This is a genomic window from Prevotella sp. S7-1-8 (assembly GCF_000758925.1).
GTDB lineage: Bacteria > Bacteroidota > Bacteroidia > Bacteroidales > Bacteroidaceae > Prevotella.
Genome location: NZ_JRNC01000052.1, coordinates 1 through 48,874 on the forward strand (window position 1 = coordinate 1; position 48,874 = coordinate 48,874).

Annotated in this window: 62 protein-coding genes, 1 tRNA gene and 2 pseudogenes; 11 read left to right on the top strand and 54 right to left on the bottom strand. The window is 48.1% G+C overall.

What is annotated here, in order from left to right:
* Positions 1-247 precede the first annotated feature (247 nt).
* The 18 genes and pseudogenes from HMPREF1640_RS08825 to HMPREF1640_RS08915 form a co-directional block, all read right to left on the bottom strand.
* Positions 248-727, bottom strand: coding sequence for a hypothetical protein (locus tag HMPREF1640_RS08825; protein WP_156098765.1), 480 nt, complete (start codon positions 725-727; stop codon positions 248-250).
* 400 nt (positions 728-1,127) lie between these two features.
* On the bottom strand, positions 1,128-2,603 hold the full coding sequence (locus tag HMPREF1640_RS08830) for a hypothetical protein (RefSeq protein WP_231565875.1): 1,476 nt from the start codon (positions 2,601-2,603) through the stop codon (positions 1,128-1,130).
* Between the two features lie 14 nt (positions 2,604-2,617).
* On the bottom strand, positions 2,618-3,268 hold the full coding sequence (locus tag HMPREF1640_RS08835; protein ID WP_036893982.1) for a hypothetical protein: 651 nt from the start codon (positions 3,266-3,268) through the stop codon (positions 2,618-2,620).
* Between the two features lie 142 nt (positions 3,269-3,410).
* Positions 3,411-3,500, bottom strand: a pseudogene (locus tag HMPREF1640_RS13935) (hypothetical protein); the annotation flags it as partial.
* 298 nt (positions 3,501-3,798) lie between these two features.
* Positions 3,799-4,077 (bottom strand): hypothetical protein, encoded by a 279-nt coding sequence (locus HMPREF1640_RS08845; RefSeq protein WP_036893984.1) that lies wholly within the window; start codon positions 4,075-4,077, stop codon positions 3,799-3,801.
* Positions 4,074-4,685: a hypothetical protein gene (locus tag HMPREF1640_RS08850; RefSeq protein WP_036893985.1), complete on the bottom strand. Its 612-nt coding sequence runs from the start codon at positions 4,683-4,685 to the stop codon at positions 4,074-4,076. The genes HMPREF1640_RS08845 and HMPREF1640_RS08850 overlap by 4 nt, the downstream gene beginning before the upstream one ends.
* Positions 4,682-5,638 carry a hypothetical protein gene (locus HMPREF1640_RS08855; protein ID WP_036893987.1) on the bottom strand — a complete coding sequence of 319 codons (957 nt, stop codon included), beginning with the start codon at positions 5,636-5,638 and terminating at the stop codon, positions 4,682-4,684. Before HMPREF1640_RS08855 ends, HMPREF1640_RS08850 begins: the two co-directional genes overlap by 4 nt.
* A gap of 32 nt (positions 5,639-5,670) precedes the next feature.
* Positions 5,671-6,276: a DUF6046 domain-containing protein gene (locus HMPREF1640_RS08860; RefSeq protein WP_036893989.1), complete on the bottom strand. Its 606-nt coding sequence runs from the start codon at positions 6,274-6,276 to the stop codon at positions 5,671-5,673.
* A 1-nt stretch (position 6,277) separates the two neighbouring features.
* On the bottom strand, positions 6,278-8,440 hold the full coding sequence (locus HMPREF1640_RS08865; RefSeq protein ID WP_036893990.1) for a phage tail tape measure protein: 2,163 nt from the start codon (positions 8,438-8,440) through the stop codon (positions 6,278-6,280).
* A gap of 371 nt (positions 8,441-8,811) precedes the next feature.
* The gene (locus tag HMPREF1640_RS08875) at positions 8,812-9,144 is read right to left on the bottom strand and encodes a hypothetical protein (protein WP_036893993.1); all 333 of its coding nucleotides are present in this window, start codon (positions 9,142-9,144) and stop codon (positions 8,812-8,814) included.
* Positions 9,145-9,187: 43 nt separating this feature from the next.
* On the bottom strand, positions 9,188-9,625 hold the full coding sequence (locus HMPREF1640_RS08880; protein WP_036893995.1) for a hypothetical protein: 438 nt from the start codon (positions 9,623-9,625) through the stop codon (positions 9,188-9,190).
* A 2-nt stretch (positions 9,626-9,627) separates the two neighbouring features.
* The gene (locus tag HMPREF1640_RS08885; RefSeq protein ID WP_036893997.1) at positions 9,628-10,800 is read right to left on the bottom strand and encodes a DUF2586 family protein; all 1,173 of its coding nucleotides are present in this window, start codon (positions 10,798-10,800) and stop codon (positions 9,628-9,630) included.
* Complete coding sequence (locus HMPREF1640_RS08890) at positions 10,778-11,155, bottom strand: hypothetical protein (protein WP_036893999.1); 378 nt, start codon at positions 11,153-11,155, stop codon at positions 10,778-10,780. Before HMPREF1640_RS08890 ends, HMPREF1640_RS08885 begins: the two co-directional genes overlap by 23 nt.
* Positions 11,156-11,195: 40 nt before the next feature.
* Positions 11,196-11,582 carry a hypothetical protein gene (locus HMPREF1640_RS08895; RefSeq protein ID WP_052051779.1) on the bottom strand — a complete coding sequence of 129 codons (387 nt, stop codon included), beginning with the start codon at positions 11,580-11,582 and terminating at the stop codon, positions 11,196-11,198.
* Between the two features lie 6 nt (positions 11,583-11,588).
* Positions 11,589-12,056 carry an N-acetylmuramoyl-L-alanine amidase gene (locus HMPREF1640_RS08900; protein ID WP_036894001.1) on the bottom strand — a complete coding sequence of 156 codons (468 nt, stop codon included), beginning with the start codon at positions 12,054-12,056 and terminating at the stop codon, positions 11,589-11,591.
* Positions 12,056-13,123, bottom strand: a complete 1,068-nt coding sequence (locus HMPREF1640_RS08905; protein WP_231565877.1) for a hypothetical protein — start codon at positions 13,121-13,123, stop codon at positions 12,056-12,058. The genes HMPREF1640_RS08900 and HMPREF1640_RS08905 overlap by 1 nt, the downstream gene beginning before the upstream one ends.
* 36 nt (positions 13,124-13,159) lie before the next feature.
* On the bottom strand, positions 13,160-14,137 hold the full coding sequence (locus HMPREF1640_RS08910; RefSeq protein ID WP_036894004.1) for an HK97 family phage prohead protease: 978 nt from the start codon (positions 14,135-14,137) through the stop codon (positions 13,160-13,162).
* A 102-nt stretch (positions 14,138-14,239) separates the two neighbouring features.
* Positions 14,240-14,312: transfer RNA gene (locus tag HMPREF1640_RS08915), tRNA-Met, on the bottom strand.
* A gap of 148 nt (positions 14,313-14,460) precedes the next feature.
* On the opposite strand from HMPREF1640_RS08915, the gene HMPREF1640_RS08920 reads away from it, so the two are divergent.
* From HMPREF1640_RS08920 to HMPREF1640_RS08945, 6 genes are all read left to right on the top strand, one after another.
* Positions 14,461-14,931 (top strand): terminase, encoded by a 471-nt coding sequence (locus tag HMPREF1640_RS08920; protein WP_081935331.1) that lies wholly within the window; start codon positions 14,461-14,463, stop codon positions 14,929-14,931.
* 6 nt (positions 14,932-14,937) lie between these two features.
* Positions 14,938-16,506, top strand: coding sequence for a hypothetical protein (locus tag HMPREF1640_RS08925; RefSeq protein ID WP_036894007.1), 1,569 nt, complete (start codon positions 14,938-14,940; stop codon positions 16,504-16,506).
* Complete coding sequence (locus tag HMPREF1640_RS08930; RefSeq protein ID WP_036894008.1) at positions 16,500-16,751, top strand: hypothetical protein; 252 nt, start codon at positions 16,500-16,502, stop codon at positions 16,749-16,751. Before HMPREF1640_RS08925 ends, HMPREF1640_RS08930 begins: the two co-directional genes overlap by 7 nt.
* A 3-nt stretch (positions 16,752-16,754) precedes the next feature.
* Positions 16,755-17,177 carry a phage protein Gp36 family protein gene (locus HMPREF1640_RS08935; RefSeq protein WP_036894009.1) on the top strand — a complete coding sequence of 141 codons (423 nt, stop codon included), beginning with the start codon at positions 16,755-16,757 and terminating at the stop codon, positions 17,175-17,177.
* A gap of 41 nt (positions 17,178-17,218) precedes the next feature.
* The gene (locus HMPREF1640_RS13735; RefSeq protein WP_036894010.1) at positions 17,219-18,487 is read left to right on the top strand and encodes a DUF935 family protein; all 1,269 of its coding nucleotides are present in this window, start codon (positions 17,219-17,221) and stop codon (positions 18,485-18,487) included.
* A 359-nt stretch (positions 18,488-18,846) separates the two neighbouring features.
* A complete protein-coding gene (locus HMPREF1640_RS08945; protein WP_231565880.1) occupies positions 18,847-20,148 on the top strand; it encodes a toxin glutamine deamidase domain-containing protein in 1,302 nt (433 codons plus the stop codon).
* On the opposite strand, the gene HMPREF1640_RS13310 is transcribed toward HMPREF1640_RS08945, so the two are convergent.
* Positions 20,086-20,370, bottom strand: a complete 285-nt coding sequence (locus HMPREF1640_RS13310) for a hypothetical protein (RefSeq protein ID WP_156098767.1) — start codon at positions 20,368-20,370, stop codon at positions 20,086-20,088. The two genes, HMPREF1640_RS08945 and HMPREF1640_RS13310, sit on opposite strands and share 63 nt — an antisense overlap.
* A 34-nt stretch (positions 20,371-20,404) precedes the next feature.
* Here HMPREF1640_RS13310 and HMPREF1640_RS08950 point away from each other — a divergent pair, with 34 nt between their 5' ends.
* Both HMPREF1640_RS08950 and HMPREF1640_RS08955 read left to right on the top strand, forming a co-directional pair.
* Positions 20,405-20,872 (top strand): phage virion morphogenesis protein, encoded by a 468-nt coding sequence (locus tag HMPREF1640_RS08950; RefSeq protein WP_036894011.1) that lies wholly within the window; start codon positions 20,405-20,407, stop codon positions 20,870-20,872.
* On the top strand, positions 20,869-21,354 hold the full coding sequence (locus HMPREF1640_RS08955) for a hypothetical protein (RefSeq protein ID WP_036894013.1): 486 nt from the start codon (positions 20,869-20,871) through the stop codon (positions 21,352-21,354). The genes HMPREF1640_RS08950 and HMPREF1640_RS08955 overlap by 4 nt, the downstream gene beginning before the upstream one ends.
* A 42-nt stretch (positions 21,355-21,396) precedes the next feature.
* Here the strand turns inward: HMPREF1640_RS08955 and HMPREF1640_RS12850 are convergent, their stop codons facing one another.
* The 10 genes from HMPREF1640_RS12850 to HMPREF1640_RS13320 form a co-directional block, all read right to left on the bottom strand.
* Entirely contained in the window at positions 21,397-21,630 is a 234-nt protein-coding gene (locus HMPREF1640_RS12850; RefSeq protein WP_081935329.1) for a hypothetical protein, read from the bottom strand.
* An 87-nt stretch (positions 21,631-21,717) separates the two neighbouring features.
* Positions 21,718-22,383 carry a DUF3164 family protein gene (locus HMPREF1640_RS08960; protein WP_036894014.1) on the bottom strand — a complete coding sequence of 222 codons (666 nt, stop codon included), beginning with the start codon at positions 22,381-22,383 and terminating at the stop codon, positions 21,718-21,720.
* Between the two features lie 33 nt (positions 22,384-22,416).
* Positions 22,417-22,593, bottom strand: coding sequence for a hypothetical protein (locus HMPREF1640_RS13315; protein ID WP_156098768.1), 177 nt, complete (start codon positions 22,591-22,593; stop codon positions 22,417-22,419).
* Complete coding sequence (locus tag HMPREF1640_RS08965) at positions 22,586-22,858, bottom strand: hypothetical protein (protein ID WP_036894016.1); 273 nt, start codon at positions 22,856-22,858, stop codon at positions 22,586-22,588. Before HMPREF1640_RS08965 ends, HMPREF1640_RS13315 begins: the two co-directional genes overlap by 8 nt.
* A 27-nt stretch (positions 22,859-22,885) precedes the next feature.
* Positions 22,886-23,371: a hypothetical protein gene (locus tag HMPREF1640_RS08970; RefSeq protein WP_156098769.1), complete on the bottom strand. Its 486-nt coding sequence runs from the start codon at positions 23,369-23,371 to the stop codon at positions 22,886-22,888.
* 8 nt (positions 23,372-23,379) lie between these two features.
* Positions 23,380-24,021, bottom strand: a complete 642-nt coding sequence (locus HMPREF1640_RS08975; RefSeq protein WP_036894019.1) for an ATP-binding protein — start codon at positions 24,019-24,021, stop codon at positions 23,380-23,382.
* Between the two features lie 2 nt (positions 24,022-24,023).
* The gene (locus tag HMPREF1640_RS08980; protein WP_036894022.1) at positions 24,024-24,278 is read right to left on the bottom strand and encodes a hypothetical protein; all 255 of its coding nucleotides are present in this window, start codon (positions 24,276-24,278) and stop codon (positions 24,024-24,026) included.
* Positions 24,275-25,120, bottom strand: a complete 846-nt coding sequence (locus HMPREF1640_RS08985; RefSeq protein WP_036894025.1) for an AAA family ATPase — start codon at positions 25,118-25,120, stop codon at positions 24,275-24,277. The genes HMPREF1640_RS08980 and HMPREF1640_RS08985 overlap by 4 nt, the downstream gene beginning before the upstream one ends.
* A gap of 14 nt (positions 25,121-25,134) precedes the next feature.
* Positions 25,135-27,120, bottom strand: coding sequence for a hypothetical protein (locus HMPREF1640_RS08990; RefSeq protein ID WP_156098770.1), 1,986 nt, complete (start codon positions 27,118-27,120; stop codon positions 25,135-25,137).
* Positions 27,121-27,273: 153 nt separating this feature from the next.
* Positions 27,274-27,615: a hypothetical protein gene (locus HMPREF1640_RS13320; protein WP_156098771.1), complete on the bottom strand. Its 342-nt coding sequence runs from the start codon at positions 27,613-27,615 to the stop codon at positions 27,274-27,276.
* Positions 27,616-27,628: 13 nt separating this feature from the next.
* On the opposite strand from HMPREF1640_RS13320, the gene HMPREF1640_RS13325 reads away from it, so the two are divergent.
* Positions 27,629-27,958 carry a hypothetical protein gene (locus HMPREF1640_RS13325; RefSeq protein ID WP_156098772.1) on the top strand — a complete coding sequence of 110 codons (330 nt, stop codon included), beginning with the start codon at positions 27,629-27,631 and terminating at the stop codon, positions 27,956-27,958.
* A 22-nt stretch (positions 27,959-27,980) separates the two neighbouring features.
* Here the strand turns inward: HMPREF1640_RS13325 and HMPREF1640_RS12615 are convergent, their stop codons facing one another.
* Positions 27,981-28,355 (bottom strand): hypothetical protein, encoded by a 375-nt coding sequence (locus HMPREF1640_RS12615; RefSeq protein WP_062433343.1) that lies wholly within the window; start codon positions 28,353-28,355, stop codon positions 27,981-27,983.
* Between the two features lie 139 nt (positions 28,356-28,494).
* On the opposite strand from HMPREF1640_RS12615, the gene HMPREF1640_RS09010 reads away from it, so the two are divergent.
* Both HMPREF1640_RS09010 and HMPREF1640_RS13330 read left to right on the top strand, forming a co-directional pair.
* Entirely contained in the window at positions 28,495-29,133 is a 639-nt protein-coding gene (locus HMPREF1640_RS09010) for a S24 family peptidase (RefSeq protein WP_036894030.1), read from the top strand.
* Positions 29,134-29,269: 136 nt separating this feature from the next.
* Complete coding sequence (locus tag HMPREF1640_RS13330; RefSeq protein ID WP_156098773.1) at positions 29,270-29,902, top strand: hypothetical protein; 633 nt, start codon at positions 29,270-29,272, stop codon at positions 29,900-29,902.
* Between the two features lie 179 nt (positions 29,903-30,081).
* On the opposite strand, the pseudogene HMPREF1640_RS09020 reads toward HMPREF1640_RS13330, so the two are convergent.
* The 24 genes and pseudogenes from HMPREF1640_RS09020 to HMPREF1640_RS13530 all read right to left on the bottom strand — a co-directional run.
* Positions 30,082-31,047: pseudogene (locus HMPREF1640_RS09020) on the bottom strand (YWFCY domain-containing protein); the annotation flags it as partial.
* Between the two features lie 19 nt (positions 31,048-31,066).
* Complete coding sequence (locus HMPREF1640_RS09025; RefSeq protein WP_052051783.1) at positions 31,067-31,393, bottom strand: hypothetical protein; 327 nt, start codon at positions 31,391-31,393, stop codon at positions 31,067-31,069.
* Positions 31,394-31,478: 85 nt separating this feature from the next.
* Positions 31,479-31,979 carry a hypothetical protein gene (locus tag HMPREF1640_RS09030; protein ID WP_025072490.1) on the bottom strand — a complete coding sequence of 167 codons (501 nt, stop codon included), beginning with the start codon at positions 31,977-31,979 and terminating at the stop codon, positions 31,479-31,481.
* Positions 31,976-32,926 (bottom strand): conjugative transposon protein TraN, encoded by a 951-nt coding sequence (gene traN / locus HMPREF1640_RS09035; protein WP_036894033.1) that lies wholly within the window; start codon positions 32,924-32,926, stop codon positions 31,976-31,978. Before traN ends, HMPREF1640_RS09030 begins: the two co-directional genes overlap by 4 nt.
* Positions 32,927-32,972: 46 nt before the next feature.
* Complete coding sequence (locus tag HMPREF1640_RS09040; RefSeq protein ID WP_036894035.1) at positions 32,973-34,199, bottom strand: conjugative transposon protein TraM; 1,227 nt, start codon at positions 34,197-34,199, stop codon at positions 32,973-32,975.
* Positions 34,199-34,690: a hypothetical protein gene (locus HMPREF1640_RS09045; protein WP_231565878.1), complete on the bottom strand. Its 492-nt coding sequence runs from the start codon at positions 34,688-34,690 to the stop codon at positions 34,199-34,201. Before HMPREF1640_RS09045 ends, HMPREF1640_RS09040 begins: the two co-directional genes overlap by 1 nt.
* A 4-nt stretch (positions 34,691-34,694) precedes the next feature.
* Positions 34,695-35,291 (bottom strand): conjugative transposon protein TraK, encoded by a 597-nt coding sequence (gene traK / locus HMPREF1640_RS09050; RefSeq protein ID WP_036894038.1) that lies wholly within the window; start codon positions 35,289-35,291, stop codon positions 34,695-34,697.
* 11 nt (positions 35,292-35,302) lie between these two features.
* Positions 35,303-36,679, bottom strand: a complete 1,377-nt coding sequence (locus HMPREF1640_RS09055) for a hypothetical protein (RefSeq protein ID WP_081935330.1) — start codon at positions 36,677-36,679, stop codon at positions 35,303-35,305.
* 22 nt (positions 36,680-36,701) lie between these two features.
* The gene (locus HMPREF1640_RS09060) at positions 36,702-37,373 is read right to left on the bottom strand and encodes a DUF5045 domain-containing protein (protein ID WP_036894042.1); all 672 of its coding nucleotides are present in this window, start codon (positions 37,371-37,373) and stop codon (positions 36,702-36,704) included.
* Positions 37,370-38,059, bottom strand: coding sequence for a hypothetical protein (locus HMPREF1640_RS09065; protein WP_036894044.1), 690 nt, complete (start codon positions 38,057-38,059; stop codon positions 37,370-37,372). Before HMPREF1640_RS09065 ends, HMPREF1640_RS09060 begins: the two co-directional genes overlap by 4 nt.
* A gap of 30 nt (positions 38,060-38,089) precedes the next feature.
* Positions 38,090-38,866, bottom strand: coding sequence for a hypothetical protein (locus HMPREF1640_RS09070; RefSeq protein WP_036894045.1), 777 nt, complete (start codon positions 38,864-38,866; stop codon positions 38,090-38,092).
* Complete coding sequence (locus HMPREF1640_RS09075; RefSeq protein ID WP_036894046.1) at positions 38,854-41,772, bottom strand: TraG family conjugative transposon ATPase; 2,919 nt, start codon at positions 41,770-41,772, stop codon at positions 38,854-38,856. The genes HMPREF1640_RS09070 and HMPREF1640_RS09075 overlap by 13 nt, the downstream gene beginning before the upstream one ends.
* Before the next feature lie 2 nt (positions 41,773-41,774).
* Positions 41,775-42,059, bottom strand: a complete 285-nt coding sequence (locus HMPREF1640_RS09080; protein WP_036894047.1) for a DUF4133 domain-containing protein — start codon at positions 42,057-42,059, stop codon at positions 41,775-41,777.
* An 89-nt stretch (positions 42,060-42,148) separates the two neighbouring features.
* On the bottom strand, positions 42,149-42,508 hold the full coding sequence (locus HMPREF1640_RS09085; protein WP_036894049.1) for a DUF4134 domain-containing protein: 360 nt from the start codon (positions 42,506-42,508) through the stop codon (positions 42,149-42,151).
* A 127-nt stretch (positions 42,509-42,635) separates the two neighbouring features.
* Positions 42,636-43,055 (bottom strand): hypothetical protein, encoded by a 420-nt coding sequence (locus tag HMPREF1640_RS09090; RefSeq protein ID WP_025072480.1) that lies wholly within the window; start codon positions 43,053-43,055, stop codon positions 42,636-42,638.
* Positions 43,056-43,321: 266 nt separating this feature from the next.
* Positions 43,322-43,606 (bottom strand): DUF3127 domain-containing protein, encoded by a 285-nt coding sequence (locus HMPREF1640_RS09095; protein ID WP_036894050.1) that lies wholly within the window; start codon positions 43,604-43,606, stop codon positions 43,322-43,324.
* Between the two features lie 24 nt (positions 43,607-43,630).
* Positions 43,631-44,302 carry a hypothetical protein gene (locus HMPREF1640_RS09100; RefSeq protein ID WP_036894068.1) on the bottom strand — a complete coding sequence of 224 codons (672 nt, stop codon included), beginning with the start codon at positions 44,300-44,302 and terminating at the stop codon, positions 43,631-43,633.
* Entirely contained in the window at positions 44,295-44,543 is a 249-nt protein-coding gene (locus HMPREF1640_RS13335; protein WP_025072477.1) for a hypothetical protein, read from the bottom strand. The genes HMPREF1640_RS09100 and HMPREF1640_RS13335 overlap by 8 nt, the downstream gene beginning before the upstream one ends.
* Positions 44,544-44,550: 7 nt before the next feature.
* Positions 44,551-45,033: a hypothetical protein gene (locus tag HMPREF1640_RS09105; RefSeq protein WP_036894051.1), complete on the bottom strand. Its 483-nt coding sequence runs from the start codon at positions 45,031-45,033 to the stop codon at positions 44,551-44,553.
* The gene (locus HMPREF1640_RS09110; RefSeq protein WP_036894053.1) at positions 45,026-45,712 is read right to left on the bottom strand and encodes a ParA family protein; all 687 of its coding nucleotides are present in this window, start codon (positions 45,710-45,712) and stop codon (positions 45,026-45,028) included. Before HMPREF1640_RS09110 ends, HMPREF1640_RS09105 begins: the two co-directional genes overlap by 8 nt.
* An 11-nt stretch (positions 45,713-45,723) precedes the next feature.
* Complete coding sequence (locus HMPREF1640_RS09115; protein WP_231565879.1) at positions 45,724-46,230, bottom strand: hypothetical protein; 507 nt, start codon at positions 46,228-46,230, stop codon at positions 45,724-45,726.
* A gap of 457 nt (positions 46,231-46,687) precedes the next feature.
* Entirely contained in the window at positions 46,688-47,965 is a 1,278-nt protein-coding gene (locus tag HMPREF1640_RS09120) for a type II toxin-antitoxin system HipA family toxin (RefSeq protein WP_036894055.1), read from the bottom strand.
* Between the two features lie 3 nt (positions 47,966-47,968).
* On the bottom strand, positions 47,969-48,286 hold the full coding sequence (locus HMPREF1640_RS09125; protein WP_036864224.1) for a helix-turn-helix domain-containing protein: 318 nt from the start codon (positions 48,284-48,286) through the stop codon (positions 47,969-47,971).
* A 79-nt stretch (positions 48,287-48,365) separates the two neighbouring features.
* Positions 48,366-48,874: hypothetical protein (locus HMPREF1640_RS13530; RefSeq protein WP_036894056.1), on the bottom strand; the 509-nt coding region annotated here is incomplete at its 5' end.

The following is a 48,874-nucleotide window of genomic DNA, read 5'->3' on the forward strand; positions in this document are numbered from 1 at the left end:
TTCCCGTCGTTGCGCTTTGACGGTTCTACTTTCACGGCTTGCAGATGTATTTCCCTGCTCAAAATAGCATCTATGGGATATTTTGAGCCTGTAAGCCCACCATTACCCTTTTTGTCTACCTCTTTCCAGTCTTTCACATCTAACTTTCTTAATAAATTCACGCTGTTGCAGTGATACATAAACCCTAACCTTGAAGCAAGCATAAGGCGTATTTCTTTCGATATATGCCCTTTCTTGCGCAATGCAGCTACCGTTTTCTACACGGTGCCTTTTTATTGCGCTTACGCGCCAAACAATAGCCGTGTCGTGTAACGCAGCCCACAAAGTCTATACCCCGACTTTCCACAGGGAAAATCTGATAATTGCTTTTGATGTGCAGCAGGCGGTCGTTCTCTAAATAGTCGTTAATGTATATTTGAACACCGTTTAAGTAGCGTTTATCAGCGGCCAGTATCTGCATTATAGCCCACTGTACCACACGGTCGCGGTATGGTAGCTTGTATATTTCTCGGCGTTTCAGTTCGTACTTGATAAACACGCTGTATTTGCCAGTAGTGTAGGTATGTTTCAACAACTCCTGCCGTATCTGGTAAATGTTAGCCTGCAAATCAGCTCCAAACCGTTGCACCTCCTTGCGGTTGCGCTTCCCTTTTGAAGCGTTCACGTGTGCCAAATATGGATTTTCAAGCGTACAGATGTCGCCAAATAAATAACCTATTCTTTTCATTGTTTCTGCTTTGCATAGTCGGGAACTTTCGAGGCGGTCGCCCGTCCTACCAATACCCTTTTTGACTTGATATTTTTTGCCCAGTGGCAAGGCTTGTCCCATAATAGCATATTTCTTTTGCAAAGTATAGAGGCGACGAGTTATTCGCATTCGTAGTCGTGGCTGCATTATAAGCATTCGCAGCCGACGCGCCTGCATTCGTGCCATTGTTCGCAGAACCGCCAGCAGCACGAACCCGAAGCCCGCCGCGGGGGACTCCACCTACTGTTATTAGATACAGCAAAACTTATTTTTTGACGAAAAAAACGCCCGCCTGACAGCGGGGTGTAATAGCCCCGCCGCAGGTATATTCACTGTTAGCGCAAAATGTCAAAGAACTATTTTTTCGTGTCGCATTCGGTTACGCTTCAACTATCGGGTCTGCCTCAAAATAGCAGAGAGGCGACGAGCAAACCGCAAGCGTAGCCGCGGCCGCATTATAAGCACTCGCAGCCGACGCACCCGCATTCGTGCCATCGCCCGCAGAACCGCCAGCAGCACGAACCCGAAGCCCTTTACTGGTCTTTGCATTAGTCCAGAAGTAGTCGGCGTAATTCGTAGAAGCAGATGCGCCCACTTCGGTAGGCATACAACATAGACCGTTATAGCTCTTACGCTTGATGTAGCCATCTGTTTGCGGACATTCTGCAACCTTAGTTTTACCCTCTATGGTAGTAGGGTCGAAAGGTGCATACATTGAACGCGAAATGTACACTTCGCTTTTATCTCCCGCGTTCATAATCATACCACGCACCCATCGCCATAGGTTGCCATAGTTAGCGTGTACGAGGCCAAAGAACACAGGTATGTTAAAGGTCTTGTAGGTCGAGCCGTCAGACGCAGGCAGGTTATATGGAACGAGGCACACGCCGTCGCCAGCTTCAAGTCCTACTTTTGTAGGGACAACAGGATAATAGCCGTTGTAACCTGCCCAGTCTGGCATATCGGTTACGCCAATGCCGAAGCCGCCCTGATACAACCCGTTTGTGTCCTTTTCTGCAACGAATGCAGCCTGCGTGTTGGTCGTTCCCATAATGATTTCAATAAGGAACTCCGCAACGAACTGCGCAACAAACCAGTTAGCTTCCCAGCCCTCACCACGTTTGCGGGCATAAGTGCCGAAATTGGTTGTGCTTATCTGTGTGGCAGGCATTCCAAGCATAGACACCTGTGCAGCCTCTGCGGCAGGCGATTTGGCACAGCTGGCTTTATTGAGCGCAGAACCTGCACCGCCTCTGAATTGCTCCGCTTCGCTGATTACCGAGCACAGCTTCGTATTTGTTCTGTCCATAACACCTGCACCCAGCCACGATGTACCGCCAGCAGGAATGCGCGCGCTCACGCCGTTACCGATTGGCTTGTCAAATGTAATGGCCTTTACAAGCGTGCCGCCCTCTGTGAAGATGTTAGCGATAAAGCTGTTCCAGCACCACATACACTGCCCCTGTGTTCCGTCGAGGGCTGCGGGACTTCCGTCTGCGTACTTTGTGCTGTCCGTCGGGTCGAGCTTACGCTTCTTACGGTCGTCTGTTACAAGGTAACGGCCAAGACCGAGTTTTGCAGGCAATTCACGCAATGCCTGAAGGCTTCCGTAGTAGCCTGCTGCGGTAGGGGTGGAATTGGCAGTGTTCCAATATCGCCCAGCAATAGGGTTTGCCGCTCGCTCTACTGCGGTGGCCAGCTCCATACGGTGCGTTTCGCCCGTTTCGTCCATGACTTCGATGCGCATATCTTTTAATGCGCCTTTGGCTTCGGCAAGGTCGTTAATACGCTTGCCGTTCTGGAATGCCGCCAATACGGCGAGCAGTCCCTTTTCTTGTTCTGATGTCAATGCCATAAATATATAAATGATTAAGTTAAACGTATATTACCCGAATTATCCAGCCGTACGCTGTCGCCTGCAAGCCTGATGCGCGGCGGCACTACGGCAATGGTCAGCGTCTTATATACGCTTGTGTTGGCAGTGGCAATGACCTGCACAGTGCCTGCGCCCTCCTTTAACGGTACGATATGCCCGTCGGGGGTAAGCGACACGATGCTATTGTCGCCGATAAACAGCAGAGAGCCAAAGCCGAATGCAGGCAGTGCGCGTGCCTCAATTTTCGGGCGTGCCGTGTTTCCAAGCGTAATACTGTCGGGGCAGTATGATATTTCCAATTTCGTAGGCTGCTGAACATTCTGCGAACTAAGCAGATTAACCAGTTTTTCAACCATTGCACGGGTGGCATTACTCTTTTGTGTTTCTGCCGTTGCGGCTTTGGTGGCAGCGTCCACGCCTGCCAGTCGCTTGTCTACGTCCGCCGTTATCTCTGCGACGTTGGTGTCAAGAAACAACGCCAGTGCATTGCGCACACTGCCGCAGCACTCTATAAGGTCTACGAACAGGCTGCCCACCATTTCTGCCGTTACGCTTTTCGTTATCACAGCGTCGCGTATGGTTTCAGCCCTTTTTCTAAGCTCTGCGGTTTCTATTGCCGCAACTCTGTTTTCTGTCAAATTCATTATGCAAACACGTCGTTAAATTGATTAGTAAACAACCGTACAAGGGTCTGGCCGCTTTCTGATACGACCGCCTCGCCGTTAGCTATCTGCTTCTGCACCTGTTTTATCTTGTCCACCACAACGCCGTCAGTAGTGGCCACAGCTACGCCCATAGTGCCGTTTGCCGCGCTGCGTATGCTATCGACAGACCATACCACTGAACCGTTGATAAGTTCCGTGCGCCAGTCGCGCCCGAACGGTGGCAGTATGATGTCGCGCAGGCGGCTGCCCGTTGCTTCCAACAGGTCGGCCGTGTCCTGCTGGCTTATATCCGTGGCAGGTACGATGCCACGCAACTGATATGCTTTCTGTACCTTTGCGTCTACGGTGTCCTCAAGCTCCCATTCGAGCACCTGCCCATCTTGCAGCCTGTCGGTTATGCAGATATTGTTACGCTCTGCCAGCGCGAAGACGCCAGTCGCGCCACCGAGCACCTGCACGGCTATGTCTATTAGGCTTTGCCTGTCTTTTACCATTACCTGCATAATGTGCTATCTTATATTTATCACGCCGTCAGCGTCTACCTGTATAGTATGCACGTCTACGCCCACGGCTTTAATCATTTTCTTTGTTTCTGTCGGCCAGAACACGTCCCGCGTGCCACCGATATGCTGGCGTACCTCTGCGCCTATGAGCGGCAATTCCTTGAACTCCCCACGGGCAGCCATTAGCACGCATTCAATGACTTGCCCCTCGCAGTTATCGACGGCAGCCGTTTTGTGCTCCACGAGCAGGTCGCCCGTCTTGTTATCTGTCAGTAGTCCTTTCATTGCTTTACCTTTTCATTTTCATAGTCGCCACGCTTTGATAGCTGCAAGGATTTGCCAGCCCACGAGTTTACGCCAGCTTTCAGTGCGCTGCCGCCGTCCTGTGGAACTGGTGTCCAGCCAGCCAGTGCCTTTTTCAAAGCATTTATATCTTTCTCTATAATGTTCAGGCGTGTGGTAACGTCTTCAACCTTGACCAGTCCGCCCAGTTCGCCACCATTCATAACGATGCCGTCGCCGTTCAGCTCTACGCTGATGCTGTCCGCCATATTGATGCGCACACCCTGCTCGTCCAGAACCGCCCGCGCTGTGTCCTCACTGATAACCACCTCGATGCTTTCCACGTCGTCAGTCAGCAGAACTGCGCCCGCCATACCGTCAGACAGGAAGCCTACGATGACAAAGCTGCCCACGCGCGGAAATTGCACCACGCCGAATTTTGCCTGCTGGTTTGCCTGTAAGTTCACGCCCAGAATAGGTGCGTCTTCATTCAGCGGGTCGCAGTCGCAAGTGCGTGCCGTCTTATCCACGGCCGTAACCATACAGGCGACACAGCCGACGGGTGCCGCACCCTGCTGCACTATTCTTTGTATTATTTCCTGCGTGTTCATTCTGCCACCCTTTGCCCTAATGTTATGTCCTGACGATAGCCGCCAGTGCTGTATTTAATCACGTTCTTTTTTATCTGATAGACACCCATAGGCGTGTCGTCTATCTTGATGCCTACCGCGTCGAGCTTATCTGCGAGTTTGTAGCCGAATGTGGTTAGGTTTCCTTTCAAGCCGTCGCGCTTTAAGCGTTTCACTTCCTGCTCCGCCCACGCCTTTAACTCACTTTCTTTCTTGTTGTATGTGTGTATGGTGCGGCGTTCGCCGTCAGCGTCGCCGACTTCAACCTTTATTTTTTTATTGTTCGGCATAAGGCTGACCGCCTTAATGCACAGGCGCATACTGTCTGCCTTTTGTTGTTCGAGGCTGTCGTCGCTAATGATATTTATGCCTGTGGCGAAAACCTGCGAAATGGTTGCCGATGTTTTAAATAGAACGCCTGCATATAAAACAGGCTTCCCGTCTTCGTACTTGAAAAAAGACCTGATGCCGTTTTGTTGCAGCTTGCCCAGCATACTGGCCACCGTGTCGGAAGTTACGCGGTACTGTCCGAGGTGCTGTTCGCCCATTACCTTAATTGTGTAACCGATGTTCTGGTCTTTCAGCAGCTGTTCAAGTGTCGCGTTCTTGTATGCCTTTTTCTGTGCAGGTAGCTGTTTAAGTTTGTACATTTCGTCTTCACAGTCCACGACAATAGGCGTTTTGAAGCCCACCTCCCTGACGTAGCCGACAAAGGCCAGTTCTAAGTTGTCGTCGTAGCCCAGCCACACTTTAACACCGTCGCCCCGCTGCAATGGTACGCGGCTTTCGCCGTCCCACTTCAACTTTTTAGGCAGCGTGATTTTGCAGGTATCTGTCAGCCTTTCTGTGTCGCGGGTTATCTCTACTTCCGTAACATAGTCAAGCTGCCATTTTTTCGCGCCTGTAAATTCTATTTTTGCACAAAGTCTGTACATTGTTTAACTACCTTTTGAATGGTTATCAAATGCTATTTATAATCGGTACCGTACACGTTATAATCGCCGTCGCTTATCATTGAAATTTCAATAGGCTGGTAATTGCTTTCTGTCCTTTGGCTGGCAGAAAAGCTGCTAATTACTACCTTACTGATGTCGAACAGCTCCAAGAATGCGGAATGCACATAAATAGGCTCGTCCGCGTTGAAAAAGTCGTGCAGCTGCGTTATACCCTCCGACGGGTATTTATCGACAATAAGGCCGTTTTCTACTGCCTGAACACCTACCAGCACGTTAATGGAATAGTCGCCGTCGCCGATGTATTCTTTCACGCTGCCAGCCATACCCACAAGGTTTGTTTTAATGATATTCTTGCTTTTGGCTATGGCTGCGATTGCGTCGTTCATCACCAGTTCTTCGCCGCTTTCCTTTCTGAACGTCAGCTCGCACAGGGCGTAACGGTCTGCCCACGCACTTTTGTCCGTGTAAGGGCTTGCGACGTTCTGCGCCTGAATGGTTGCCCCGTCGCCGTTCCAGTCGGGCGATGCCGCAGTTCTGGCAGGGGAGAACCTGTACAGTACGCCTTTCAACTGCTGTGCCGCGCTGGCGGCCACGAATTTGAAACTAATAGGTAACATTTCAGTCCGTTGCTAAATTAGTGTCATTCAACGCCGACAGCAGGGCTTCTGCTACTACGTCTTTAATACGTTCTGCACCCTCTTTCATATTTGCCGTATGTATTTCAATACGTTCTACCAGTCTGTCTACGTTAATGGTTATATTCTTTATCTTGCTTCCGCTTTCACTGCTGCTGTCGCCGCTTTTGTCGTGCTTCTTCGATTTGGTGTTTCCTGCCGTGCCGCCCGTTACGTCGGGAACTTTCGGCTGTGCCACAACAGGAACTACCGCAGAAGGCTGTGCCTTTGCCTTTTTCTTGCTGACGTTCTTTTTTTCGCCCGCCTTGATTTCGGCGTTATACGCTTCGCTGAATGCCTGCCCGACCTTTTTGCCAAAGTCGCTGTAAGTTCCTTTGAGCCTGTCCAGTGCCGCAGATATTCCGCCAGCGTCCAACTTGAAAGCTGCTTTAATCAGGTCGCCGACAGCTCCAAATGTCTGCTTTGCCAGTAAACCGATGCCAGTAAACACCGTTTTGAACGCAGCCCATAAGCCTTTGAGTACCGCGCGGAATTTTACAGATGTATTCCAGAAATACACGCCCAGCGCAATAAGCGCAGCTATGGCAGCAGCCACCCAACCGATAATAGGGATATTCATAATCGCCACGCCAACGGCACGGCAAGCTGTTACAGCCGACAGCTTGAACGCAGAGAATGAAGCAGATGCAATACCCGCAAATGTTGCGGAAGCTCCGCCAGTGGTAACGAGTGAAAGCAGGAATGTTCCCAGTGCCTTGATGCCCTGCAATATCCCGACAGTACCAAACCGTAGCACGGCAAGCGTAGCGCGTGCAATGTTCAGCATAAAACCATTTGAAGCAAATTGCCCCGTTATCAGTTCACGGTTCATAAAAGCCATTTGCAGACGCGATGCGAAAACAAAACGCTGAATGCGCGACCACATACTTGCCCACTGCAAGCCTTTGACAGATGCCATTACGCTGCCTACGCCCTGAATTAGCGGCATAAGCTGCGAAAGGGGTACAAGTGCAGAGGTTAGCGTACCCACCCAGATAGACAGGTCGCCTGTGGCTTGAAAGATAGATATTTTCATATCTTTAAAACGCTGCTGCACGCGTGCCTGACGTTCTGCGTAGCTGTCCATTACTACGGCTGCCTGTTCCTCTGCGCTTTTCGTGCCTGTTATCTGGTCTTGAAAAGCCTTTATTTGGTCGCTGCCCTGTACCAGTGCGCGGGCGGCGTTGGCATTCTCCATACCAAACAACTTGCTGAACAGTGCGGAGTCTTTCATTATAGGCTTCAGCATATCGAGGCGTTCTTTCAGCGTCAGACTTTTGTCGCCCAGTTTTAGCACGTTAATGCCTGCCGCTTCCAGAGCTTCGCGCGTGTCCTTTGGCAAGAACCGCCCCTGCCCCAATATGGCCAGCGTGTTGCGCAGAGCCACACCGCCCTCGCTGCCTTTCTTACCTGCCTTGTCCAGCACCTGTATGGCGGCGTTTGTTTCTTCAAAGCTGACATTGGCCGACTTTGCCGCCATACCGCACTGTTCGAGGGCTGCCTTAATGGCTGGAAGTTCCGCACTACCTGCCTGCCCAGCCGCCGCCATTACGTTCATCATATCGGCCATTTTACGGCTGGCTTCCAATGGGTCGTCCAATGAAACTCCGTACTGGTTCATTGCCGTGGTAAGAACTTCGGCGGCTGCCACGCCGTCATTGCCCATTAGCTTGCTGGTGGTCTGTATGGAGGTACCCATGGCTTTGAGAGCTTCGGGGCATTTAGCCAGTTCGGGCGTGAGCTGTGACAAAAGCAGTTTGTAACCCTCCACCGCAACGCCTGCGTCCGTACCGAATGCCTGCGCACTCTCTCTGGCGTAGCCCTCTATTTCTTTCAGACCTTTACCCGTGACGCCAGCCACGGCAGAGAGGTCGTGCATTTGGCTGTCCAGCGTTATGCCTGCCGTTGAAAGTGATTGAATGGTCGAGTCGAATTTTGACATATAAGACGATGCAAGGTCGAACACGGCAAACTTTCCAGCCAATTTCGTAACGGTAGACATAGCTCCGTCGACAGACGCGGAAAATCTGCCTGTCGCACTGGTTATGTTGTTTATTTCGGCGGAATAATTACCGCCTACGTTAAAATTGTACTGAAAATTTTGCATATCCGACTTTTTTTACTTATACTTGCACCGTGTTAAATGCAACAGAATGGAAAGTGTTTTAATTTTTATAGGACAAGCGCTTACCGCATTCATATATATAGGGATGTTGTTGTTACCTCTATATGTATCATTGCTGCTTATTCGTGCCTTTGTTCACGATTTCTTTTCAAGAAACAAGCGCGCCAGTAAGTCTGCCTGATTTTTCAATCGTATTTCTTCAAGCCATAGAGCCTGCGCATACCACCAAGCGAAGTCTTCGTCGCTGCCTGCCGTTGGGTCAATGTGTAGGTTTGAGCGAATAAGGGCACAGGCTTTGACAAACCCGTCTTTATCCTCTTTCCCCTCCACGTCAACCTCAAGCAGGTGCGACGTTATAAGTTTTTTACGCGACCCGTCGCACTGGTAAGCAACACATTAAGCTGCTGCAAGCAGGTAAGGAACAGCACGCTGTCCTGTCTAAGCGGTTCGCTTCCACCGAGCCAGCAGCCGTCGAACAGCGTTTTACCGCTCTTAACTTCGTCTGTCTTCGACAACTTCGTAACGGCGGCCATAATGTCGATAGACGGGCGGCGGAAATATCCCTTGTGCAGGTCGTCGCCGTCCTCCACTTCGATACAGAAGACCTTACCGTGCTGCTTTTTCCACTGTTCTACGTTTTCAGCGGTAACACCGCCGTTAAACTCCTTGTATGCGTCTTTATCCATATTTATAAACTGTTTAATGGGTTGTTAAATGCTGTTTAACTGTTTATTTTGCCCAGTCGATATTTGACAAAAGCAGGTCAAGTTCCACGGTCTTGCCCGTGTCGCCCTCTTTCCAGCCGCGCTTGTTGTTCTTGAACATACAGTTACGCAGCTTGTCGGTTTTCACGATGCCGCTGTCTGGCATATATGTTACATTGATATCGAAAGGTGCAATATCCTGCAAACGCCCGTTCACGCTCTGCGCCTGTATGGCTTCCACTTCCTCTTGATAAAGCGTGATTTTGGCGGTAGGCTTAATGCGCCCCTTACCATAGCCGACAGGGTAGCGGCCTGCGCCGTACTTGACTTCGACCTCTTGGTCGTCGCTGTATTCTATCGCTACTATTCCAGTAACGGGCACGCCCGCGATAGTAGTAACGATGTCTGCCCAGTCATACAGTTTCCCGTTAATGAAAGGGACTCCGTTGTTTATTACTTCCATTGCTATACTGTTTTAACGTAACCGATTTTCACTCTGATTTTACGCGCCACGGCCACAGCCACGTTTTTGATAACGATTTCTACCTCCGAGGTGCTGCCCACGTTCTGCTCAGGGTCGATTTCGGCAGAATATCCGCTAAGTTCCCCTGCCTTTTCCATTTCCTCTAAGGCGATGTTTGCCGTGCTCTGCAAATGCTCCACGGTGTAGGGCTGCATTTTGCCCGTAACGGGGTCGATATAGACGTTGCCGCCCAGTTCTGGCGTAACATACACGCGAATGCCACGCACGGCCTTGTCCATAGTGCGCACGTTCTCAATGGCGGCATAGTCGCTTGTGGGCAAGTCCATATTATGGCTGTCGTTCCAGTAGCTGCCAGCGATGCCAACGTGGGTAATAAGGAAGCAATAACGGCCAGTGTCCAGCTTCGCGAGCTCTGCCTTGTCGATGTCGCGCACAAGCACGCCGTCCGATAAAGCAGGCTGGCTGATGCCTGACGGGAACTTCTTAACCCACGCTATGCACTGATGCACGGCGGCAAGCGACATGGTGGCAAGCATTACGCCCACAGCCGACACGCTGGCACGCGTGCTGTTGTCTGTATGGGCGAACAATGCCGCACCAGTTCCGCCACCGTCCTGCGCAATGCAGACGCTTACACGGCTTTGTCCAGCCGCAAGGTTGGCGGGCAGCTTCTTGTAGTCTGCCACTTTGGGCGCGTAGACCACCGAAAGGGGGGCGTTTTCTTCGTCCAGACTGTCGGCCACATTTTGAATGGCTACAATGTTCTGCGGGGTTAGGGCGGTCGTTCCGTCCCAAATACCAATCTGCCTAATTTCGCCCAGTGCATAGTGCTGCATGGTCTTGATTTCGGCAAACGTGTGCGTGTCTGGTTTCGCGAAGATGCCCAGATAAAGGGTAATGCCCTTGTTTACGCGGAAGATTTCGGAAAGCTGGTAATGCAGCACCCTGATAGACCACGCAGCCTTTGCGTCGGCTGTAATGCCCAGCTGCTCTGCCTTGTCAATGGTAGAAACGCCCTGCACGGGGGCTGTCTTAAAAGCCTCTGGCACTTCGGTAGACAACAGGTAAGCGACAAGGCCGCTAACATGGTCTTTGCCTGCCACGCTTTTAGGAACGTTGCCGTTCTGTCTGTTAATGGTTAGACCTGTACTCATTTCTTTTTCGTTTAATGTAAATTGTAACTGTGGCCGCTGCACCGAGCAGGACGGACAATAACCCGCATACCAGATAGCTGTCCGTGGCGGGCTTTTGTCGTTTCTTTACCTGTAAGGTACTGGCCGTTTTGCTATGTTCGGCGGCTTTTCTCGCTGTGCTGACCTCTGCCGCCTGCGCCGTCTTCTGACGTTCCCGCGCGCAGTCCGTTGTTCTTACCTGTCTGCGCTGCCTAATGGCTGCTTTGACTGGCGGCAAGCCCGTGGCACTGTCGGCAGGCTGTGTGGTGTCAAAGATAACGGCTTGCATATCGAAGCTGCTGGCCTGTTGCATTACGCGTTCAAGCTCTGCGTCCATACGGGCATATAGCAGGCTGTCGCGCTGCGTCTGCTGGCTGCTACTTAACGCAGTCGCTGTCGTCTGTTCCAGCGTCGCAGTTTTCGTACTTCCGCAACTGACGAGAAACAGGGCAATTGTCAGCATAGCTGCAAGACGGTATTTTCTCAACCGCTTTTCTAAATTTATCCACATCACGGCGTAAACTGTTGATTTCTTTTTTCAGCGGTGTAACGATGCTTTCGACAAGAATGTCGTTTGCCTTGCGCACGTTGTCCAGCTCGCTGTTTTTAACGCCAGCGAGCTTGTTCTGTACCTCTGCACGCAGGCCGTCTATTTCTGCCTTATACTTCGCGGCTTGCAGTCGGCTGCCCACCCACGCGCCAATCGGCGCACTAAGGGCGGAAGCGAAAGAAGACACGATAAGCGTTGTTACTTCGCTGTCCATTCATTTTTACTGTCTTATACCAATACTTTGAAGCCACGCAGGAACGTCGAAAGACGGGCAAGCCTTTGCCCCGTTCAGCTGCCTGTGGCCAATTATCTTTATGTTAGGGTGCTTTGCGTGGAAGTCGAGGACATAGCGTTCCAGAGCGTCTTTCTGCGCCTGTGTGCGGGTGTCTTCGGGTGTCTTTCCGTCTGCTGCGCAGCCACCAGCATAGACGATATGCCTGCTTACGCTGTTATAGCCTGCTGCGCCGTTGGTTACTTCCCAGTCGTCCACCCATTCGTCCTCGTTGTTCCTTACGAGCCGTTCAATGCGCCCGTCAAGGTGTACAAGGTCGGTATATCCTACCTGCTTCCAGCCTCTGCCGTCGGGCGGGGGCGAAGTGTGCCACCGCCTAATATCGGCGGCGGACACCTCACGACCTGCCCGTGTGGCAGTGCAGTGTATCACTAAGTATTTAAGCCGCTTTTCCATTAGGCAGTAGCACTGACGATAGCAGCACGGGTGCAATTCGCTTTAAGCGGCAAGGCAATGCCGTATTTGCGGAAGTTCACGAGGTTGCGATGATACAAAGGGTCGTTCTTCGCTTCGCTGTGGTAGAACTTCACAGAGCCGTTGGCTTTCATCATACTGCCGACGTGGAACGCCACGGAAGCCTGCTGTTCTGTACCTGCTGGCGTTTTGCCGAATGCAAGTTTTTTAAGCGTGCTAACAGTGTAGAACGGGCAGTTGTTGTATTCGTAAATATCGAAGCCGTACAGGCGTGTGATTTTGCCCTCGGTGTCGTTGATGTTGTAGTGCTCCGCATAGTTCTTGCTGGTTTCGAGCAGGTCATTGCTATGGTCTGGACACAACACGAGCACACGACCCTCCTGCGGCATGCCCATTAAGTCGCACTGGCGTTTCAGTTCGACAAGGTCGGCTGGTACCATTTTCTTGCGGCCGCCGACAGCTTCGCCCGTGGTAACGAAAACAGGGGTTTTCTTTGCCACGTTCGAGTCGGGCGCATAGGCGTGCAATGCCTTTTGGTACGTCGCCTCTTTAAGCGATTCGCGGTGGCGTTCCTGAACACTCCCCATTTTGTCGTAACTGAGGGCGTGCAGTTCGTCGTCTGTTACTGGCGTTGCCTCTGTGTCGAACTTGTCGAGGCTGACGGGCTTGTCTGCGTCTTCCAGTGTCTGAATGTTAAGCGGGTAGGTGGTGTTGTTGATTAACACTTTCGGGTCGCCGCCCAGCTCTGCAAAGTGGATAACGTCATTTTCCACATACTGGTCATACGAGCGCACGCGGTCAAACCAGCTTACGGCCGTCGGGGGTGTACGGAATGCCTTAATCATCTCGCCCGTCCACACCTCTACCAACACGCCAGAGCGCAAGGCCGACTTTGGGAAAGATGCGCCCACGATAAGCGCAACGGCATTCGCCACGATTGCACCGACAAGCGAAGAACCGCCGAAAGCTAAGACACTGACGGCTGCACCTACGACGCTGTTAAAACACAAAGCGCAGAGCAGTAGAAGCAAAGCACTTTTCTTTGTCATTTTCTTGTTTTCCATTATCCTTAAAAAGTTTGTTAGTTATTCTTTGATTACAGGGCACTCAATGCCATACTCCCGCTTATACAGGCGCGCATACTCTTTGGGGTTGTCCTTGCGAAGCTCGAGCAGCTTGTCTTCTGGCACGTCCGACAGCTTCGCATACTCCTGCTTGCCTGTTGGCTGTTGCTTGCCTGCGTTGTCGTTCGACAAGTCCAGCATGTCGGTAGGTTTGCGGGCGGGCTGCATAAGGTTCAATGTTTCCGTAAGGCTCTGGAGGCCTGCCGCCTTGCCCAGATTGATGAAATGGTCGCGCTTGTCGGCCGTGATACGTCGGTCGGCAATGGCTGCGTCCACGGCTGCCGTTACATTGGCAAGCTGCAAGGTCTCTACCTGTTCCGCCTTTTTGTTCAGGTTTACGATTGCGTCGTGTACCTGTTCCTCGGTTGCCGTTTCGGGAAGTCCGAGAATAAGCAATGTTTCTTTTTTCATTTTTGTTTGTTGAATTATGTTTGAATTTACCGAATTGTCGGTGTTTGACAGCTCCAGCAGGGGCAGCAAGGGCGACGCTTCGCCTGCTGACAGTTCCAGAAGTTTTCCACTGTTCATTAGCTTCAATGCGTCGTCATTGCTGCCGATGTCCACAATGCTGACCTCTAAGAGCTTGCCACGCGTAACGGTGGCACGGCTTTGCCCTTGTATAAGGTGCCGTGGGTCGGTACTGGTTTCCAGTATGTCGACAGACGCGCTGCACATATTCAAAAAACCTTTGTCCCATTTGTTTGCGATTTTCTTTGCAAAGTCGTCCTCAAGGTCGAAAACTGGAGTGCCAATCAAGCGGTCGCCGTCGATGCGCAGGTTTTCCATGCGACCGATAGGCGCGCTGTTGTCGCCGTAACGCCTGTGCATCCATAGAAGCACAGGGTTTTTCTGATATTGTGTCGTGTCCAGTCCGTCGGTCAGCACACGGCTGCCGTAGCTGTTCAGTCCACTGGTATTTATCACCACTTCTTTTGCCATTGTTCTTTGTTGTTTTTTGTTTGTTTGAAAAGTGGCGGGCTTCACAGCAGGCCACTTGTAAACAATCTATTAACCTTAACTAATACATGAAAAAACTTTGAGTTGCGGCGGCAGGACTCGAACCTGCGACTTCGGGGGAATGAACCCCGCGAGCTGCCAGCTGCTCTACGCCGCGATGTTTCCGACGCAAAATTGCAGTATTTCTTTGCTCCCTGCAAAAGCAGTGTAAAAACCTTACACTCTTTTTTCACGGACGGCCGTTTTTGCCCACCTTTGCAGTGTCTTAACATCACAATAACCATATAACAGTAAACTTATGAATGATTAGTAAGAAAGAACTCGAAGACCGACGAGAGTACGCACGCCTGCTGTATATGCAAGGCGACCAGCAGAAGTTAATAGCGGAAAAAGTGGGCGTGTCGCCCCAGACGGTAACAAAATGGGTCAATGCAGGCGGCTGGCAGGAACAGCGCGCGGCAAAGAACATCACGCGCCCTGAACTGGTAAACAAGCTCCTGCGAACAATAGACAAGATGATCGACAGCGTAGAGGTGTCAGAAAATCCAGACGTGGCAAACGGATTGGGCGACAAGCTGGCGAAGATTGCCGCCACCATTGAGAAACTGGATAAAAAAGCAAGCGTGGTAGACGCTATCGAGGTGTTTATGGCATTTGGTAAATGGCTTCAATTTCAGGCGCAGTTCGACGAAAGCATTACGCCAGAACTGATGAAAAAGATAATGAAGTACCAAGACCAGTACATCAACTATTTAATGCAAAACAAGCTAATGTAAAAAGCTATGCCAAATTACGACAAACTTACGCTGAAAGAAGCCGTCCTGCAATGGAGGGCGCACTGCGAGGCTGTCGAGGAAGCAACAACGACAAACGCGCACGAAACAGAGAAGCAGAAAAAAGAACGTATCAAACACCTGCTATCTGATTACGGCGCGTTTGTCGATTATTATTTCCCACACTACACCAGCAACCCGCAGACAGGAAAGCAGACACCCTGCGCGCCATTCCAGATTAAGGCGGCAAAGCAGATTAAAGCCGACAAGAACCTGAAAGCCGTATATAAGTGGCACAGAGGCGCGGCGAAGTCCACCCACATAGATATTTTTATACCTATGTGGCTGAAAGCGCAGATATATGGCGGTGCGGAGCTTCGCCAGTTTTGGGTTATGGTGCTGGTCGGAAAAAGCGAGGACAACGCGAAAACACTGCTTGCCGACTTGCAGGCGGAGTTACAGTATAACAAACGCTACATAAATGACTTTGGACAGCAGCACAATAATGGAACGTGGGAAGACGGCTCGTTCGTTACTAAGGACGGCACGGCATTCTTTGCCCGCGGCCGTGGACAGTCGCCGCGTGGTCTGCGCTATCGAAGCCACCGACCCGACTACATTGTCATAGACGACCTCGACGACGACGAACTCTGCCAAAGCCCTGCCCGTGTTACCAAACTGACCGATTGGGTAAAGGAGGCACTATTCGGCGCGCTGGACGGCGGACGCGGCCGTTTTATCATGGTGGGTAACTTGATAGCGAAAAACAGCGTGCTGGCCAACGTGTGTGCCATTAAAAGCGTCAAGGTGTCGCAGGTCAATATACTGGACGCAAAAGGTAATGTGTCGTGGGCTGCGAAGTGGACGCGGCAGGAAGTGCAGGCGATTGAGGACTTCACGGGCTACCGTTCGTTTCAGCGCGAATATATGAATAACCCTATCGTCGACGGGGCTGTGTTCCGCGCCGACTGGATAAGGTGGGCTAAACGCCCAGCGTGGCGCGACTTTACCGAAATAGTGCTGTACATAGACCCGTCGTGGAAGTCAAGCCAAAAGAACGACTACAAGGCGGCGAAGCTGTGGGGAAAGACAAAGAAAACGCAGCTGTGGCACTTGCGGGCATTCGTCAGACAAGCCACGGTGGCGGAAATGGTGCGCTGGTGCTATGACCTGTACGAATGGGCAGGAAAGACGGGCATAGCGATAAAATACTATATGGAGGCCAACTTCATACAGGACGCTTTGCTGGACGACTTCACTACCGAGGGCGTGCTGCGTGGCTATCAGATGCCTATCGTGGGGGACAAACGCAAGAAACCCGACAAGTTCCTGCGCATTGAAAGCATTGCGCCCCTGTGGGAACGTGGTTTTGTCTTCTACGATGACAGCCAGAAAGACGACCCTGACATGCTGGCGGGCATAGACCAAACGCTCGCATTCCAAAAGGGAATGAGAGGACACGACGACGCACCCGACGCAGACGAAAGCGCAATATCTATTTTGCAGAAGCATTCAAAGATAACAAGTTTCACACCGTCGTTCGGCAAGCGGACGACCGCAAAAAACGTAACATGGTAAAGATTAAGAAGTTTATTCAAGTATGCCTGTTTGAATGGCGTAAAAAGCGTGCCATTCGCAAGGCGCAGCGCAGTGCCGATTTGCACCGCCGCAAGTTTTTGGTGTCGGTATGGGGCGGCAAGCCCGTGGTTATATCTATGCAGGGAGTGCGCAAGCTGGTACGTCAGCACCGCTTCGCAAAAGGCTTTACAGCCGAAAAGGCGCGCAAACTGGCTATTTTCGAGGCGTGCCCAAAATCACGGTAAGCAATGTTTTTGGATATAGACGATTACAAGGCTGTATGCGATATGTACGAGATAGAGGCACTGCAAGCTGACGCAGACATGCGGGAACGTGCAGAACGTGCAGCCATTGAGGAAATAAGCAGCTACACACGCCACCGCTATGATATGAGCCGTGCGTTCCGAGCAAGGGGCGAAGACCGCAACCCTATGCTGGTGCAGTGCTGCGTTAATATCTGCCTGTGGCTAATGGTACACCGCCTGCCCGACAGCATGGGGCACGAACGGCGCGAACGCCTGTACAACGACAGCGTTAAGTGGCTGAAAGACATACAGGCAAGCAATGCAAGCCCAGACCTGCCGACCTACGTTTCCGAAGACGGAAAGGAAACAGACCTGAACAACCCCGTCAGATATGGAAGCCAGCCACCTACACGCCCGACGTGGTAAACGATTAAACAGTGTTAAACACCCGATTAAACAGCATTCAAATGGATATTTTACAGAGAATAAAAAGTGCGTACAGCACACTGTCTGGCAACAGGGTATATACGCAGACAGATATGCAGCGCGTCGTCAGCCTGATGCGAAGCGATAAAGGGCGCAGGCTGACCGCCGAGCTGATGCGACAGACCGACACGCTTACAAAAAAGGACGTGGGTATGTGGCGCGCGGCGTGGCAGCTGGCCATTAACGTGGACAACCCACAGCGCACACGCCTTTACGACATTTACACCGACAACTTAATCGACCTGCATTTGCAGGGCGCAATTAACCAGCGCAAGGGTATGACAAAGCGTTGCGAGTTCAGACTGGTAAAGGCCGACGGAAAAGAAGACAAAAAGGCTACCGATATACTGCGGCAGGAATGGTTCAGCGACTATTGCGACTATGTGTTGGATGCGCGATTTTGGGGGCACAGCCTTATACAGTTCGGCGATACCATTAAGACTGCCGAGGGCTTGAAGTTCAGCGGCGTGGAACTTGTACCGCGTAAGCACGTCTGCCCTGAGCACGGCGTACTGCTGCGCACCGTGGGCGACGACTGGCGCAATGGCATAGACTACCGGGAGGGCGAGTTTTCCCGGTGGGCGATTGAGGCGGGCAAGAAAGACGACCTCGGCCTGCTGCTGTCGTGCAGCCCGCAGTGTATCAGCAAGCGCAATATGTTAGGCTTTTGGGATATGTTCGGCGAGATTTTCGGCGCGCCTATGCGTATAGCCAAAGCCACCACCACCGACGACGGCGAACGCCGAAAGATTGAAGACGCACTCGAAAATATGGGCAATGCCTTTTGGGGGTTGTTCCCTGACGGCACCGAAATTGAGATTAAGGAAAGCAGCAGGGGCGATGCTTACAACGTCTTCGACAAGCGCATAGACCGCTGTAACTCCGAAATGTCCAAGGGCATTCTTAACCAGACTATGACCATAGACAGCGGCAGCAGCCTTTCACAGTCTGAAACACACCTCGAAGTATTCGAGAACGTGGTCGAGGACGACAAGACTATGCTTGCCTACAACATTAACGGCAAGCTGCTGCCATTTATGCAAACGCACGGCTTCAAGGTGGACGGACTGCGCTTCGAGTGGAACGACGCAGCTACGTTTTCGCCCAGCGAGCAGCGCGAAATGGAATGCGTGCTGCTGGAATACTACGAGATAGACCCGCAGTATTTCGTGGACAAATACAATGTCAATATAACGGGCGTGCGCAAGGCGAAGACGCAGCCAGACGCACTCGACGCTTTTTTCCAGTAAGCCCCGCGCAAACAGCAGAACTGCGCAACGCCTACGGGGCTTTTAACTCTGCGCTGCTGTCGCTGTACTCCGAGCCGCTGAACCTTGCGGCAGATGAATACCGACAGCCTGAATATGACAGCGCCATATTTGCCACCGCTGCCGATATGGTCTACGAGGCGGGCGGCTTCGATGCCAGCCAGCTGAAAGACCCGCGCGCCCGTGCCGTGGTCGATGAAACGATGCGCACGCTGTCCACAGCGATAGACGAGGCAGTGCCGCACGACGTGCCGCAGACGCTACGCATTGCGCTGGAAGAAAACGCATTTATCTTTTCGGGCTTTAAGACGTTCCACAGTCTGCGGGAGGTCGGTCTGTCTATGCTGGACAAGAATGGCGACGTTAAGCCGTTAGAAGCGTTCCAGAAAGACGTACAGGCCATTAACGCGAAGTATAACACCAACTACCTGCGTGCAGAATACCAGCACGCCCTCGGCAGTTCGCTTATGGCCGTGAAATGGCAGCAGCTGGCACAGAACACTAACCGCTATTTTTTGCAGTACCGAACGGCAGAGGACGAAAAGGTAAGGGAAAGCCACGCGCTGCTGAATGGCATTACCCTGCCAGCCGACGACCCGTTTTGGGATAAATACTACCCGCCTAACGGTTGGGGCTGCCGATGTCAGGCTGTACAGGTGCGACGTTCAAAATACCCGCGGAGCGACGCAGCGCAGGCAATGAAGCAGGGCGACGCAGCCACCGAGGGAGCAAAGCAGAAAATGTTTCGCTTCAACACGGGTAAGACGATGCGCCTGTTCTCAAAGCAGCACCCATATTTCAAAGCACCGCAAAAGGCAAAAGAAGTAGTCGAGGAACTGACAAAGGAACAAAGGCTCGAACAGCTACGCAAGCAGCTGCCCGACAACCTGACAGATGCCGAGAAAGACGCAAAGGCTGCCAATAACTACGAGATTGAACAGGCTTTGAAAATAAAATGCGGTAAACCCATGACAGTGGAAGAAGCAGACAAACAGCACGCAAACCCGAAACACGTTGAGAAGTTCATATTAGACCCCAAGGGGGCTTATGTGGATAAAGAGGGACGGCATTACAGAAAAAACCCCGATTACAGCGAGTCGAAAGATAAGCCGTACAACATTAACTGCCAAACCTGCACACCTGCTTATATGCTCCGCCTTATGGGCATTGATGTAACGGCTAAGGGTAACACCACAGGGTCGAAGATTGAATATCTGAGCCGTGGTTACAACAGTTGGGAAGTGTGGAAGAACGCAGACGGAACACCAGCGACCTACACGAAAATAAACGACTGGCTCACCTCTAAGAAGTACAAGCAAATGACGCAGAAACGCTGGTTAGAGTTTTTCGACGAAACTTGTAAGGAGGAGGGTGTGTATGGCCTCAGTATTGGCTTGAAGCCTGGCGGCGGACACATGACGGTATTACAACGATTTAAGGACGGAACGCTCAAATATATAGAACCACAGCACGACAACTCCGAGGGGTCAGGTCGTGAATGGGACGATATAAAAAGATTGGCAAAAGAGGGAAAAAGTACTCAGCACGGCTGCCGAGGTATCATGCGAATAGACAACAAGCTATTCAATACCGATTTCATCGAGATTTTCGACGTACATGCCGATAAAGTCAAAAACAAGTGAGTCGGAAACTTCCAGTGCCTCACCGTTCTTGAACAAATAAACAACAGGATAACCAATGGTCGCGTCAGCAGGAAATGCAAAAAGCCACGCCTTTTGCCCCTCCACGTCACCGAGGTATTTTAGTCGGTTGCCGTAGCGGTCAATGAAAGGCTGTGCCTCTTTGATTACTGCTTGTGGTATTGTTTCCTGTTTCATGCCCCAAAGATACGTTCTTTTACTCATAGTTCAATAAGTTATTAACAATAATTTCAACAATATGCAAAATATTCCAGACGGCAAACAGCTTGAAGCCAACATTCTAAAGGATATGCGTGTGGAACTTGCCGACGAGTTCGACAAGAATTTCCAGCGAAAGGCGTTTTTTACAGACAAGTGGAAAGCCCGAAAAGACAAGAACGCGCGCGGCTCTCTGCTGGTCGTGTCAGGCGCGATGCGCCGAAGCATACGCAGCGACGTGAAAGACCACGGGGTCAGCTTCACGTCGTCGCTGCCATACACCACCATACACAACGAGGGCGGAAAGGGCAGTAAGCCTGTACGACAGCACTACCGTACCAGCAAGAACGGGAAACGCTACGAGGTCAAGGCGCACAACCGTAAATTCAATATGCCAAAACGCCAGTTTATCGGCGACGGCAAGAAAACGCAGGCTATCATTAAAGACGTGATAGAAGACAACCTGCAAGCGTTCAACCTTTCACTCACTAAATTTTTGAAGCAATGAGAAAGCAAATTTATCTGAAAGTGTGCCAGCAGCTTGAACAAGTGCCTGAAATTCGCCTTGTAGGCTTCTGGAACGAGCAGCTGGCTATGGTGCAGCAGACGCGCCCGTTCGTCCTGCCTGCCGTGTTTATTGAGTTTGAGCCCTACGAGATACGCCAGCTGTCCATGCACGCACAGGAGGCAGACATTACCCTGCGCCTGCATATCCTTACAAGGGCTATGGATTTCGTAGACAACCGCGACAAGCGTATGGCGGTTGCCCTGCAATACTTCGACCTGATAGACGACGTAAACAAGGCTATGGCGACGCTGCGGGGCGACGGCTTCTCCACGTTCATGCACACCCAGTCCGCCACCAACCACAACCACGCCGAAATAATCGAAAGCATAGAGTGCTGGCAGTGCCGTGCCACCGATGCCACGGCGATGCGGCAGGCGCAAATGGCGGTGGGCGCGGGGCTGCATATCGCAGAAAAACAATAAAAACAAAAACCCCGTGCAGGTCATTTCACCGCACGGGGCTTTTCATTGGTTATCGAAGTAGTCGAACAGGGTAAGCTGCAATGCGTCTACTTTCGGCGGTGTGGTCGGTATGTTCAGGTAATTAAGATAAGTCCTGTAACACATAGGATAAATCGGGTTAATATACCTTTTCCATATCGCCTTATAACACCGCCTGTTATTGCCAGCTTCGTAGTACCTTTCTGTTATGGAGCGCAGCATTTTCGTGCGCTCTATCGTACTTTTATGGTGTTTCATAGCCTGTTTGTCCGCTTATTTAGTACCTTTGTAAACGGCTAAGTTTACGTGTGGTTTGCGGTTCCGCAGGCTGCACGCTTTTTTTGGTCAGTCGTCAGCTTCCGTTACCGACAGTGGCACGATGTGCCAGCCTTTGTCGTCCTTGAACTCTGCACGAATGAAAGTCTTTGTCGTCGAGGGCTGGTAGCTTTCTTCAATGATGCGCACACCCTCTATAAAGGTGTCGTCCTGCGTTTCCTCCGCCATTTTGCGAAGTTGCAGCACACGGCTGGCTTTCAGCGTGCCCTTCTGGTCGCGGCTCAACAGGCGCAGCACGGTATTAACCAGCATTTTGCTTTTGTCGTCCGTGGCAAGGCTTTCGATGTACTGCTTTACCATTGTGATGCCGTCCTCCACCGTATCGCGCCAGTCGTCTACGGCATTCACGCCCAGCGTCAGGCGCATACTGCCGTCGCTGTGGGTAAAGGTGTGTGTGCGCTGTGTGTCGGTCGTAAGCTGCATTACTTCCGATTTCATGCGCAGCACCTCTTTGAAGTTCTCAAACACTTTTGCCTTTACCGTCTTAATCTGTTCGGAAAGGGCGCGAAGTTCGGGCAATGCCGTGGCGATTTCGTCGTCCACCAGTTCTGCATACACTTCGCGGTTTGCTTTTCTATGCCGTGCGATGCGTTCCTTTTCCTGCTGCTTCTGGAAAGCGGCAAACGCTTCGGCTTCCGCTGTGGTCATTTCTACCACCTTTTTTTCATTTTCCATTTTATCACTTGTTTAATGGTGTTCAAACACCTGTTAATCGTCTTTTTCCAGTTCGTCCATACCATGATTGCGCCAGCCCAGCTCCGCGCTTTCGGCCTCACTCTCCGCCCATTCTGAAAGCTCTTTCATAAAGTAATAGTAGGCGGTATTGTTCAGATGCGCAAATTCTTCTTTGATGCGACCACCCAGTCGGTCTATTGCTTTACTCATACTGCGATATTTTATAAAAAACATAGTTTCTGCGGGCAGCGGTTAAGGCCATTAAGATGTCCGCCTTTGTGTCGGCTTCCGTCAGCATTGGCACACCGTTCAGGCAGATGTAGACCTCGCCGTCAAATTCGCGTACCTGTACGGCGCGGCGGCTTTCTCTGACAGCCTGCCTGCGTACTCTGTTATGCTGTCTTTCTTTCCAGTTCGCGCGATATTTGCACCACTTGCGGCAGATTGCCTGCCAAAAATCTTGTAACTTTTTCATTTCCTTTATATTTATTGTTTGTTGTTCTTATGCTTGTGCCACGTTGTCGCCGCCTGCATACCTTGCCAGCGTTTCGCTTAACATTGCCTGCTTTACGGCTTCCGCCTGCCGCGCGTCGGTCTGCTTGTTGTTAAACAGCCCGATAAGGTTGCGCAGGCGTTCGCGGGGTATCTTGTTAAAGTCGCTGTAACCCGTACACCTGCACGCTATGCCTTTTATAACGCTGGCGTTCGATGTCCTGCCAGTGGAACGCAGCCAGCTGCCTATCGCCGCCATTACACGCTTGCGCAGCTTGTCGGTGTCGTCGCCTTGCTTCTTGCTCAGCTGTGCCGACAGCTTGCCGCAGATGTCTATAAGGTCGTGCGTGTCGATGTCACGGCTGCTTTCCACGCCGTAGCTGGCGGCGATGGTCTTCTTTTCGTCGTCCGAAATGCCCAGCAGGGTGCAAAGGGTGTGGTACTTCTTCACAAGCCCCCTGTGTATTTCGTCCATTGTCTTGTTTTCCTTTGTCATAGCTCTATTTATTTCGTTAGGTTTGCCCAGTATTCGCGTGCGCCCTGCTCCCAAATGATGAAGTCCGCGCCGCCCTCCTGTTTTTCGGGTACTTCGTAACGGGTAGTTACGAATGCCTTGTACCCCTCAACTCTTATTTTGATGTCAGCGTCGTACCTGATGTTTTGCGCCGTCGAGCCTTTCGGTTCGCCATTGCGTCCCTGACTGATGTAAACAAACAGCTTGTCAGGGAACTGACCCCGCAGCCGCAAATGGTCTTCTATCGTGTAGCGTCGCCAGTATTGCACGCTGTCTATTACGATGATGTCGGGGCTTCGCTTGCGTTTCAGGCGCGCTGCCACCTCCTTCGCGCCCTCCTTGTCCAGCAGTATGATGCGCGTGCCAGCTTCGGCCATTCCGACGCGCTGCCACGCTTTTTGCAGCGATAGTGACAAGCCTTGCTCAATGCTGTCGTAGGCCACGCGCCCGAACTTCGTAAGGTACTTGCACAATTCAAGTACGAAAGTCGTTTTACCGCAGCCGCTACCGCCGTAGACAAGCCACGTGCCGCGAAGTTCGGGGCGGCCGAAGCTGTGCAGCCACCTGCCCTCGAAGTCGGCGACCTCAAACTTCGCCTGCAATACGTTTTTATTGCTTATCGCCCGTGCCATAGTCATAATCGTTTTATATCCACCTTGACGCGGCTGTTCAGATGCTGAACGCACCAGCTTAAAAAGTACAGTCCGTCGGGGTTTTCGTTAGGGTTTATGTCGGCCACCACACACAGCAGCCCTTTTGTCTTTGCACGGCGCACCGTCAGCGTGCAGGGTGCGTCGCGGTGCAGCCATTCGTCCATGATGAAGCGGCAGTCCGACGCTTTCATTCCCAGTGTGATGCGCTGCGCTGCGTCGTAACTTACGCTGTTCATGACCTGCCTCCTTTCGTCAGTTTCCAGACGGCACGCTTCACACGGCGCAGGTCGTTTTCACTGTCCCTTATCACGGCGGCGATGTCTGCCTTGTCATTCACACCGTTTGCCACGCACACGGCGGCGATGTCTTCGTCGTTCACTACTTCCAGCTGTACGAACTTCCTGCCTATGCGGCTGTATATTTCCTGATAGCCTTTGCGGTTGAAGCGCACGCCCCGTTCTATTCGCTTTTTCAGGAAGTCGGTAGCGCAGAGCGCAAGCCCGCAGTGTCCCTCTAATTGGTTATACAGTGAGATAAAGAAGTACAGCACTTGGTCGCCCAGCTTGTCGGCTTCGTCCAGAATGATAAGCGGCGTTTCTACGCTTTGCAGTTCCTCTACGATTGTGTCCATTTGGTCGGACACGCTGCCTGCCATGTCCTTGCCCAGCGCACGCAGCAGCTTTTGTATGAATGTCTTTCTGTTCCAATACTCCGAGCAGCACAGATGATAGGTGCGGGGGTGGTCGGCGGTGTACCGCTTTATGGCTTCCGTCTTTCCGCAGCCTGCGAAGCCTGTTACGGCCATTGCGAGGCTTTCGGCTTTCGCGTTGTCCAGTATAAAGGTCATTTTCTCATAACCGCGGGTCGCCACCACCTGCCACGCCGCACCGTCGTGTCCTGTCTGTGCGGCGATGCTGCGCCACATATCGTCGCTAAGGGTTTCCCAGTCGTTGTTAAGCACCTTGCTAAGTGTGGCAGAGCTTATGCCCATACTCTTTGCGGCCTTGTTCTGGCTGCCTTTCTGTGCGCAGAAACTTTTAAGGCGTTCTGCTATCAATGCCTTTTCTTCTTGCTTCATAATTGCCGTTTATTTTAGAAAATTGAATAATCGTCTTTTTCCACCGTGGCTGCCTGTGCTGCTGGTCGGGTGGCTTCGCTGATGCCGAGGCGTTTTTGTTCGCGCGGTAACTTGTGCTGTCCTCTGCTGTCTACAAGGCAGAACCGTGTAAGCACGTTGCCCAGCTGCGGGTTGTCCTGTATCAGTTGCTCCACGCGCTTGCTGCTGTCTGCCAGCTGGTCGGTAACATACTGCTCCAGTCGGTCGTTATAGTCGAACACCTTTTGCAGCTGCTCTGCGTCGCCCTCTCTGCGGTCGGCAAGTGCCATAGGCTGCACATACTTTTCTTGAAGCATATAGCGCAGCGTGCCGCTTTCGTTCACTGCCAGCACTTCGCCCATGTCGTCGGGGTCGAACAGCACCGTCCACTTTTCGCCTGCGTGTTCCCTGAAACTGATGTCGAACGTATCGTATTCGTGTTTTACGCCTAACAGGGTCGGGCGAAGACCACCGCCGCATATCGCATTCGTGTTGCCAGTGGTGCTGCCGTAGTAGAGCAGGTAGTTTTCTTTCGACAGGGGAAGCGTGCGTTCAGCGGGCAGCTTCTCTATGTAGCCCATAAATTCTGTGCGCTTACGCTGGCGTTCCGTGGCTATCATTGCGCCTATTTGCTCTTTTACGCCCTCAAAGTCGGGGAAGCTGTGGCGTACCAAGTTCAGCGCTTCGCTATTAGGCTGTTTCTTTGGGTCGGTAGTGATGCCGTAACCCGACCAGTTGTTGCACCGCTGGCAATACTCCCTGTTCAGGTAGTTAAAGTATGCCTCCACGGGCTTTGCCTTTGCGTTCTTTACGCGGGCAGGGGTCAGTTTGTCGCCCATTATCTTGTACAGCGGTGTCATTGCCTTAATGGCGTAGTGGTCGCACTGTACTTGATTGGAGCGAAGCATTTGCCCTGTCAGTTCCTTGCTGTGCTGTGCGGCATTACGCAGGGCGGCGGCTATCAGTTCGGGCGTTTCGTGCGTCCCTATGGCGTAGCCTATCGGGTAGTTGCAGCAGGGGTCGAGCACCACTTCCACGGCAAGCCTGTTGCTGTACGATGTTATGTGTCTGCCCTGTGCGTCCGTCTTCACGGTCTGGTATAGCAGTTCCACGTCCCAGCCGTCCAAGCTCCACATAAGGAAAGCGGCCGACGGTCGGCTGCGCTTTACCTGCATTGCCCGTTCGTTGCGGAAATTCGTAGCGCCGCGCCTGCCCGCCGCAGTTACGAGGTCGCGCTTCTTCAGCCATTCCCCAGCGGTGCGGGGGGTAATGGGTTTCCAGCCCATTTGCTTTGCCACCTTGTTGTAGTAGTCTGCCACTTTTACGCTGTCGAGGTTGTTCTTGTTGGCCATGATGTAAATCATTACGGCCTCCTTTTCCTCTGTGTCTATCTTGGCGGCGTGCTTCTGCTGCCACATTCCAGAGATAAAGCAGCTGTAACCCTCTTTCTGGTACTCTTTCCACTTTACCTGCAACCTGCGGGCGTTCTGTGGCAGGCTGTTGGGCCACCTGTCCCCGATGCGGGGCAGTGCCGCTGCCGCCTTGCTCCAAAATTCGCCCAGCTTTATCTTCGGCTTGCTCTGCCTTATGCGGTGCGAGTTCGCCCGCTCTATGCACAGACAAAAGGCGCGCATTACCGCCGCGTTGTTCGCATATTCCTGCTGCTTGTCTGTGGGCAGGTGGCGGCCGTCGTCCAGAACGTAGTCGCTGTAAAAGGCTATGGCCTTGCCGTCTTCCTCTATCGCTTCCACAAAGGGCTTGCTTTCCGCCTGTTCCTGTTCGTCGGGATAGCGTTTGTAAACCTCCGTGCGGTATTTCACGGGCAGGCTGTCCACGGCAAAAAGCGCAGGCGTACCGTTGCAGCCACGGCGCACGCATTCCACATTTTTGCGGCGTGCCATTGATTTTAGGCACTCAACCGACATAATGCCCATCGTCAGCTCCGTGTAGCTTATACATAGTCTATTGCCGTAATACTCCATATTTTTTATTATCTTTGTAACCGTGTTATAAATTTCATTTTTATGGATATAAAAGATTTGTGCGAATACGGCGAAACGTCGCTCGCCGTTAATGTTCCAAAGGCAAACAAACTGAAAAGCACTTTGGTTTGCCCAGTTCACAAACGTAAGGTACTATTCAAGCACGACTACACGCAGGCGGGAACGAATGCCTATATAACGCGCTACTGCTGCAAAGAACACGCGCAGAGAGTGGCGCAGGCGTTTACAGATGCCGAGCTGTTCGACAACGTATATGTCGAAACAGAAGAGCATACCGCGCCCCCATTCGTCCGTCCCTGTGGTGATTAGGAAGCCGCCGTCGGTCAGGCCGTTGCACATCGTTCGTCTGAATGTGTCCCTGTCTGCTTCGGTAAATGCGCCGCTGGTTTTATACGCTACGCCGATAAGGCGTTTATATAGTTTTTCAGTCCTTATATGAGAGTTCCCATATATCTTTCCATTCTTACTTTTCATATTTCCTACGCACGTGAATTTTTATTGTTATCTGTCTGCTCAAGTAGAGGGCAAACGTAACGCTCGCAAGTATTTAGAAGAGTTTCTGTCTGATATAACAGGCAGTCTACAAGTCGTGTGTCATACTTTCTGTGTGGCATGGGCTTATTCGTCTTTAGCACCTGAACCAAACTACCTACTGCCCTCATATCCCGACGGAGAGACGATGCTATTGCCTTTCTCCTTTCAGTATTCTTTTCTTGAACAGGCTTACCTGCGCATAGACTTGTTGCAATCGTTATTTCGCAATTTAGCTTATAAGCGAGGGATTGACGTTGTTTTTGAATACCACCTCGACGATTAAATTTTCTCTTTTCCATAGTTTGTTAGCTTAATTGGTTGGCAAACGTTTGTAACTCTGTCAGCTGCGTAATCGTGCAGCCCTCAATGGTGCGGCGCACTGTTCCGTTCTTGTCGAACACCTGCGCCGTGCCTGTCTTTGTGTCGGCCTCTATCATTGCGCCGTTGCCAAAATACTGACGCATACAGCCCTCGTGGTCGTGTATGGTTTCCTCCGCTGGCGAAAGGCAAAGCAGTATGCCGCCCTTTGCCATTGCCAGTTTTCTGATGCTACGGCTCATGTCCGTGTCGTTCCAGAATGTCAATGCACGCCAAAGTGCCATATTGCTGCACTTAAACGCAGCCTTGATTTCCTTGCGCGCCTGTCTGGTTACTTCAATTTGTCTTCTTACTGTTTCCATAATTCGCTGTTTTATTTGGTTTAACTTCCGCTTTCTGCGCAATTTTTAGTATATTTGTGCGCTGTGTTATACTAAACACGGTGCAAATATAGGGATAATTTTCAACCCGCACAAGAAATACGGTGATAAATTTCAACTCATGCAAAATATATTATCAAGAATACAGGCGTTTGTTGCACAAGAAAGTATAACTATCGGTGCGTTAGAAAGGAAGATAGGTGCAAGTAAAGGCGTTTTATCACGCGCTATAAAGAATGATACGGACATACAAGCAAAATGGCTTAGCATTATAGTTGAAAATTATCCCCTATTGTCAGGCACATGGCTTTTAACAGGCAAAGGAAGCATGTATAAAGAGGATAGTTTGATACCGACAAATAGCAGTGATGGTATTCCGTTGATACCGACGGAAGCAATGGCAGGCTTGTTTGCAGGCAGCCAAACAGTAATGCTGTCCGAATGCGAGCGATTTATTGTGCCATCTTTCCGTAATGCCGACTTTCTCATTACTGTGCGGGGCGACTCTATGCAGCCGCATTATTTTTCGGGCGATTTGGTGGCGTGCAAGATGTTGTCGCTTACTGATATTTTCTTTCAGTGGGGTAAGGTCTACGTTATTGACACAGAGCAAGGCGCATTGATTAAGAAAATAGAGCAGGGCAGCACGCCCGAAAGCATATTATTAGTGTCTGCCAATCCAGCCTACAAACCCTTTGAAATTTCACGTTCGTCCATCTACCATATTGCCATAGTTCAGGGAGTTATAAGGGAAGAGTAGTACCCTTATATAATAGGTACACAAAAAATTCTGCACGCTAAAAATCTATCAAACGTCCATTAGATACCCACAAACCATCTGAATATAAGCCACTTACGAACAAATACCCATATTTCAGAAAATAGGAATTAAAGGGGTGTTTTCTCGCAAAAAATGGGGGTTCTCGTGCTTCAAAAAGGAATTAAAGGGGGTTATTCTACTGCTTTTTGACCATCCAAATGACCACCCAACAGACCACCCAACGTGTAAAATAGCACTTTTTGAACCTCCGTTTTTTGTCGCCATTCAGGAACTGGCAGGCATATTTTTAGTAGTCCAGACCAGCCAGAACGCCTACCATTTGAATGCCATTAAACAGCCGTTTGAACACCCTTTAACTGCCATTTACACGCCCCTGCCGCTTCCTGTCATTTTCGTGACATCGGGCAAATGCCCTCTGCGCCAGTCTTCCAGCTGTCCCGCCACCCATTTTTACCCCCTTTTTCGTATTTTTCGCCAGTCTTTCCACGTTCTTTTAACGCCCACACTTCCGCTTTGCCACTTTTTAGCCCACGTCGTCGCCTTTCGCTCCTTTTCCGCATACTTACCCACCGCCCACCATTTCGCGCCTTGTACGCCCTTATTTTCCCTTTCAACGTTCCTGCGCTTCCGTCTGGACACAAAAAAAGCGACCGCCGCAGTGCCATTTCAGCACCCAGCAGTCGCCATTATTTCGACTTTCTCCCCTTTTCGATTAAACCTAATTCAACTCCCAGCCGTTCAATCTTAACCCTGCATTAAACACTTTCCTGAACAGAATTAAACCCAAATTCAACCCGATTCAACCTTTTGCACAATCTATTTCGTTTTGCTTCAACTCCCCTAAACGCACCTAACCCTCTAATATACAAAGGTTTCAACGTCTTTTCTACTCTCTACTGTTTTGTACAATCTATTTCTCTGCCCGTAGGAAGCGTTCTTAAAGAAAGCCTCTGAACCGCCTTTCTTATCGCCACCGCCCTTGTTCAGTGATTCAAGCAGTGTCGCTGCCGTTTCGGAGGCAGCAGCGAGATCGGGGATATACTTTTTCTGAATAGGATTGATGCGGTTGGAATAGCGTACATTGGCAAAGTTGATGACGTGGAATCCGCAGTTTTCTGGTAGATGACCATATTTCTTGTTCTTACAGTACTGATAGAGCAAGTTCTTGGCCAGCGTCGGGAACTTGTAATCGTACACCATCATAGTAAACCCCTTGGCACTGTGCTGCCTGATGAAAGGGTCGATGATGCCGAACGACTTACCCGAACCTGGAGTACCGAGGACAAGAGTGGCACGGAAGGGGTTGATAATGTTGATCCATCCCTTTCTCATACTTTTCTTGAAATAGAAAATCATGGGTATATTGACCGAGTAATCATTCTCTATCTTCTCTTCCATCTGTTGGAAGCTCTCTTCCTCAAAGTTGAAACGGTCGTCTCCCAGCTTATGGTTAAAATACTTACTGATAGCATCTAACCCTTGATGGACAAGCATGATACCAATGACGGAACAAAAGACATAGATAATTCGGTTGGTCGGGAAGCCCATCATTGTACCTCCCCAGGTGTCCTTATGCACAAGGACACTGGTTAGAATAAGGTAGAAGCCTATGGACAACGGATAGATGACCATTGTTTTCATATTAAACTTCAATTCCTTTCTGGCCTTAGTACCTATACACGTCACACCGATACAAACAAGCTCCATAAACTTACAGCCGAGGACACTGTTAAACAGTTTGAGTTTGTAAAGGAAGGATAAGAGAAATTTTGCGATGGGATCGCTGGAAGCGATGGGTAGATTCATCACAATCTCAAATATCAGGACGATATAGATACAACTGCGGAATATATTGTATATCTGTTGCTGCTCTTTGGTTTCTTCTGTTGCCATATCAAGAGTGGATAATCGGTTAGTTCATTTTCATGCGCAGGATCGGGCAAACCTGTGCAGGGTCGGTTTTGAGGATAGAGGATGTGTTGTCGATGCCACAAAGTGCGTTCTCGTCTGCCGAAACGCTGGGAACACTCATGAGTGTATCAAGATAAGCAGCTTGTCCCAAATTCTTTGTAGAGACAAACCACATACTATCCTGTCTTGTGCCAATGACGACACCCACGGCGGTCATCTTTGAAGCGTCATGTCCATGTGCGGATATGATACTGTAGTTTGACAGAAGGATAGATCCTGCCGTAACATTACCATGCCAGTCTTCTATATGTTCTGAACATGAAGACATCTAAAAAGACAGTAGCATTATAGCTACTGCCCATATCATAAAGTTGACTTTTCTTTTCATACTTTTTGGTTCATATCAGTTATCGTCAAAGAGGTATCTTCACACCAATGGTGAAACCATTACGGAAGGTATCACCGTGCATGAAATTCACGTTGTTCTTTTGTTTGAGAGCGAACTTCCAACCATTCGTAAAGGTATAGCTGTATTCAAAGCTGCCCTCTGCCCCAAAGAAATAATCTCCACGAAAGGCACCAGCCACAGGACCGAGGTCGAGACGGAGCGTTGAATTTTTCCAACGCACCAAACTCTTCTTGTATAGGATTCCGCCATTCCAGTAGTAGTTCTTCCAAAAGGACTTGTTGCATACTTTGCCACATTCGGGGTCTTTAGCCCAGCGGTTGCCAACTTCACCGAAGATTTCAAAGGCATTGTCATATTTCAGCTCCTTCTCATACCCAAATGTAGCATTGAGGGTATTCTGGAACAATAGTCCTGTATTGAGGGTGATATATTCGTCATCCTCGCCAGCATGGGTTTGTGGGAGTAGGCAGAAAGCCAACATCAGGGATAGGAATATCTTTTTCATCGCTGTCCTCCTATGTTATAATTATAGTTTCTCGTTAGGCTCTTCATCATCTTCTCATCGAATCCATCGGCATGAAGAATATCAGAGTACTCTATAGGGATATAGATAACACGACCTGAAATTTGACTTTCGGAAATCTCCAAATTGAGGATTTTCTCATCAGGGAAGGTGAGCTTGTTCAGCACAATCACATTGCGATAGCCCTTTTTGAATGAGTTGACCTTGTTGAGCATATAGGTTGGGGTAAGTTCTATCGTTTGAGTATTGGTTGCCTTGGTTTCTTTCTTATCGGTGAGCTTAATACGTATCTCGTCAATATCAAATTTAATCTTCGTACTGTTGTAAAGAGAGAAATCGATAAAGAAGTAGTCGTCAATGGCATATATGTTATTGACAACTGCCTTAATACCATACTTCTTATATTGAATATTGTGAAACCGGGCAGGCATGGCATAGATAGCCCAGGCACAACGTGCCATTTCTGCTTCAGGCATCAGCACATCAGGATTATTGTAACGCTTGGTGTCCTGGAGATTGATGTTGTAGATGGAATTGGCGCGAGCTGGCCCCTTCACATAGACAACATTAAGTTGTGATATGTGTCGTTCTCCAATAACCGTCATCGTACCAGCCAACTCATAATCATACATCCTGCCAGCAGGTTTGATACGTACGATGTTATCCGCACATTGATTACCGATGATATTGGTGGTGGATATATCAACGAGTTTGATATTCTCTGGCATGACAATATGGGTAGTCACCTGCTCATTCACATATATCGTGTTCTTGCGGAGGTCGCTATCAAAGATATAGGCATTCTCCATACTCTCACGATGGATATAATGTACCTTGGATGTATCGGGTACGATGTCACGGTATTTCTTCTGCGCCCAGGTTGAAGTGGTGCAAAGAATTGCTAATAGTGTTAATACTAAATTTCTCATTGGTTTCTTTGTTTTGATTCTGTATGTCCGTTAACGACTAATGGTGTCATTCTTCGGCAGAAGTGTTGATAAGATAGACGATAGTGTTATATTTGATACGAGCCTTGTTCTTGCGCATATTGGCAGAGACGGCATTGCTTGCTGACTGATAGATGTTTTGCAGTGCTTGCAATGCTACCGACTCGCCGTTGAGTGTCGATCCGTAGTTGTTGCCAAACTGCATATTCTGCTGCATGGCTTGCGAACCAGCCTCTTTCATCAAGTCTCTAAAAGCTGATTCAGGCACATAAAAGCCTTCCATACCATCATTGTCATAAACAGACAGGTTAACCTTGATAAACTTGCTGTCCACAAGAATACTCGTGATATTAGCTCTGACTCGCTGCTGACCAAAGCCAGTAACAAGGCCATAGAGATAAGTACCCTTTTTCAAGAGTACCTTGTTGATGGTAACATCGTCGAGCAGCTTGAAACGCAGTCGAGTTCCTTCATGGGCCTTGGTGGTCTTATCGATTATCGCCTTGATAAGCGGTGCATCTACATTCTTTGTAGCAGACACTGTGTTGAAACGCTCGGCATTAGGGCTGTTTACTTTCTCTACCGTCTGCACCTTTTCGGTAGCTTTCTTTGATTTCCCTCCAGTCCGGCGGTTGGAGCGTCCGTTTCCACCATAACCTCCTGCATATGGATTGCCATCATAGCCTCCGTAGCTGCCACTACCTGCATCAATGGCACGCTGTGCTGCCTGACTGCGCTTCTGTATGTATTCAAGCTCCTTGGCATAGTCATCAAGTTCATCCCGACGGCTGCTGCCACCACTGCTTCTTCTTGATCCTCCGCCGTAGCTGCCACCATATCCACCGCCTGAATAGGCGTTGATATGCTTTCTTGATTCGGCAAGACTGCGCTCCATTTCTTCCTGTGCCTTTTGCTGGGCTATACGGTTGGCATTGTCTTTGTCAATCTGATTCAATTCGCCTTCACTGTAGCCGTTACCCGAAGTGTCTTTCTCTTGCTCATCGCTGCCGAATCCATCAATAGCCGAATAGCCATCTTCGCCCATTCCACGGTCTCCCATTAATGCCATTTTATCCTTCATTGCCTGATTGTCGGCATCGGGAAGTTCCATATTGAGAGAGTCGGTAGCAACCTTCGTGGATGCAGTACTGTTACCGTCAAACATATTGGAAACCTCATATGCAAGGAACGTCAAAGGGAGGAAAACAACAAGCGGAAAGATGTATTTCGGCTGTTTGAGATTTAGTTTCTTCATTATTTTCCTTTCTTTAAAAAGTTTACGATGTTTTCTAACTGACGATAGTCCTGTATGATGCGGACAGAATCCTCATGACTCTTCACGTCAATGGCAAGCAGAGAATCCAGCTCTTCATGAATGGCAACACCTTTATCAGTGAGCTGCTTGATTTCTATCTTCTCGCTTTTCTTTCTTTCGTCGATTTGTCGAAGTCCATTCATTATAGGTTGGATGTTCTCAATCGACTCGGTCTTGCCACTGAAATCCATCTGTGTAGTATCAGTGCTGGGGCGGGTCATGTCATACAGAATAGAGATGGCTGTGGTCACAAAAGCAAAGGAAAGAAAGCCGACCACCAATGCAAAGAAGGTCTTGCGATTTTCGGATGCCCACTGATTGCTCTTCTCTATCTTGTTCTTAACATTCCATCCTTTGGCGAGTTTCCAACACACATAACGTATCTGCCGCTTATACTTGGGCAGTTCTTTCTGTTTCCCTTTTGTTGTCATGTCGTTAATATTCAAGGTCTATATTCTTCAATGTCTTCCAATGGGTGATGAGCAATCCATGAGGATTGTTCTGTGTCCTTGGCACATTCTCCAGTTCTCCACTGGTGATCAGGGTACGGCGGATGCTCTTGGTACGCCGTCTGATGTTCTGCGTTCCATAATAGGTGAACTTTCTGCTGTGTTCATCCAACTTGATACTATCACACATGATTGTACAAATAGCCGACGAAGAGACTATATCAGAGAAGAAACCGTTTTCTTCCATGGCTTGCTTCTGCTTCATACCTGTTCCATCGACCATGTACATAGCTTTGCCCAGCGTCCATTTGATATAGTCGTCATCAGGTGGCAAGGTGAAGAAGTATTGATGAAAGAGTTGTATAGCGGCCTTCGCTTCCATGACGAAGTTGGCCTCTTGTTGGCTACGTTGAGCAAGGAACGGTATATCTCCATCGAGAACATATACCTGACTGCGCTCCTCGGATAGTATCTTCGCTCCATAGGCTATCAGCATACCACATACGACCACATTGCCAACGATGGTTAGCAATACGGTTATAAGGGCAAGCCTTGTCTTTTTTTCTAAACTTTGTATAAGCATAATTATCTTCTTTATTTTTTGCCTCGATTGTAGGCATCCTTCATTGTGCCAGCTGCGCCTTTTACTGATTTTCCTAAAGAGGATTGGGATATGTCATGCCCCATTTGGCGACCTGCACCCATAATTCCTCCCCCAACTGCTCCTGCCAGTGCGTTAAGACCACCATCAACTGTTCCACGAGCACCGCTCATGGCACCTCCGACGGCAGCTGTTCCAGTTGTCGCAATATGACTTATAACACTCCCTGCGGCTGGCATTGCAACAGAAGCTGCACCACCAGAAGCTCCTACGGCAGCACTAACTCCAGCAACGCCTGCGGCAGCGGCGGCCCCTCCGGCAGCAGAACCTGCGCTTGACGACACGCCGCCTGGGATAAGCCATGAGCATACCTCTGGCACCATGCTCAATATCTTGGCTCCAGCAAGCATACCAACAACGTACATACAAGTTGTACCAATAGCTTGCATACCAAGGGCACCAATATTGTTCCAGTTGGCTGCGTTATGAAGAAGGCTGTTATAAGCTGTCAAGTCAGATCTTAAATAATACATGATTATAAAATCGACATAATATACAATAAGATAGACGAGGAATCCCCAAAGGGAAACAGTCAGATATTTAGAAATCCACTGCGACCATGCACTTCTCCATGGTGGTACAATAGACAGTGCAAACATTACAGGACAGAACAATTTTAGTACGCTTAGGAAAATCCTTTGCCCGACCAACATTCCGTAATAGGTCATTTGGAAGATAATTTCGCCGACAAATCGGATAATATCGTTAGCCCACTCGCTAATCTTTGTTTCTACAAGAACTGCTGCTTGTTGGGCATAATTCTTAATGCTATTACCAATATTCTCAACACTGTGCTGGATTTTATCCAATAATCCATCTTCTGTAGCTGCATCCTGGGCTTTTTTTTGTTCTTCTTGTTTGGCCTGCTGACTGCGGAGAGAATCTACATATTCTTGCTGCTTTTTAGCCACGGCAAGCTCTAATGTTGCAACTTGCTTGTTGGCAGCAGTGGCCATACCGTGCGTCCTGCTTTCAAGCCAATTCCCTGGAGTATCTAATGCACTACAAATTATACCTGAAAACTGTATGCAGAGGGCAAGACCGATAATACGAGCAATTTTCATTACATCCATACCACGACGACCCAGCATCATCATCCAGCATTCGTATGACCCAACGCAAAGAGCAAGGCTAATCCCCAATCCTCTTGCCATACTCACCATCTCACCATATAAGCCCTGCGTTGGCGAAGACCTCATTACGCCCAACAATTTGTTAAGGCTTTCGTCAATGACAGGCAATCCCATCGTCAGAAGCTGGTCTGTGAAGATGGACAAAGTAAGATTTATACTTAAAAGTAAATCATTCATAATCTTGATTTATAATGTTATCTTAATAGAAGGCTTTAGCAACACGAGCAAGGGAGGTTACTTTCTTCACCAACTCTTCCATGTCTTTCTTGGCTTGGGCAAAGCCTTTTTCCCTTTTGACATTTTCAAGTTCATAACCTATCCCCGTTTTTCGGAGGTAGGAGATGTTAGAAGTTATGACTTCATTCCTATCTGTGAGTTCCTTTATGCTCTTGGAAAGCTTCCCCTTACTCCGAATCATGCAATAGGTAAGACCTTCGGTAATGGAAGATTGCATACAAGCGAATAGGTCTTTATACTTTCCATATACAAGGTCAACATTGCGGTCGGCTGCACGAGCTATTTCTTCTTTGTTGAGTTCCTCTATCTGCTTGCGCTCAGTTTCAACAATTTTCTTTTTCAGCAACAATGTTGCAAGTTGTGCTTCACGTCGTGATCCAACTGTCTTTACATTTGAACTGCTTTCATCAAAGTGAACCCTATACCCTGACTTAAATCCTCTCCAATGCCATTTCAGATGTGCGCCACTATAATTTTTATGAAAGAGATAATACCACCAATCAGGGGAAAAGTCCCAATGACCTTGCTCCATAGAACGGATTTGATGCTCCATCTGCTTGTCCCTTACTGGCATTTGCGCAAACACTGTCGTAGAGAACAAGAGGGCGAATAATATAGATAAATACTTTTTCATATAGTTGTGAGGTTTTGGTTCCACTTTCCTATTATGTCATTGGTTATTCCTTCAAGCGCATCACTATTGAGAATATCCCAAATATAGTCATACTTAAAACCTCCAATATCCACACATCTACTCCAAAAGAGTGCCTGACTGATAATGCCTCGTATCACGGCTATTTGGTCTTGTATCTCGCATATCATTTGGATTCTCTCGCTAAGAGAGGCTTTTAGGATATTCGTTTCAGAGGCTACTAACATAGCCACGGATTTCTTTAACAGTGACACTCGCTTGCTGACATTATAGTTGGCCTCGGTGAAATACCACGCAATCTGGGGTTTGCGGAAGATATTTTTCCTTGTAAGCTCTACAAACCGTATGTATTCTTTGGTAGTATTTCCAATATCGAGTGTGGTCTTGGAAACGACTGCTGCAAGAAAGATCCACTGGTTCGCGTTGTTGAGTTTGGTGTTGAGCGTTGTGCGCACATCGTTGAACTTCGATGAATTGTTGGTTGCAATTTGCTGCTCACCATAACTTGTGCCTACTTGCTTTACGGCAACATCTTCGGCCTTGGCCATCTTCTTGTGAAGCTCTATCAAGGCTGAAATGGTTAGCAGATCATCTGGGCCAATAATACCTGCTTGACTTGATGTTAGGAAACTAACAAGCAGTAGCAAGGATAGAAGTGTTTTTTTCATACGATTCTCATTTTTAGATTCTACTTATTGTTAGCTATTCATATGATAGTTCCAATCGCTGACGACATCATCCACTATGTTCTTCCCCGAAAAGAAGGTTGCCCATGTCAAAGGGTCGATTGAATACATGAGGTTGCTGAATGTACAGCAAAACTCACAGATATATACAATCTGTTGGAGACGTGTATTTATATCAACTATATGTGAAAGTAATTTATTGGCTAATGTAAGTCGCTCGTAACGATCGAGGAAGTTATAACCATCACCTTTGCCTAAATGGGCGTTCTTCAAAAATGCAGAAATCTTATCATTGCTCTTCCCACTGGTAAAGGCAGAAATGTCGATCTTACCATTATTGACAATATCCACGAAATCTTCTATCAAGCCGACTACCTCCGCCTGAATATTAACAATCTCATTGAGACTGTTGATGTAATTGATACCGGGGCATCTGCCTATGGCTTTGACAGCTCTTGCCGTATTGCCTGGAACCTGAATAAACTGCTCTGCCATCTGTCTGTAATAAGCCGATTCCTCACCAAAACCACTGATATTCTGCATAGATATACGGTAGAGTTCCTTGATGGATGCCATCGAAGCAGTATAGGACATAATCTTGTCCTGTTTGGAACGGATCGAGTCCAGCTGGGCATTATGTTTATTTTCTATAAGTGTCTGAAAGGCTGTATTGGCACCAACGGCAGCGATAGCGTTCTTATCATACACCACTCTGACCCAGGCATTGGCAGAGTTGACGGGGAACAAAATGATTGTCACGACAACCATTATTTTTTTTATCTTTCCCATAAGCTCATTATGTTTTGATGTTTATTGACCAGTACGGCGAAATCAAAGTAACGTCCTATCTTCATCTTCTTGCGATCTTCCTCAATATGTGTGATGGCTTGCTCAATGTTGTTGTCAAAGGCACGCTCATAGATTTTTAAAGCCTCTTTCTCTACTCGCTCGGTGGTGAATGCCCAATACCATTCAGGGGGAACTTCCACAGAATACACGTCTGAATACTGGCCACGAGCAATCCATACCTCCTTATGATAAGGGATGCCTTCTTTGGGTGGTAAGGCATTAACCGTAAAGATCTGTTGCCTCTGCACATCGGTCAAACCGAGGATTGCGGATATATCACTGTAACGGTCTTTGAACTTGCTCTGATCCAAGAGTATCTTCACATCAGAGTTGTTGATAATTGCCTCTTTTACAATGGGCGAGTCTATCACGTCATTCAGTTCCTGGGTAACGACCCCTGCTATACCATTGAACTTACGAACTGTTTTGTAGAGGTACTTTATATATCCAGCCATCGTCGGGGAAGAAATAGCCTTCCATGCTTCTTCAATGATAAGTGCCTTTCGTCCCTTTTTAAGACGCATCTTCTGTAGGAATACGTCCATAATAATCAGTACAACTATAGGGAAGAGAATAGGGTCATCCTTTATTTTGTCTATCTCAAAAACGATGAATTTCTCATCGAAGAGTGACTTGTCGAGGTCGTTGTTAAGGGTGTGCTCCAGCTCTCCACCGATGTAGAATTGCTCCAGTATGGCAGCGAAGTTGTCTATATCAAAGTCAATCTTCTTCTCTGTCATGATTTGAGGGATGCGTTCCAGCGCAAACTCATAGTAGGTGTTGAAAGACAGGTTTTTGACATTCAACTTCTTGCGTTGCTTTTCTATCCTGTCAATCTTCTTTTCTATGCGCATGAGATATTTGCCTTCGATAAGCTCGGGCATCAAGCGCACCAACTGACGATTGGCGTTGACTTTCTCACCGTCGGTAGCTGCATTGTCATGGATTACGCCACGCAGCTTATTAACCAGTCGCTCTATCTTGGCATGATGGTGTTTTTCCTCCTGGGTAAACTCTAATTCGTCTGTATTATCGTTAGCCTTCACATTGTAATTCTTGTCAGAGTTGGAAGTGGATGATGCTTTTTCCTCCAGTTCGCTGATGGTATAGTCATCGCCATACTTCTCCTCCAGCTTCTCTTCATAACGCTCATACTCGCCGTTCTTCTTGTCTTCGAGCATCAAGCGTTCACGCAATTTCTCACGATCCCTTTCAGAGAACTTCTCAAAGGGGTTGAAGTATTCGTCGTAATACTCCACGAGTGTCTGATTGATAATCTTGTCCTCAATCTTTGTAGGTTCTTGATTACCCTTGAAGATGAGGAAGATAAGAGATTTGAGAAATTGCTTTTTCTCACCGAAGTTTAGATTATACTCCTCTGGAGTAATACTAAACGGATTCATCGAGATAGGCTTTTCCTTGCTATAGGCGATATAGGTACCATGGAAATAATGGCTGATACCTTCATAACTATCACCAGTGTCAACCATCACGACATCGGTATCTTGCATAAGGAGTTGGGCAACAACGGAGTTCATGTGGAAACTCTTACCGCTTCCACTTGGACCGAGACAAAAAAAGTTGGCATTGTCGGTGTATTTTACCTTACCTTCCTTACCAGTAATATCAATGGAAACAGGGAAGCCCTGGCGATCGGTGTAGAACACATTGAGCCTTGATTCCTCACTATGCTTCATGTGCTCTTTGTACATCAGGCAGAGGGCAGAGTTGGCGAGCGTCAGGAATAGGTCGTAATTCTTGTTGAAGGAATACGACATACCAGGGAACGAATTGACGAATAGCTCCAGCTGATTGTAGCAGGCCTTTGAAGGCATGATGCCACAGTCGTATAGCTTGGTTTCCAAATATGAGGTAACACCATTGACCTTAGCAAGAGGACAAGAAGTGATGATGTTGAAGTTTGTATAGACGAGCAACTGGCTTTCTTTGGCAAGGAGGTCTAACACAAGGTCGATGTCGGCCTTGGCAATCTTGTTGCTTGGGTCAGGCATGGAGTCGTGTCTCTTTGCTTTCCCTTGCAGTTTCCGCATCAGCGGACGCTGTTGTGGTATCTGTATGACCTGATTGTAGATTACACAGTCGGTAAATGGTATATCAGCGAGAAACGATAATAGGTCGGTAGCTATGTTGAAACCGTTTACTGCCATCGTGTTGAATGGACGGATAAAGGTGGGCAGGTCTATCGTGTCGATATTGACAAGCGAAAACGACTTGATGGCACGGTCGCCTACCTTGATGTACTCATCCGTAACATTCATGTTGTTCAACGAGAATGGATGCGGTTTGAAGTCGAAGGCAAGGAAGCGGTGGACGTACTCGGCCACTTCTTTCTTGTTTAATTTATAGTATGGGATGCCCTTTTCGACTAAGATATTGATGACCTTGCCGATTTTTGAGTGAAAGTCGAGCCATGCCTTCGGATCATACTTCACAAAGGAGCTTTGTTTGACTTCCTGGGTGATAATAAGGAAAGTACGAATGTTGGTGTATTCACGATTCTTGAAATACTTAAAATACGACTGATACAAGAAGCTCATATCATCGGTAATTTCATGCTCATAGCCTTGTCTGCAAAACACATCCTGCTTTTGCAGACAGTAGTCTTCACCCAAAGTCTGAATGATATTGCTTAGAATATCTGCATAGCCATAGTACAAGGCGGAGTCCGTGCAGTACTGCTGCACAGGGTTTTCTATTTCGATGATAACAGACCAATTTCCATTTTTCGAGAAAAGAACAGTATTCATCAGGTTGCCACGAGCGTCCTTGATGTCTTCAAGTTCCGCATATAGCTTATCAAAGGGTCTGTCTTTCTTTTTTGCCATAGTCAATATTCAAAGAGGCCTGTGTAATGCACAATGCCTTTGTAGCGTTGCTTTGCGTGAAGGCCGAGTTTCTGTTTGATGAAGATGAGTACGATGCCTGTGCCTGCAATGGCAACGAGTGCTATTGCACCAGCAAAGAAGCCCATCAGTATGTTGAACACCAAGAAGCCGATGAAACCAAGTAGAAAAGTACCTGCCGCATAATAGATGAACTTTCCACGAATGCCCATGAACTCCAAAGGCTTTTGAAGTCCCTTAAAAACAGGATAGCTGATGATTTCCTCCATGTTGGTGATGTCTTATAAAGTTAAGGTTGCTAATATACTCCGAAATAACTCCCTCTTGTGGAAGCTATCCGAGTATATCTTGAATCTGCCTACTTGAAGAACATAGGCAAGGCTGTGGCCATGGCAACCATGGCGACACAACCGCCGATGGTCATCATGATAGTCTTCTTGACGTCCTGATCACCGTTCTGCATCTTGAAATAGACGTTGAACGCACCAACCAATGCAATGACAGCTGCGATGGCATACATGAGGTTCTTGACTGGTCCCTCATAACTTTTAATTTCAGTAGTTGCAGATGAGAAGCCACCAGCACCTTTACTCTGTGCGAAGGCCTGAACGCCATACATGGCACCGAGAACGAAGGCAGCGAAGCCACGCTTGCATGAGCCATTGACACTTTCTAATCCTTTCTCTACTGATTTGAAAACTTGCTTTAATTGAAACATGTAAATTTAAATGTTTATAATATTTCGAATTAAAGTACCATACAAAGAAGCCTTTCGGCAATTTCCCATACAACAGGAAACTGCACAGGACGGCTTTGAACCTATCGTGTATTTAAATATGATAACGCTATAGACCAGCAGGTGTAAAGGCCGACTTGATGACAAAGAAGTCGGAACCTTCCTCGGTGTTTTCCAAAGAATCGACAAGATTAGGCAATTGGTCTGCCTCTATCCCTCCAGTCATGGTTGCTGGCGCATCAGGATTAGGTATGGCAGATTTTTGGGCAAAAGCTGATCCTTTTTCCTCCGCTGATGTTCCTTCGGTAGCTTTGGCTTGCATTTTCTTTTGTTCGGCAATCTTTCTGTCTTCGTTGGCATCGTATTGGGTGAAACTTCCTAATTCGTCCTTGATGTCCACTTCCTGCTCCTCGACGTGGGCAGCAACGACTATCTCACCTGACTTGTCAAAGTACAGATCATGAATGATGTTATATCCATAATAGCCTATATACCCGATAATGATAACGGTCATGAATGTTCCAAACATAGACGCAAATAAGTTTTATGTTTTTTTGTTTTTTGCAAAATTTCAAAGTTCAAATAAAGTTCTTTGCAAAAACGATTACAAAAGTATGGCTTTGGAACCAAAACACAATAATACTTGTGTCTTTTATAACTATCAAGGGAAAGAAACTGACTTGTTGATTGCTTTTTCAGTGATTAAATGGCTTTATTATCCACATAGTGTAACAAAAAAGATACGGACAACACTTTTTATGCTGTCCGTATCTATCATTAGCATGGTTCTGTGGATTAGGCTTGCTGTTGCTCCTTTTCCACCTTCCAGGGGCGGTTTGAAGAATAGTATATGCCATTCTTCTCCGTGTAGCGTGCATTGTATTTCACGTCCACCACATCGCCAACATGAAGGTTGTATTTGTTGATGTTCTCTTCACCGAAGGTTTCAAACACCCAATGTTCAGGGTATTGCTGCCCTTGCTCCTCGACCACCCACTGTTGGGATGCCCACTTGCCTCTCTGACTTTCGCCAGTTTTGGTCTCGCCTATTGCGATGACCTTTCCTTTGCATTGTGACATAATTTTTTGTTTTAAGTTAATCTATTAACCATGAATGTTCTTTCTTTTAAGTTCGGTGAAGATTTCTTCTTCTGCGTCACCGTTCTCTGTAACAAAATCTAATGGATAATATGTTATGTAGGGGAGTTGTATATTGAATCCTATTTGCTGTGCTTCCGTCTCAATATTGGCATGACGGCGTGTCTCATCATCAATATAAACATCCATACCATTATGCTCAACTTCATATCTGCATCTTTTCAGGCGGTCTCGCATATGGTATTTCTGTTTGTTGGGGAACAGCTTGATTTTTGTCTTCTGGTTGAGTCCGAAAACGGCTCTTGCTCGCTCCCTCTTGATGAGACGTACCCTTGTCTCGGACATGATTTTTCCAGTCTTCTCACGACTACGTTTTTGAAAGCCTTTTGTGGTAGCATCGTTGATGGTAGAGTGTACCGAAGAAACGGATATGTTCAGCTTGTTCGCAATCGTCCGATACGAGCTGCTTTCACTCATTCTAAGAATATTAGCCTCCAAAGAAGGAAATATCTTGCGTTTGGCGCACTCTTTCTTTAATCCCAGTTCACGAGCCTTGAGCTTAACAGAAGGGATAGATACACCAAGGGTATCTGCCAACTTACGATTGCTCGAATGGGCATAGTTTTCGACCAGGAAGTTAATCTTGTCGGCGTTCCATATGGTTGCAATTCTACTCATAGTGTTTATTCTTTTCGATATACTTATTAAGCACACTGTCTTTCTTAGCTGGAGGCAAAGGCGGACTTTCAGTCTCTTTGTAAAGCTGCTGCCCTTGTTCGTATAGTCTTTGGCCTGTTGATTTGACTTGCTCATCAATGAAGCCAATCCATGTGATGCAAGCAATGACCGCAATCAAGAGCCATTTCGAACATTTGGAAATAGCATTTCTGCCAAGTTTCTGAAAGTACTCTTTAAGCATACCGGTGTTATAACAGAGGCTTACCTGTAACCTTGTATTGACTAAACTCTTTCTTGTAATGCAGCACAAAACTATGAAGGATGGCGTTGATGATGGTTTGGGTGGAGTAGCCGCCGACCGCATATTTACGGAACGTGGCAAGAATATCCTTGTTTACTTTGCAAAGGGTCATATTGCCATCTTTCCCTACTACTTTGGGCAAGTTGTCTTCTTCTGCACACTGGGTACAGAAGGCTGTCCAAAGCTCATCACCATCTACCATTGTCGGAGCAGGAGCCTGGGATAAAACAGGCTGTTTCTGCCTTTTAGCCTTTTTCGGGGCTACTGGTGTAGGAGTTGGCATTGTCGGTGTTGCAATTTGAACATTCTCTTCTTGTGAGGTAGAAACTTCCTTTTGTCCATGAATATCCTGGAGCATCCCTTCCAATGTTCCTGACAGCTGCATCATATTCGATGCAGAGTCGGCTATATCTGATTTATACTTACTCATTGTCGTCTATGTTATATATGGTCTTGTAAATGAAATCAAAACAACGTTTGATATGTTTAGCCACCTTGTCGTTGTTGCCAATAGTGTTGTAACGTTCCAAGTCAGCATAACTACCTATGCGAGGAGCGAGAATACCGAACTTCTGAAAGTATTCGTCCACAATCTTCCATGCCTTCAACTCGCTTCCTTTGCCTATTCGCACATCGTACTTGTTGCAGACAAAGATGAATTGTGCTCTGATTTGTGGGTGAGTCTGACGCAAACGGAATACCGCAAGGATAAAGGCACGAGTGGAATCTATCGTGTTGAGATCGTAGTGATAGGGGCAAATGATGTAATCGGCATTGATCAAGAGCTGGAGCATACCGTCTTGTGTCAAACTACCTGGGGTATCAATCACCGTCGTACCTGGCAGTGTGCGCAGGTTCTTCATGATGGTGAGGGTATTTTCGGGATTCTTGATAGTCATAGACTGTACCACATAGGGAACATCTGCCTGTCTGCGCAAGTCATCCTTACGACGACCCGAGAAAGTCTGTTGTGGGTCGGCATCAATAACGAGCAAGGGCACTTTCCTATCAACGGAGAGATAGTTTGCAAACAAACCACATAGGGTAGTTTTACCGACTCCTCCTTTTTGATTGGCAAAAAGGACAATTCTGTTTTCTTGTTGTTCCATCGTCTATCCTCCTAATTGATCTTTGTGAAACCTTGCTCTGGTACATAGCCTATACTGGTTGATATGTCAGAAGGCAGTATTTCGACGTTCAAAGTCTGGTCACGAATAACTTTTTCATCTTTGTACACCGTGGCACGGATACTTACTTTACCCTCCTGTCTGTCAGAGTTGGTAAGAATAAGTGAGGCAGAAAAAGACGAATAAGAGCCTTTGATTTGAGCAGATGCCGTAGAGAATGGATTTTTCCCATAATGCTGCTCCCAAATCATATTCACATCTTTACCTGTCGAAGTGTGAATATCCTTGCCCTTGCCTTTCAAGTCCCAGGCATAAAAGGAAAGGGACGGATCGAACTTGGTATAGTCGCCTGACAAGGAGATTTTCATTCTGATGACAGAGTTTGCTGCATCAATAGCTTCAATACCGTCATCGGAGCCGTTAGAACCACACGAGGTAAAGGACACTGGCAAAGATAGACTCGCTGCCATTGCTGCAATCAAAAAATAATGTTTCTTCATTTTTATCATATTTAAATACACGTTACTAAACTATGCACCCACTTAGGGCGTGATTGTTGCGGTTTTAAAGAAAACCTGCTAAAACAACAATCTCCATAGTTTGGTAGGTCACTTGGGCAAATACCCATTGGAGAGGGACCCCATAACATGTAATTCGCTCACAACAGTACAAGTCTGCCTTGACACCCGAACAAAGGGGGAGAGCAATTAATATGATGTTGCAAAGATAGAAAAAGTCGGCCAATGTTGCAAGAAAAAAGGCATGATTTTTTGTTTTACATAAAATCAAATTTCTTGTTTGGCAAACTTTATGCTTGTTTGGAAAGTATATGTTTTGTTTTTATGCTTATTTGTTGTTTTGCTTTTATGTTAAGTTATCTTGCATAAAAGCATGAATGATGTTTTTATACAGTATAAGCAAAAGGGGAGGCAGATAGAATGCCTCCCTGATTTAATCTCATCGACGAAGTCCTGCTCCATATTGAAATTCCATACCCTGTTCAAAACGATCTGTGAAGTATGTGATCTCTCGTCGGGGAAGTCCTATGTCCTCTGCCATACTCTCCCAATACTTCATGTTCCTTGTTACATCCATGATAATGCCTCTTGCGGTGGTCTCATCCAGCATATAAAGCTCATGGGCATTGTAAAGGTGGTTGAGGGAGCTTTCATTTGTATTGGCATCGATAAGCAATGCCTGAAACATACTGTTCGTTGGGTTCATGTCATAGGCAGGGGACAATTCCCAGCCATCCTTACCAAGCAGGAAGGCATGATTCCTAAAGTGATCGTCGGTATTGCCAATACAGATGTTGAAGGCCACTCGCTTGTATAGCTCTTCCAAGTTAGCCTCTATATGGTTGCCACCGCCTGAAATGATAAAGTCCACTATATCCAAATAGCCTTTGCCATTCCTTTGTCCGTCGCCGTCAGTAAGGCCGAGGACAGTGAGCGAGGAAGCCATGTGGATTCTCTTGTTGTCTTCGGTTCTGTCAAATCGCTTAGACAGAAGTATGTCCTGGCCTGTGCCAGCTTTGATGACTTGTGTTTCTGCCACGGTGATGCCACACCCCTTAGCCATCAGATGGGCAAAGTGTTCCCATTGAGATACGTTGATGTCGTCATTGATGGAAGGGAATTTGGCAAGATAAAGCTGACCGCCACTTTGCACACAAGCCTTCGGACGTGCGCCTCCCATCGAGGAACCAGGCTGAAAGAGTCGTTGTACCCATTTCTTTTCAGGCTCCAAATGCTTGTATTCGCTTTTCTCAATCTCCTTGGCTGCTTGCAAAAGTTCGTCAATGTGTATGACAGGTGGAACACTGTAACTGGGGGTAGAGCTGATAAATGAACCGTCTGTTGGGTCTTGAAAGCGGAAACCACCCATACGCATCTCATCTTCCACACCTTTGAGATAGTCCCAATCAGATAAGGTATGGCTTGCTTTCCCTTCTGTCTCCAGTGAGGCACGGAGGTCTATCAACCGTCGACCCCATCTGTCAGGAAGGGTATCAGAGAAGCAACCGAAGATATGATTGCCCTGGCTATATTGTACGCCAGTGTAAGGGCGAAGATCACATCCAAAGTCTATCTTGGGATAGCGTTTGAGCCATGTTTTATCAAACTCAAAAGAGAACACGTCAGAACCTCTTAGGTATTCATGCCCAAGAGAGCCAACTTTCTCTTCTTTTTTATCCATCCAGTCGAAACTGGCTATAACATCTAACTTTTCCATGTGTTATCTTTTTGAAGCTCGTTTCTTATTTTTGATACCCAAGTCCTGTATCATGTGTCCTAACTCATCGTCTTTAGCCAAATGAAGAATGTCATCTTCGAGTTGCAGGGCATTGAGCACTCGCATTACCACACCGAGAGACACTGTAGGCTCACCTTTCTCCAAACGTGATAGGGTAAGCCTTGTGCATTGCGCACGTTGAGCCACCTGGTCCATCGTCAGGTCTCGGCGCAATCGGGCAAGGCGGAATTGCTCACCCACTACGTTCAATTTCTCTTGCAGTGCTCTGGTCATCCAGTTTGCTTTAGTAAACTTTGTCATAATGTATCTTTTATGGTGCAAAGATACAATAATATGTTTAGTTTATATTACTTTATTCTGGTATTTTTTTATTCTTTGCTTAATACTCTTCTGTTTCCACAGGTTTTTTGATATTCGTATAATAGACTCCTGAAGGATTGCCTCCGAAACACCAGCGGATGATTAAATTTTCATCCTCATTTCGAGGTGTTACTTTTGTACCATCTTTTAATGTAATTTCAACCCAGTCATCTTCCCCATGCTTGATGTATGCAACTTCTTCTTTTCTGAAGGTTATTGCATTAATACAGAAAATACCTTTTAGTGCATTTCTAAGAAGATCACATTGAATCAACCCCAAATCGCATATGTGAAGGAAGCGGTGCGAACACTCCTTAATAATACTGTCAGGTAAAATATCTTCCATTTCACTGATAGAATTAACTTCATATCTTTTAGTAAGATACTCTTTGACTTTATTTTTGTCGAAAGGAATTATGTTTTCTCTCACATACTCTTCGGCTTGTTCCTTATTATCAAAGAATTTTTCATTCTCTTCAAATCTATAAAAGTCGTCTCCATCAATATATGAGTATATATATGGATTTA

Coding starts and splice junctions, on each gene's coding strand:
- HMPREF1640_RS09090 (WP_025072480.1), bottom strand. CDS start 43,055: ATGTTTGGAACATTCATGACCGTTATCATTATCGGGTATATAGGCTAT.
- HMPREF1640_RS08945 (WP_231565880.1), top strand. CDS start 18,847: ATGCTGGACAAGAATGGCGACGTTAAGCCGTTAGAAGCGTTCCAGAAA.
- HMPREF1640_RS08850 (WP_036893985.1), bottom strand. CDS start 4,685: ATGAACACGCAGGAAATAATACAAAGAATAGTGCAGCAGGGTGCGGCA.
- HMPREF1640_RS13310 (WP_156098767.1), bottom strand. CDS start 20,370: ATGAGTAAAAGAACGTATCTTTGGGGCATGAAACAGGAAACAATACCA.
- HMPREF1640_RS08910 (WP_036894004.1), bottom strand. CDS start 14,137: ATGGCAAAAGAAGTGGTGATAAATACCAGTGGACTGAACAGCTACGGC.
- HMPREF1640_RS09080 (WP_036894047.1), bottom strand. CDS start 42,059: ATGGAGGAAATCATCAGCTATCCTGTTTTTAAGGGACTTCAAAAGCCT.
- HMPREF1640_RS08825 (WP_156098765.1), bottom strand. CDS start 727: ATGAAAAGAATAGGTTATTTATTTGGCGACATCTGTACGCTTGAAAAT.
- HMPREF1640_RS09010 (WP_036894030.1), top strand. CDS start 28,495: ATGCAAAATATATTATCAAGAATACAGGCGTTTGTTGCACAAGAAAGT.
- HMPREF1640_RS08890 (WP_036893999.1), bottom strand. CDS start 11,155: ATGGACGCAGAGCTTGAACGCGTAATGCAACAGGCCAGCAGCTTCGAT.
- HMPREF1640_RS09040 (WP_036894035.1), bottom strand. CDS start 34,199: ATGAAGAAACTAAATCTCAAACAGCCGAAATACATCTTTCCGCTTGTT.
- HMPREF1640_RS09070 (WP_036894045.1), bottom strand. CDS start 38,866: ATGGGAAAGATAAAAAAAATAATGGTTGTCGTGACAATCATTTTGTTC.
- HMPREF1640_RS08985 (WP_036894025.1), bottom strand. CDS start 25,120: ATGAAGCAAGAAGAAAAGGCATTGATAGCAGAACGCCTTAAAAGTTTC.
- HMPREF1640_RS12615 (WP_062433343.1), bottom strand. CDS start 28,355: ATGGAAACAGTAAGAAGACAAATTGAAGTAACCAGACAGGCGCGCAAG.
- HMPREF1640_RS08925 (WP_036894007.1), top strand. CDS start 14,938: ATGCCAAATTACGACAAACTTACGCTGAAAGAAGCCGTCCTGCAATGG.
- HMPREF1640_RS13335 (WP_025072477.1), bottom strand. CDS start 44,543: ATGCTTAAAGAGTACTTTCAGAAACTTGGCAGAAATGCTATTTCCAAA.
- HMPREF1640_RS08860 (WP_036893989.1), bottom strand. CDS start 6,276: ATGTTACCTATTAGTTTCAAATTCGTGGCCGCCAGCGCGGCACAGCAG.
- HMPREF1640_RS09045 (WP_231565878.1), bottom strand. CDS start 34,690: ATGACAACAAAAGGGAAACAGAAAGAACTGCCCAAGTATAAGCGGCAG.
- HMPREF1640_RS08965 (WP_036894016.1), bottom strand. CDS start 22,858: ATGAAAAAGTTACAAGATTTTTGGCAGGCAATCTGCCGCAAGTGGTGC.
- HMPREF1640_RS08885 (WP_036893997.1), bottom strand. CDS start 10,800: ATGAGTACAGGTCTAACCATTAACAGACAGAACGGCAACGTTCCTAAA.
- HMPREF1640_RS08845 (WP_036893984.1), bottom strand. CDS start 4,077: ATGAAAGGACTACTGACAGATAACAAGACGGGCGACCTGCTCGTGGAG.
- HMPREF1640_RS08880 (WP_036893995.1), bottom strand. CDS start 9,625: ATGGAAGTAATAAACAACGGAGTCCCTTTCATTAACGGGAAACTGTAT.
- traK (WP_036894038.1), bottom strand. CDS start 35,291: ATGCTTATACAAAGTTTAGAAAAAAAGACAAGGCTTGCCCTTATAACC.
- HMPREF1640_RS08970 (WP_156098769.1), bottom strand. CDS start 23,371: ATGACAAAGGAAAACAAGACAATGGACGAAATACACAGGGGGCTTGTG.
- HMPREF1640_RS08990 (WP_156098770.1), bottom strand. CDS start 27,120: ATGGAGTATTACGGCAATAGACTATGTATAAGCTACACGGAGCTGACG.
- HMPREF1640_RS08830 (WP_231565875.1), bottom strand. CDS start 2,603: ATGGCATTGACATCAGAACAAGAAAAGGGACTGCTCGCCGTATTGGCG.
- HMPREF1640_RS08955 (WP_036894013.1), top strand. CDS start 20,869: ATGAGAAAGCAAATTTATCTGAAAGTGTGCCAGCAGCTTGAACAAGTG.
- HMPREF1640_RS09105 (WP_036894051.1), bottom strand. CDS start 45,033: ATGAGTAAGTATAAATCAGATATAGCCGACTCTGCATCGAATATGATG.
- HMPREF1640_RS08975 (WP_036894019.1), bottom strand. CDS start 24,021: ATGGCACGGGCGATAAGCAATAAAAACGTATTGCAGGCGAAGTTTGAG.
- HMPREF1640_RS09055 (WP_081935330.1), bottom strand. CDS start 36,679: ATGAATGATTTACTTTTAAGTATAAATCTTACTTTGTCCATCTTCACA.
- HMPREF1640_RS09030 (WP_025072490.1), bottom strand. CDS start 31,979: ATGAAAAAGATATTCCTATCCCTGATGTTGGCTTTCTGCCTACTCCCA.
- traN (WP_036894033.1), bottom strand. CDS start 32,926: ATGAGAAATTTAGTATTAACACTATTAGCAATTCTTTGCACCACTTCA.
- HMPREF1640_RS09095 (WP_036894050.1), bottom strand. CDS start 43,606: ATGTCACAATGCAAAGGAAAGGTCATCGCAATAGGCGAGACCAAAACT.
- HMPREF1640_RS08875 (WP_036893993.1), bottom strand. CDS start 9,144: ATGGATAAAGACGCATACAAGGAGTTTAACGGCGGTGTTACCGCTGAA.
- HMPREF1640_RS09120 (WP_036894055.1), bottom strand. CDS start 47,965: ATGGAAAAGTTAGATGTTATAGCCAGTTTCGACTGGATGGATAAAAAA.
- HMPREF1640_RS08855 (WP_036893987.1), bottom strand. CDS start 5,638: ATGTACAGACTTTGTGCAAAAATAGAATTTACAGGCGCGAAAAAATGG.
- HMPREF1640_RS08980 (WP_036894022.1), bottom strand. CDS start 24,278: ATGAACAGCGTAAGTTACGACGCAGCGCAGCGCATCACACTGGGAATG.
- HMPREF1640_RS08865 (WP_036893990.1), bottom strand. CDS start 8,440: ATGCAAAATTTTCAGTACAATTTTAACGTAGGCGGTAATTATTCCGCC.
- HMPREF1640_RS13735 (WP_036894010.1), top strand. CDS start 17,219: ATGGATATTTTACAGAGAATAAAAAGTGCGTACAGCACACTGTCTGGC.
- HMPREF1640_RS08935 (WP_036894009.1), top strand. CDS start 16,755: ATGTTTTTGGATATAGACGATTACAAGGCTGTATGCGATATGTACGAG.
- HMPREF1640_RS13315 (WP_156098768.1), bottom strand. CDS start 22,593: ATGAGTAAAGCAATAGACCGACTGGGTGGTCGCATCAAAGAAGAATTT.
- HMPREF1640_RS08900 (WP_036894001.1), bottom strand. CDS start 12,056: ATGGAAAAGCGGCTTAAATACTTAGTGATACACTGCACTGCCACACGG.
- HMPREF1640_RS08895 (WP_052051779.1), bottom strand. CDS start 11,582: ATGGACAGCGAAGTAACAACGCTTATCGTGTCTTCTTTCGCTTCCGCC.
- HMPREF1640_RS09115 (WP_231565879.1), bottom strand. CDS start 46,230: ATGAAGAAACATTATTTTTTGATTGCAGCAATGGCAGCGAGTCTATCT.
- HMPREF1640_RS08835 (WP_036893982.1), bottom strand. CDS start 3,268: ATGAATTTGACAGAAAACAGAGTTGCGGCAATAGAAACCGCAGAGCTT.
- HMPREF1640_RS08960 (WP_036894014.1), bottom strand. CDS start 22,383: ATGGAAAATGAAAAAAAGGTGGTAGAAATGACCACAGCGGAAGCCGAA.
- HMPREF1640_RS09085 (WP_036894049.1), bottom strand. CDS start 42,508: ATGTTTCAATTAAAGCAAGTTTTCAAATCAGTAGAGAAAGGATTAGAA.
- HMPREF1640_RS08905 (WP_231565877.1), bottom strand. CDS start 13,123: ATGACAAAGAAAAGTGCTTTGCTTCTACTGCTCTGCGCTTTGTGTTTT.
- HMPREF1640_RS12850 (WP_081935329.1), bottom strand. CDS start 21,630: ATGAAACACCATAAAAGTACGATAGAGCGCACGAAAATGCTGCGCTCC.
- HMPREF1640_RS13320 (WP_156098771.1), bottom strand. CDS start 27,615: ATGAAAAGTAAGAATGGAAAGATATATGGGAACTCTCATATAAGGACT.
- HMPREF1640_RS08930 (WP_036894008.1), top strand. CDS start 16,500: ATGGTAAAGATTAAGAAGTTTATTCAAGTATGCCTGTTTGAATGGCGT.
- HMPREF1640_RS08950 (WP_036894011.1), top strand. CDS start 20,405: ATGCAAAATATTCCAGACGGCAAACAGCTTGAAGCCAACATTCTAAAG.
- HMPREF1640_RS09075 (WP_036894046.1), bottom strand. CDS start 41,772: ATGGCAAAAAAGAAAGACAGACCCTTTGATAAGCTATATGCGGAACTT.
- HMPREF1640_RS09065 (WP_036894044.1), bottom strand. CDS start 38,059: ATGAAAAAAACACTTCTATCCTTGCTACTGCTTGTTAGTTTCCTAACA.
- HMPREF1640_RS09110 (WP_036894053.1), bottom strand. CDS start 45,712: ATGGAACAACAAGAAAACAGAATTGTCCTTTTTGCCAATCAAAAAGGA.
- HMPREF1640_RS09060 (WP_036894042.1), bottom strand. CDS start 37,373: ATGAAAAAGTATTTATCTATATTATTCGCCCTCTTGTTCTCTACGACA.
- HMPREF1640_RS09100 (WP_036894068.1), bottom strand. CDS start 44,302: ATGAGTAGAATTGCAACCATATGGAACGCCGACAAGATTAACTTCCTG.
- HMPREF1640_RS09025 (WP_052051783.1), bottom strand. CDS start 31,393: ATGTCTTCATGTTCAGAACATATAGAAGACTGGCATGGTAATGTTACG.
- HMPREF1640_RS09125 (WP_036864224.1), bottom strand. CDS start 48,286: ATGACAAAGTTTACTAAAGCAAACTGGATGACCAGAGCACTGCAAGAG.